47 protein-coding genes (2 of these 47 cut by a window edge) are annotated in these 57,671 nt (G+C 64.5%); 28 read left to right on the forward strand and 19 right to left on the reverse strand.

Annotated features, from left to right (window positions below):
• Together J4G32_RS18550 and J4G32_RS18555 are read right to left on the reverse strand one after the other, a co-directional pair.
• Nucleotides 1-4, reverse strand: partial view of a VOC family protein gene (locus tag J4G32_RS18550; protein WP_210497039.1) — the start only. Its footprint begins 527 nt before the window's first position; only the first 4 of its 531 coding nucleotides appear in the window; it begins with the start codon at nt 2-4; its stop codon lies off the left edge, out of view.
• Nucleotides 5-15: 11 nt separating this feature from the next.
• Nucleotides 16-450: a DoxX family protein gene (locus J4G32_RS18555; protein WP_210497040.1), complete on the reverse strand. Its 435-nt coding sequence runs from the start codon at nt 448-450 to the stop codon at nt 16-18.
• Nucleotides 451-548: 98 nt separating this feature from the next.
• On the opposite strand from J4G32_RS18555, the gene J4G32_RS18560 reads away from it, so the two are divergent.
• Both J4G32_RS18560 and J4G32_RS18565 read left to right on the forward strand, forming a co-directional pair.
• Nucleotides 549-1,463, forward strand: a complete 915-nt coding sequence (locus J4G32_RS18560; protein WP_210497041.1) for a LysR family transcriptional regulator — start codon at nt 549-551, stop codon at nt 1,461-1,463.
• An 81-nt stretch (nt 1,464-1,544) separates the two neighbouring features.
• Nucleotides 1,545-5,054 carry a PAS domain-containing hybrid sensor histidine kinase/response regulator gene (locus J4G32_RS18565; RefSeq protein ID WP_210497042.1) on the forward strand — a complete coding sequence of 1,170 codons (3,510 nt, stop codon included), beginning with the start codon at nt 1,545-1,547 and terminating at the stop codon, nt 5,052-5,054.
• 9 nt (nt 5,055-5,063) lie between these two features.
• Here J4G32_RS18565 and J4G32_RS18570 read toward each other — a convergent pair whose 3' ends face one another.
• The 7 genes from J4G32_RS18570 to J4G32_RS18600 form a co-directional block, all read right to left on the reverse strand.
• Nucleotides 5,064-5,708, reverse strand: a complete 645-nt coding sequence (locus J4G32_RS18570) for a 2-hydroxychromene-2-carboxylate isomerase (protein ID WP_210497043.1) — start codon at nt 5,706-5,708, stop codon at nt 5,064-5,066.
• Nucleotides 5,709-5,797: 89 nt separating this feature from the next.
• Nucleotides 5,798-6,286: a DinB family protein gene (locus J4G32_RS18575; RefSeq protein ID WP_246505286.1), complete on the reverse strand. Its 489-nt coding sequence runs from the start codon at nt 6,284-6,286 to the stop codon at nt 5,798-5,800.
• A 73-nt stretch (nt 6,287-6,359) separates the two neighbouring features.
• Entirely contained in the window at nt 6,360-8,570 is a 2,211-nt protein-coding gene (locus J4G32_RS18580) for an FAD-dependent oxidoreductase (protein WP_210497045.1), read from the reverse strand.
• Between the two features lie 19 nt (nt 8,571-8,589).
• A complete protein-coding gene (locus tag J4G32_RS18585; protein ID WP_210497046.1) occupies nt 8,590-9,798 on the reverse strand; it encodes an acetyl-CoA C-acetyltransferase in 1,209 nt (402 codons plus the stop codon).
• A gap of 81 nt (nt 9,799-9,879) precedes the next feature.
• The gene (locus J4G32_RS18590) at nt 9,880-11,670 is read right to left on the reverse strand and encodes an acyl-CoA dehydrogenase C-terminal domain-containing protein (protein WP_210497047.1); all 1,791 of its coding nucleotides are present in this window, start codon (nt 11,668-11,670) and stop codon (nt 9,880-9,882) included.
• Between the two features lie 911 nt (nt 11,671-12,581).
• Nucleotides 12,582-12,767 (reverse strand): hypothetical protein, encoded by a 186-nt coding sequence (locus tag J4G32_RS18595; protein WP_210497048.1) that lies wholly within the window; start codon nt 12,765-12,767, stop codon nt 12,582-12,584.
• Nucleotides 12,768-13,722: 955 nt separating this feature from the next.
• Entirely contained in the window at nt 13,723-14,148 is a 426-nt protein-coding gene (locus J4G32_RS18600; RefSeq protein WP_210497049.1) for a MerR family transcriptional regulator, read from the reverse strand.
• Nucleotides 14,149-14,484: 336 nt separating this feature from the next.
• Between J4G32_RS18600 and J4G32_RS18605 the strand changes: the two genes are divergently transcribed.
• The 3 genes from J4G32_RS18605 (at nt 14,485) to J4G32_RS18615 (ending at nt 19,295) form a co-directional block, all read left to right on the forward strand.
• The gene (locus J4G32_RS18605) at nt 14,485-17,502 is read left to right on the forward strand and encodes an SEL1-like repeat protein (protein ID WP_210497050.1); all 3,018 of its coding nucleotides are present in this window, start codon (nt 14,485-14,487) and stop codon (nt 17,500-17,502) included.
• A gap of 105 nt (nt 17,503-17,607) precedes the next feature.
• Complete coding sequence (locus J4G32_RS18610; RefSeq protein ID WP_210497051.1) at nt 17,608-18,537, forward strand: sulfite exporter TauE/SafE family protein; 930 nt, start codon at nt 17,608-17,610, stop codon at nt 18,535-18,537.
• Nucleotides 18,534-19,295: a TIGR02186 family protein gene (locus tag J4G32_RS18615; protein ID WP_210497052.1), complete on the forward strand. Its 762-nt coding sequence runs from the start codon at nt 18,534-18,536 to the stop codon at nt 19,293-19,295. Before J4G32_RS18610 ends, J4G32_RS18615 begins: the two co-directional genes overlap by 4 nt.
• A gap of 3 nt (nt 19,296-19,298) precedes the next feature.
• Here the strand turns inward: J4G32_RS18615 and J4G32_RS18620 are convergent, their stop codons facing one another.
• Genes J4G32_RS18620 through J4G32_RS18630 form a run of 3 tightly spaced genes read right to left on the reverse strand, consistent with a single transcriptional unit; the run spans nt 19,299 to nt 22,938 of the window.
• Nucleotides 19,299-19,703 (reverse strand): lysozyme inhibitor LprI family protein, encoded by a 405-nt coding sequence (locus tag J4G32_RS18620; RefSeq protein ID WP_210497053.1) that lies wholly within the window; start codon nt 19,701-19,703, stop codon nt 19,299-19,301.
• 26 nt (nt 19,704-19,729) lie between these two features.
• A complete protein-coding gene (gene pdeM / locus J4G32_RS18625) occupies nt 19,730-20,431 on the reverse strand; it encodes a ligase-associated DNA damage response endonuclease PdeM (protein WP_210497054.1) in 702 nt (233 codons plus the stop codon).
• On the reverse strand, nt 20,428-22,938 hold the full coding sequence (locus J4G32_RS18630) for a ligase-associated DNA damage response DEXH box helicase (protein WP_210497055.1): 2,511 nt from the start codon (nt 22,936-22,938) through the stop codon (nt 20,428-20,430). The genes pdeM and J4G32_RS18630 overlap by 4 nt, the downstream gene beginning before the upstream one ends.
• Nucleotides 22,939-23,092: 154 nt before the next feature.
• Here J4G32_RS18630 and J4G32_RS18635 point away from each other — a divergent pair, with 154 nt between their 5' ends.
• Nucleotides 23,093-23,914, forward strand: a complete 822-nt coding sequence (locus J4G32_RS18635) for an SDR family oxidoreductase (protein WP_210497056.1) — start codon at nt 23,093-23,095, stop codon at nt 23,912-23,914.
• 3 nt (nt 23,915-23,917) lie between these two features.
• Here the strand turns inward: J4G32_RS18635 and J4G32_RS18640 are convergent, their stop codons facing one another.
• A complete protein-coding gene (locus J4G32_RS18640) occupies nt 23,918-24,847 on the reverse strand; it encodes a class I SAM-dependent DNA methyltransferase (RefSeq protein ID WP_210497057.1) in 930 nt (309 codons plus the stop codon).
• Between the two features lie 65 nt (nt 24,848-24,912).
• On the opposite strand from J4G32_RS18640, the gene J4G32_RS18645 reads away from it, so the two are divergent.
• The 4 genes from J4G32_RS18645 (at nt 24,913) to J4G32_RS18660 (ending at nt 28,943) form a co-directional block, all read left to right on the forward strand.
• The gene (locus J4G32_RS18645; protein WP_210497058.1) at nt 24,913-25,977 is read left to right on the forward strand and encodes a ligase-associated DNA damage response exonuclease; all 1,065 of its coding nucleotides are present in this window, start codon (nt 24,913-24,915) and stop codon (nt 25,975-25,977) included.
• The gene (locus J4G32_RS18650) at nt 25,974-27,707 is read left to right on the forward strand and encodes a cisplatin damage response ATP-dependent DNA ligase (protein WP_210497059.1); all 1,734 of its coding nucleotides are present in this window, start codon (nt 25,974-25,976) and stop codon (nt 27,705-27,707) included. The genes J4G32_RS18645 and J4G32_RS18650 overlap by 4 nt, the downstream gene beginning before the upstream one ends.
• Nucleotides 27,704-28,162 (forward strand): secondary thiamine-phosphate synthase enzyme YjbQ, encoded by a 459-nt coding sequence (locus J4G32_RS18655; protein WP_210497060.1) that lies wholly within the window; start codon nt 27,704-27,706, stop codon nt 28,160-28,162. The genes J4G32_RS18650 and J4G32_RS18655 overlap by 4 nt, the downstream gene beginning before the upstream one ends.
• A gap of 94 nt (nt 28,163-28,256) precedes the next feature.
• Nucleotides 28,257-28,943 (forward strand): response regulator, encoded by a 687-nt coding sequence (locus J4G32_RS18660; RefSeq protein ID WP_343232682.1) that lies wholly within the window; start codon nt 28,257-28,259, stop codon nt 28,941-28,943.
• On the opposite strand, the gene J4G32_RS18665 is transcribed toward J4G32_RS18660, so the two are convergent.
• Nucleotides 28,940-29,881 (reverse strand): alpha/beta hydrolase, encoded by a 942-nt coding sequence (locus tag J4G32_RS18665; protein ID WP_210497061.1) that lies wholly within the window; start codon nt 29,879-29,881, stop codon nt 28,940-28,942. The two genes, J4G32_RS18660 and J4G32_RS18665, sit on opposite strands and share 4 nt — an antisense overlap.
• 94 nt (nt 29,882-29,975) lie before the next feature.
• Between J4G32_RS18665 and J4G32_RS18670 the strand changes: the two genes are divergently transcribed.
• Complete coding sequence (locus J4G32_RS18670; protein ID WP_210497062.1) at nt 29,976-30,236, forward strand: DUF6460 domain-containing protein; 261 nt, start codon at nt 29,976-29,978, stop codon at nt 30,234-30,236.
• Between the two features lie 57 nt (nt 30,237-30,293).
• A complete protein-coding gene (locus J4G32_RS18675; protein WP_210497135.1) occupies nt 30,294-31,583 on the forward strand; it encodes an MATE family efflux transporter in 1,290 nt (429 codons plus the stop codon).
• Here J4G32_RS18675 and J4G32_RS18680 read toward each other — a convergent pair.
• Both J4G32_RS18680 and J4G32_RS18685 read right to left on the reverse strand, forming a co-directional pair.
• Nucleotides 31,580-32,665, reverse strand: a complete 1,086-nt coding sequence (locus tag J4G32_RS18680; protein WP_210497063.1) for a quinone-dependent dihydroorotate dehydrogenase — start codon at nt 32,663-32,665, stop codon at nt 31,580-31,582. The genes J4G32_RS18675 and J4G32_RS18680 overlap by 4 nt on opposite strands.
• On the reverse strand, nt 32,662-33,006 hold the full coding sequence (locus J4G32_RS18685) for a DUF952 domain-containing protein (RefSeq protein ID WP_210497064.1): 345 nt from the start codon (nt 33,004-33,006) through the stop codon (nt 32,662-32,664). The genes J4G32_RS18680 and J4G32_RS18685 overlap by 4 nt, the downstream gene beginning before the upstream one ends.
• 158 nt (nt 33,007-33,164) lie before the next feature.
• On the opposite strand from J4G32_RS18685, the gene J4G32_RS18690 reads away from it, so the two are divergent.
• A complete protein-coding gene (locus J4G32_RS18690; RefSeq protein WP_210497065.1) occupies nt 33,165-33,797 on the forward strand; it encodes a S24 family peptidase in 633 nt (210 codons plus the stop codon).
• 54 nt (nt 33,798-33,851) lie between these two features.
• Here the strand turns inward: J4G32_RS18690 and J4G32_RS18695 are convergent, their stop codons facing one another.
• On the reverse strand, nt 33,852-35,585 hold the full coding sequence (locus J4G32_RS18695; RefSeq protein ID WP_210497066.1) for a lysine--tRNA ligase: 1,734 nt from the start codon (nt 35,583-35,585) through the stop codon (nt 33,852-33,854).
• Between the two features lie 60 nt (nt 35,586-35,645).
• Nucleotides 35,646-36,455 (reverse strand): transporter substrate-binding domain-containing protein, encoded by an 810-nt coding sequence (locus J4G32_RS18700; protein ID WP_246505288.1) that lies wholly within the window; start codon nt 36,453-36,455, stop codon nt 35,646-35,648.
• Between the two features lie 142 nt (nt 36,456-36,597).
• Between J4G32_RS18700 and J4G32_RS18705 the strand changes: the two genes are divergently transcribed.
• The 6 genes from J4G32_RS18705 (at nt 36,598) to J4G32_RS18730 (ending at nt 47,031) form a co-directional block, all read left to right on the forward strand.
• Nucleotides 36,598-38,628 (forward strand): glycosyltransferase, encoded by a 2,031-nt coding sequence (locus J4G32_RS18705; RefSeq protein ID WP_210497068.1) that lies wholly within the window; start codon nt 36,598-36,600, stop codon nt 38,626-38,628.
• 208 nt (nt 38,629-38,836) lie between these two features.
• A complete protein-coding gene (ssb, locus tag J4G32_RS18710; protein ID WP_210497136.1) occupies nt 38,837-39,343 on the forward strand; it encodes a single-stranded DNA-binding protein in 507 nt (168 codons plus the stop codon).
• Nucleotides 39,344-39,500: 157 nt separating this feature from the next.
• On the forward strand, nt 39,501-41,795 hold the full coding sequence (locus J4G32_RS18715) for an acyl-CoA dehydrogenase (RefSeq protein WP_210497069.1): 2,295 nt from the start codon (nt 39,501-39,503) through the stop codon (nt 41,793-41,795).
• On the forward strand, nt 41,750-43,078 hold the full coding sequence (locus J4G32_RS18720) for an acetyl-CoA C-acetyltransferase (protein ID WP_210497137.1): 1,329 nt from the start codon (nt 41,750-41,752) through the stop codon (nt 43,076-43,078). The genes J4G32_RS18715 and J4G32_RS18720 overlap by 46 nt, the downstream gene beginning before the upstream one ends.
• A gap of 9 nt (nt 43,079-43,087) precedes the next feature.
• Nucleotides 43,088-45,178, forward strand: a complete 2,091-nt coding sequence (locus J4G32_RS18725) for a 3-hydroxyacyl-CoA dehydrogenase NAD-binding domain-containing protein (RefSeq protein ID WP_425515534.1) — start codon at nt 43,088-43,090, stop codon at nt 45,176-45,178.
• A complete protein-coding gene (locus J4G32_RS18730; RefSeq protein ID WP_246505292.1) occupies nt 45,175-47,031 on the forward strand; it encodes an acetyl-CoA hydrolase/transferase C-terminal domain-containing protein in 1,857 nt (618 codons plus the stop codon). Before J4G32_RS18725 ends, J4G32_RS18730 begins: the two co-directional genes overlap by 4 nt.
• 1 nt (nt 47,032) lies before the next feature.
• Here J4G32_RS18730 and J4G32_RS18735 read toward each other — a convergent pair whose 3' ends face one another.
• The gene (locus J4G32_RS18735) at nt 47,033-47,974 is read right to left on the reverse strand and encodes a 2-dehydro-3-deoxygalactonokinase (protein WP_210497071.1); all 942 of its coding nucleotides are present in this window, start codon (nt 47,972-47,974) and stop codon (nt 47,033-47,035) included.
• A 107-nt stretch (nt 47,975-48,081) separates the two neighbouring features.
• Between J4G32_RS18735 and J4G32_RS18740 the strand changes: the two genes are divergently transcribed.
• The 9 genes from J4G32_RS18740 to J4G32_RS18780 form a co-directional block, all read left to right on the forward strand.
• Nucleotides 48,082-49,011, forward strand: a complete 930-nt coding sequence (locus J4G32_RS18740; protein ID WP_210497072.1) for a dihydrodipicolinate synthase family protein — start codon at nt 48,082-48,084, stop codon at nt 49,009-49,011.
• Complete coding sequence (locus tag J4G32_RS18745; protein ID WP_210497073.1) at nt 49,008-50,180, forward strand: mandelate racemase/muconate lactonizing enzyme family protein; 1,173 nt, start codon at nt 49,008-49,010, stop codon at nt 50,178-50,180. Before J4G32_RS18740 ends, J4G32_RS18745 begins: the two co-directional genes overlap by 4 nt.
• Nucleotides 50,181-50,212: 32 nt before the next feature.
• Nucleotides 50,213-51,478: an ABC transporter substrate-binding protein gene (locus J4G32_RS18750; protein WP_210497074.1), complete on the forward strand. Its 1,266-nt coding sequence runs from the start codon at nt 50,213-50,215 to the stop codon at nt 51,476-51,478.
• A 70-nt stretch (nt 51,479-51,548) separates the two neighbouring features.
• Nucleotides 51,549-52,454 carry a carbohydrate ABC transporter permease gene (locus J4G32_RS18755; RefSeq protein ID WP_210497075.1) on the forward strand — a complete coding sequence of 302 codons (906 nt, stop codon included), beginning with the start codon at nt 51,549-51,551 and terminating at the stop codon, nt 52,452-52,454.
• Nucleotides 52,455-52,467: 13 nt separating this feature from the next.
• Complete coding sequence (locus J4G32_RS18760; RefSeq protein ID WP_210497076.1) at nt 52,468-53,298, forward strand: carbohydrate ABC transporter permease; 831 nt, start codon at nt 52,468-52,470, stop codon at nt 53,296-53,298.
• A gap of 12 nt (nt 53,299-53,310) precedes the next feature.
• Complete coding sequence (locus J4G32_RS18765) at nt 53,311-54,435, forward strand: ABC transporter ATP-binding protein (RefSeq protein ID WP_210497077.1); 1,125 nt, start codon at nt 53,311-53,313, stop codon at nt 54,433-54,435.
• Nucleotides 54,436-54,445: 10 nt separating this feature from the next.
• Nucleotides 54,446-55,432, forward strand: coding sequence for an NAD-dependent epimerase/dehydratase family protein (locus tag J4G32_RS18770; protein WP_210497078.1), 987 nt, complete (start codon nt 54,446-54,448; stop codon nt 55,430-55,432).
• 2 nt (nt 55,433-55,434) lie between these two features.
• The gene (locus tag J4G32_RS18775; RefSeq protein WP_246505331.1) at nt 55,435-57,144 is read left to right on the forward strand and encodes an SMP-30/gluconolactonase/LRE family protein; all 1,710 of its coding nucleotides are present in this window, start codon (nt 55,435-55,437) and stop codon (nt 57,142-57,144) included.
• A protein-coding gene (locus J4G32_RS18780; protein WP_210497080.1) for an SDR family NAD(P)-dependent oxidoreductase crosses the window boundary here: on the forward strand, nt 57,144-57,671 show its 5' portion. It continues 231 nt past the right edge of the window; the window shows 528 of its 759 coding nt (coding positions 1-528); the start codon lies at nt 57,144-57,146; its stop codon lies beyond the right edge, outside the window. The genes J4G32_RS18775 and J4G32_RS18780 overlap by 1 nt, the downstream gene beginning before the upstream one ends.

The raw sequence follows: 57,671 nt of genomic DNA on the forward strand, positions 1-57,671 counted from the left end.
CCATGAGATGTCCCTTCAGGCGGAACGGGTGTTGAGCGTGGGCGCAGTCTTGGACGATCCGGACGCGACCGCGTACGCGCCATCGCCGAGGAGTGCCTGGGCCGCGAGGGCGACAATCCACAGAGCCAGATACTCCCACCCGCCTTTGGGGTTTGTAAAGAAGAAGCCGGCTGGACCGTGAACGGTGACAATGGCGCCCAGGAGCACCGGGATTAGCGCCAGCGACACCCAGCGGGTCTGGAAGCCGACGATCAGCGCCACGCCGCCGACCACTTCCACCAGCATGGTCAGGTAGGCCAGCACGGGCGGCAAGCCGAGCGAGCCGAAAAACTGGGCGGCGCCGGCAGGGGTGAAGACGAAGATCTTCAGCCCGGCATGGGCCAGGAAGAGGACGCCGAGGGTGACGCGCAAGATAAGAGCGGCATAGGGGGCCGTGCGGGAATCGATCATGAAAGTCTCCTGGAATGAAGATTTCATATGATCTCAAACCAGCAATACGATAAGCACGATCATAGAATATCAGCTCACACCAGGGGAGTGAGATCATCATGCTCGATCGCGTCACCAGCATGCAGGTGTTCGTGCGCGTGGCGGCATCGGGCAGCTTCTCGGCGGCTGGTCGCGCCCTGAACCTTTCGCAGACCATGGTGACGAAGCATGTGGCGGCGCTTGAGGCGCGGCTCGGGATCAAGCTTCTGCATCGCTCCACGCGGCGGCTTGTGCTGACGGAAGGCGGGAGAGCATTTCTTGCAGCAGCCGAGCGAATCCTTGCCGATATCGAGGAGGCGGAAGCCTCTGCCAGCCTCGACCGCGTCGAACCCCGCGGCGTCCTGCGGATGAACGTGCCCCTGACCTTTGGCTTTCGCGAGATCGCGCCCGCCCTTGCCGAGTTCAATCGGCAGTATCCTCTGGTGTCGGTGGATCTCGGTCTCGCCGACCGCTTTGTCGACCTGATCGAGGAAGGCTGGGATCTGGCGATCCGGATCGGACGCCTTCAGGATTCGAGCCTGATCGCGCGCAAAATCGCGCCGTGCCGCATCGTCATCTGCGCGGCGCCGGCCTATCTCGCACGGCACGGCGCGCCCCGGACGCCCCAGGAACTGGGCGACCACAATTGCCTTGGCTACACCTTACCGACCATCCTGAGCGCGACGCGCTGGCTGTTCGGATCCGCCGGCGAGGCCGCCGTCACCGTGTCGGGCAACCTGCGTGCCAATAACGGGGACGCCCTCCTGGCCGCAGCCATTGCCGGTCAGGGCCTGGTCTATCAGCCGACCTTCCTCGTCGGCGACAGCTTGCGCAGTGGAAGCCTCGTGCGTGTGCTTTCCGACGAGGTCATTCCGGAGCTCGGCGTCTACGCGGTGATGCCCTCAGGCCGCCAGGCCCCCGCCAAGGTCCGGGTGATCATCGATTTCCTGGCTGCCCGCTTCGGGGCAAGCCCGGGCTGGGATCGTGAGCTGTGACGCAGCCCGGTCCTGTGCAACGGTGGCGCTCGCGTGCTGGACCCGGTAGTCTGGCGGCTTCTTTTCGCTAAGGGACAAGGCATGGTCGCCGGCTGGGCGGTTTTCTTATCGGCGCTGGTCTATCTCTGCCTGCTTTTCGCGGTCGCCCATTGGGGCGACAATGCGGGGCGGCGATTCATTCAGGGGCCTGCCCGGTCGACCATCGCGGCGCTTTCGCTGGCGGTCTATTGCACGTCATGGACGTTCTTCGGCTCGGTAGGCCTTGCCAGCCGCTCGGGCTTCGACTTTCTCACGATCTATATCGGACCGATCCTCGTCATCGGCCTGGGTCACGTGCTGATCACCCGCGTGGTGCGCGTTGCCAAGACCCAGAACATCTCGTCGATCGCCGATTTCGTCGCGGCACGGTATGGCAAGAGCGAACGGGTCGCGGCCATCGTCAGCCTGATCGCGCTGATTGGATCGATTCCCTATATCGCCCTTCAACTGAAAGCGGTGTCCTCCTCGCTCGATGTGTTCCTGACGGCCGCGACCGGCGTGGCGACGCCGCGCTTCCCGGTCATCGGCGATCTGGCTCTCATCGTGGCGCTCGTTCTGGCTGGGTTCGCCGTTGCGTTCGGCACGCGCCACACCGACGCGACCGAGCACCAGGATGGCCTGATGATGGCGATCTCGCTCGAATCGGTCGTCAAGCTCGTCGCGTTCCTCATCGTCGGCGGATACATCACCTTCGTGATGTTCGACGGCTACGGCGACATCGTCGCGCAGCTCAATGCCCGCGGCGAGAGCGCGAGCCTGTTTGACCGCACCTCCGGCTTCGGCAGCTTCATCACGCTGATCCTGCTGTCGAGCTGCGCCGCCCTGCTGCTGCCGCGCCAATTCCACATGACCGTCGTCGAGAACCGGTCCATTGACGACGTGAAGCGGGCGGCCTGGCTGTTTCCGCTGTATCTGGTCGCCATCAACATCTTCGTCATTCCGATCGCCCTGGGCGGCCTTCTGATCTTTCCGGATGGCACCGTCGACCGGGATATGACCGTGCTCGCCCTGCCGCTTTTCGACGATGCGGGCGTCATCGCCGTGATCGCATTTCTCGGCGGCTTCTCGGCCGCGACCGCCATGGTCATTGTCGATTCAGTCGCTGTCGCGGTGATGATTTCGAACCATCTGGTGATGCCGATCGTTCTGCGGCGGCGGGCCTTTGCGGGCGTCGATCTCGGCGGGTTCGTCATCGGCGTACGGCGCGTGTCGATCGTCGTCGTGATCCTGCTCGCCTATGCGTATTACCGGGGTTCGGGCGAAGCGGCGCTGGCCTCCATCGGGCTCCTCTCTTTTGCGGCTATCGCCCAGATCGCCCCGGCTTTTCTGGGCGGGTTGATCTGGACCCGCGGGACCGCGCTGGGCGCCAGCGTCGGCCTGGTGGTGGGGTTCGTGACCTGGGCCTACACCCTCCTGCTTCCGAGCCTGGTTTGGGACGGCGTGTTCTGGTCGGATGTGGTCGTGACCGGCCCGCTCGGAATTGCCGCCCTCAAGCCCACCGCCCTTTTCGGCGTCGACCTCCCGCAGCTTACCCATGGCGTTGTCTGGAGCCTGACCCTCAACATCCTGAGCTATATCGGCTTCTCCCTGTGGCGGCCGGTGACCGCGATGGAACGCATCCAGGCGAATGTCTTCGTGGGCGAGAACGACGTGTCGGTGGCTCCGACCTTCCGCCTGTTTCGCCCGAGCGTGACCGTCGACGAGTTGCGCAGCACCATCGCGCGCTATCTCGGCGAGGAGCGCACCAACCGATCGTTCGAGGGCTTTGCCCATAGCCGCGGGCAGACACTCGATACCCGCGCCGAGGCGGACGTGCACCTTCTGCGATATGCGGAGCACCTTCTCGCCTCCGCCATCGGCACTGCCTCGTCGCGGCTGGCCCTGTCGCTGCTTCTGCGTCGACGCACCGTCTCGACCAAGGCCGCCCTCAGGCTGCTCGACGACGCGTCGGCGGCGATCCAGCATAGCCGCGACCTGCTCCAGCACGCCATCAACTACGCCCGCCAGGGCATCACGGTGCTCGACCGGGACCTGCGCCTGCTCGCCTGGAACCAGGCCTTCGTCGACCTGTATGAATTGCCGCCCAACCTTGTCCGCGTCGGTGTCGGCATGGACAGCATCATCCATTTCAACGCCAGCCGCGGCTCGTATGGGCCGGGTTCGGTGAGGGATCTGGTCGCCGCGCGCATTCATTCCTTTCTGCACGATCTCGAACCTGTGCGCCTGCGGCTGCACCCCTCCGGAAAGGTCATCGAGATCCGCTCCAACCAATTGCCCGATGGCGGGCTCGTCACCACCTACACGGATGTGACCGACACGGTTGCGGCCGAAGAGGAAAGCCGCCGCGCGAACGAGACGCTCGAGCAGAGGGTGCGCGAGCGCACCGAGCAGTTGACCCGCCTCAATGAAGCGCTGACAAGCGCCAAGGCCGAGGCTGACGACGCCAACATCTCGAAGACGCGGTTTCTCGCCGCAGCCAGCCACGACATTCTGCAACCGCTCAATGCGGCCCGTCTCTATGCCAGCTCGCTCGTGGAGCGCGACAAGGATGCGGGCGACGCGACATTGGCCGAAAACATCGATGCGTCCCTCGACGCCGTCGAGGAAATTCTCACGGCATTGCTGGATATCTCGCGCCTCGATACCGGCGCCATGAAGCCGCAATGGTCGAGTTTTCGCATCGACGAGCTGTTTCGCCAGTTGCAGCGCGAATTCGATCCCATTGCCCATGCGCGCGGCCTCGACATTCGGTTCGTCCCCTCCTCGCTCACGGTCCGATCGGACCGTCGCCTGCTGCGGCGACTGCTGCAGAACCTCGTGTCGAATGCCATTAAATACACCCCGGCCGGCCGCGTCATCGTCGGCACGCGGCGGCGCGGCACGCATCTCATTCTCGAGGTCTGGGATACGGGGCTTGGCATCCCGCCCTCGAAGCAGCGCATCGTGTTCCGGGAGTTCCAACGGCTCGATCAGGGCGCCAAGGTTGCGCGTGGCGTGGGCCTCGGCCTCTCGATCGTGGAGCGCATCTGCCGCGTCCTCGGCCACCCGGTGACCTTGCGGTCGGAATCAGGGCGCGGATCGGTGTTCCGGGTCGATGTGCCTGTGGTTGCTGCGCTGCCCGCCTCGGCGCTTCCGCCGGAGCCGCCCAAGAGCGCCGTCACCATGCTGTTCGGCCTGCGGGTCCTCGTCGTCGACAACGAACCTGCCATTCTTGAAGGCATGCGCCTGCTTCTGACCGGCTGGGGCTGCGACGTATGGACCGCGCCGGATCTCGGGACCGCCCAGGACACGATCAGGTCTCACCGGCGCGCGCCGGATGTCATCATCGCGGATTATCATCTCGACGAGGGCGACGGCCTCGATCTCATCAAGAACCTGCGCTGGAAAACAGAGGGCGCGACGCCGGCGATCCTCGTCACCGCTGACCGCACGCCGATGGTGCGGGATGCGGCGGCGGCAATGCACGTCCATGTGCTCAACAAGCCCGTCAAACCCGCGGCCCTGCGGGCCCTGCTCACCCAGTGGCGCGCAACCCAAGCCGCAGCGGAGTAAGCCTGTGGTCTATCGGCCGCTCTGACGCGGATGGACGTCCGGGCGGTAGGGCGGACGCTGCGACGCGAGCGCGTCATCGAGCAGGTCGAGCCGGTCCTGTCCCCAGAACACCTCGCCCTCGAGCACGTAGGCGGGCGATCCGAAAACGTCGCCTCCTACCGCATTCTCGAGATTGATGGCGTAGAAGGCCTCCGCCGTGCTGCCTTGGGCAATCTCGCGGATCGACGCCCCATCGAGCCCTGCCTCGTCAGCGAGCGCCTGCAGGACAGCGGGATCGCCCAGATCGCGCTCCTGCTCCCATAGGGCAGCGTATGCAAGGCGCAGAAACGCGTCCGGGTCTTTGCCCGCCACCGCAATGGCGATGATCATCCGGTCCGCCAGATTGACTTCGAAAGGCCAGTGCTTCGGCAACAGGTTGAAGGTCAGCCCGCGCTTTTCGCGCCAGCGCTGGAGTTCGACCATGCGGTAGCGCTGCCGCACCGGGTGGCGCTGGGCCAGCGGCAGGCCGCCCGTTTCCGCAAAGACCCGGCCGAGGAAAACCGGCTTGAAATTGACGTCGACGTCATGCCGCTTGGCGATGTCCATGAACGGCGCGTGGCCTATATACGCCCACGGACTCATGAGGGAGAAGTAATAGTCGATTGTGCGGGACATGAACGTATATCGCCTCTCTGGGACGCCGGGTCGGGGGCACTTTGGCCCATCGGAGGCGGTTCTTCAACTTTGCCGGGCGGTCGCTGCCTTCAGGACGGTGACTGCTCCCGTTCGCGCACGAACTGAATGAGATCGAGCGACGGTGCCCCATGTCCCAGATGGGTGAGCAGGCCATGGACCTGTCCGCGGTGATGCGTCTGGTGATTGAAGAGATGGAAAAGCGTTGGCGCCAGCGGTTCCTCGATCTCGTCCGGTTCCGATACCCGGCGGTAGCGAAAGCGCCGGCCAAGATCCTCCTCGGTGAGGCCATTGGCATAGGACAGGATCCGACTGTCCTCGGCCTCGCGCGCAGGAGCGAGGGTCGCGAAGGTCTCGAACAGGATCGCGTCGAGCCGGCTCGGCGCTTCCCCTTCCCCGGTGAACCGCCGCAACCAGATCCGGTCGGTGGCGATGAGGTGGTTGAGCGTGCCATGCACCGATTTGAAGAACGCTCCGCAATCGGCCCGGTATTCCGCATCGCTGAGGCGCGCGACCGCCTCATAGACCCGACGGTTGCACCAGGCGTTGTAGCCAGCCATTCTCACGACATGCGCCTTCATAGACCCCGGCCTCTCATTCTGTGACGAGGGAGCGACAGGCTCCCTCGCTCGGTCACGCCGCGGTTTTGGCGTCCGCTGCGCGGGCGTAGAATGTCCCGCCTGTCGCCGCCATGTCCAGCAGGATCGCAGGCGGAGCGAACCGGTCGCCGAAGCGGGTTTGGAGATCGCGACAGAGATCCACGAAGGTTCTGGCGCCCATGAAGTCGATGTATGAGAGCGCCCCGCCCGTATAGGGCGCGAAGCCGAAGCCGAGGATCGAACCGACATCCGCCTCGCGCGGATCCGTGATGACGCCCTCCTCGACCGTGCGTGCCGCCTCCAGGGCCTGGGTGACGAGAAGTCGCCGCTTGAGGTCCTGCATGTCCACGCGCTCCGCTTCCTGGTGCGTAGGCTGCAAGGCGGCAAGGCCGGGCCAGAGCCGCTTCGGCCCGCCCTCGGGATAATCGTAGAAGCCCTTGCGGTTCTTGCGGCCGAGCCGTCCTTCCCCATCGACGAGGCGGGTCAGCAACGCCTCCTGCTCAGGCTGGATGGCCGCATCGCCCAGTTGCGCCTTGGTGGCCCGCAGGATCTTGAGACCCAGATCGACGCCGACTTCATCGTTGAGCGAAAGAGGCCCGACCGGCATGCCGGCCTGCTTGCCGGCATTCTCGATCATGGCCGGCGGAATGCCTTCGGCCAGCATGAGATGGCCCTCCAGGATATAGGCCAGCACGCACCGGTTGGCGAAGAAGCCGCGGGAATCGTTGACGACGATAGGAGTCTTCCGGATTGCGCGCACGAAATCGAGCGCGACAGCGAGCGCCCGCTCGCCGGTCTGCTTGCCCCTGATGATCTCCACCAGCATCATTTTCTCGACCGGCGAGAAGAAGTGAATGCCGATGAACTGATCGGGCCGCTGGGCGTGCTGGGCGAGGCCCGAGATCGGCAAGGTCGACGTGTTGGACGCAAAGATGCAATCCGGCGAGATGGCCGCCTCGACCTTCGCGATGACCTCGGCCTTGACCTTGGGGTCTTCGAACACCGCCTCGATGACGAGATCGCAATCCTTCAGGTCGGCGTAATCGGCCGACGCTGTGATCCGCGACAGGAGTGCGTCGCGATCCGCCGTCTTGGCGCGGCCTTTCAGGATCTGATCCGACATGAGCTTGTGCGAATGCGCCTTGCCCTTCTCGGCCGATTCCATGTCGCGGTCGATCAGCACCACGGACATTCCGGCCTGCGCCGTCACATAGGCGACGCTCGCGCCCATGAAACCCGCACCCACGATCCCGATCTTGCGCAGGGTTGTGGGAGGGATGTCCTTGGGCCTGCGCGCGCCCTTGTTCAACTCCTGCATCGACACGAAGAACGTGCGGATCATCGCGGCCGCTTCCTTCGATCGCAGGATCTTCGCGAACCATCGGGACTCCACCGTCAGCGCCTGGTCCATCGGCAGCTGCAGGCCCTGATAGACGGCCTCCAGAACGGCGTAGGCTGCCGGATAGTTGTCCTGCGTTTCGCGGCGGTAGATGGCGTTCGCTGCGGGCCAGATCTGCATGCCGGCCGGCGAATAAACCTTGCCGGACGGCAGTCTGAACCCCTTCTCGTCCCAGGGGGCCACCGGCGACCCGCCCTTGCCGATCCACTCCTTGGCTGTCTTCACCAGCTCCGCCTGCGGCACGACGGCGTGGACCAGACCCATGTTGCGCGCCATGAGCGGTCGGTGCTGCTCGCCCTTGAAGAGCATCTGCAAGGCATCGCCCGTCGGCATCAGCCGCGACACGCGCTGCGTTCCGCCCGCGCCGGGGAATAACCCCACCTTGATTTCCGGCAGGCCGACTCTTGTCGCGTCGCTGTCCGACACCACGCGGAAATGACAGGCGAGCGCCAGTTCGAACGCGCCCCCGAGACACACGCCGTTGATGGCCGCGGCGAACGGCTTGCCGCAGGTCTCCAGGCGCCGGTAGAGAAGCGACAGCTTGCGCGATTCCGCAAAGAAATAGCTCATGGCGGCCTCGGCACCCTCGTCCTTCGACAACCGTGCGTATGCGACGCCAAGCCCCTGCAGCATGGTGAGGTCGGCGCCGCCGGAAAAGGTTTCCTTGCCGGAGGTGATGACGCAGCCTTTGATGGCTGCATCGCTCGCGACCGTCTCGACGATCCGCGCCAGCTCGTCCATCACCTCGGGAGTAATGACGTTCATGGAGCGCCCGGGCATGTCCCAGGTCGCGAGCGCGATGCCATCGGCGTCCACATCGAAGCGGAAATTGGTGAAGGTGGTCATGGGTTCTCTCCGCTCTCGCTCAAACGCGCTCGATGATGGTGGCCGTGCCCATGCCGGCCGCCACGCACAGGGTGATCAGAGCCGTGGTCTTTCCCGTGCGCTCGAGTTCATCGAGAACGGTGCCCAGGATCATGCCGCCGGTCGCGCCCAGCGGATGGCCCATGGCGATCGCGCCGCCATTGACGTTTACTGTGGCGAGATCGAGATGGAGCGCCTGCATGTAGCGCAGCACGACAGCCGAGAACGCCTCGTTGATCTCGAACAGGTCGATGTCCTTCGTCGACATTCCGGCCTTTCTGAGAACCAGTTCCGACACCTCGATGGGCCCGGTGAGCATCAGCGCAAGATCGGACCCGAGGGACGCGAACGCCTTGATGCGCGCGCGTGGTTTCAACCCTGCTTTGTCGCCGCCCTCGCGGCTGCCGACGAGCACCGCCGATGCGCCGTCCACGATGCCGGATGAGTTGCCCGCATGATGGACGTGGTTGACGAATTCCACATCCGGATGGGCCGCGATCGCGACCGCGTCGAAGCCGCCCATCTCGCCCATCTGGACAAAGGCCGCTTTGAGTTGTCCGAGCGACTGCATGTCGGTGGCCGGACGCATGTGCTCGTCCTTGGCCAGGATGGTGAGGCCGTTGATATCTTTTACCGGGATCACGGATTTCGAGAACCGCCCCTCGTCCCATGCGGCAGCGGCGCGCTTCTGCGACTCGACCGCGTAGGCATCCACATCGTCGCGGGAGAAGCCGTATTTCGTGGCGATGAGATCCGCCGAAATGCCCTGCGGTAGAAAGTAATTGGCGATGGCAACGCCAGGATCGACCGGCCATGCGCCGCCCGATGCACCCATCCCGATCCGGCTCATGGATTCGACGCCGCCGCCGATGGCGATGTCCTTCATGCCGGCCATGACCTGGGCTGCTGCCAGATTGACCGCATCGAGGCCGGACGCGCAGAAGCGATTGATCTGGACCCCGGGAACCTCCTTGCCGAAGCCCGCCTTGAGCACCGCGGCACGCGCGATATCGCCGCCCGCCTCGCCGACGGGATCGACGCAACCCAGCACCACGTCTTCCACGAGCGACGGGTCGAGATCGTTGCGGGCTCGCAGGGCATCGAGGGTGGTGACCGCCAGATCGACGGCCGTCACCTCGTGCAGGGAGCCATCGCTCTTGCCGCGCCCTCGCGGCGTGCGGACGGCGTCAAAGATAAAGGCGTCGGACATAGGAGCCTCCCGGGCTTTGGAGTGGCGCGGGGCGCTTCAACCGTCGCCCACAACGCAGGTCTGAACGAAGAGGCAATCGCCTCAGAATGCGTCGGCCGGCATCGCCATGGTGACATCCGCGCCGCTGGTGATGCAAGCAAGGCGCGACGTCGTCTCCGGCATGAGCCGTTCCATGAAAAACCGTCCGGTGAGAATCTTGGCGTCCCAGGCAGCTGCGTCCCCCGTGCGGGCAGCCTTTTTGGCGAGCGCCACCTTGGCCATCCGCGCCCACATATACCCCATCGCCACCAGGCCGAAGAGGTGCATATAGTCGGTCGCACCGGCGCCCGCATGATCCGGTTTGGCAAGGGCGTTCTGCATGAACCACATGGTGGCCTTCTGGAGATCGCCCAGCCCCAGCTGGAGCGGGTCGAGGAAAGGCTTCATGGATTCGTCCGCGGCCTCGGTCTGGCAGAACCCCGCAACCTCGTTGAAAAAGGCCATCACGGCCCGTCCGCCATCCTTGCCGAGTTTGCGCCCGACCAGATCCATGGCCTGGATGCCGTTTGCACCTTCATAGATCATGGCGATGCGCGCATCGCGTACGAATTGCGACATCCCCCATTCCTCGATGTAGCCGTGGCCGCCGAACATCTGCTGGGCCTTCACGGTGTTGTCGAATCCGAGATCCGTCAGCACGCCTTTGGCCACCGGCGTCATCAGACCCATATGGTCGTCGGCCGCCTGACGCTCGGCGGCATCGGTGGAGCGATGGGAAACGTCGCTCTTGAGCGCGGTCCAGATCAGCAGTGCCCGCGCGGCCTCGTTGAACGCCCTGATGGAGAGCAATGTCCGTCGCACATCCGGATGCACGATGATCGGATCCGCAGGTTTGTCGGGGAATTTCGCGCCCGTCAGCGCCCTGCCCTGAAGCCTGTCGCGCGCATAGGCGACCGCATTCTGGTAGGCGACTTCCGATTGCGACAGCCCCTGCACGCCGACGGCGAGCCGCGCCTCGTTCATCATGACGAACATGGCGTTCAGCCCACGGTTCTCCTCCCCGATGAGAAAGCCTGTGGCGCCGTCGTAGTTCATCACGCAGGTGGCGTTGCCGTGAATGCCCATCTTGTGCTCGAGGGACCCGCACGACACGCCGTTGCGTGCGCCGGCTGAGCCGTTCTCCACGAGGAATTTCGGCACCACGAACAGGGAGATTCCCTTGGTGCCCTGCGGCGCGCCTTCGATGCGGGCAAGCACCAGATGGATGATGTTCTGCGCGAAATCATGCTCACCCGACGAGATGAAAATCTTGGTGCCGGTGATCGCGTACGAGCCGTCCGGGTTCGGCACGGCCTTCGTCTTCAGGAGTCCGAGGTCGGTGCCGCAATGCGGTTCGGTGAGGTTCATCGTCCCGGTCCAGGTCCCGGCGACCATCGGCGGCACATAGGTGCGCTTGATCTCCTCGGAGCCGTGCTGCAGCAAGGCCGCGATCGCCCCCTGGGTAAGCCCGGGATACATGGCGAGCGCGAGATTGGCCGAGGACTGGAATTCCTGCATCACCACGTTGAGCGTCGTCGGCAGCCCCTGTCCGCCAAAGGCCTCGGGCATCGACAGCCCCATCCACCCTCCCGCCACATAGGCATCGTAGGCGGCCTTGTACCCTGCTGGCGTGCGCACCGAGCCGTCGGACTCCCGCACGCAACCCTCGAGGTCGCCGGTGCGATTGAGCGGCAGGAAGATCTCCTCGCAAAGCTTGGCGCCCTCGGTGAGGATGGCCTCCACGGTGTCGGCCGTCGCATCGGCAAAGCCCGGCAGATTGTGATGCTGCTCGATGGGAAAGACGTCTCTCAGCAAGAACATGACGTCGTCGACCGGGGCTTTGTAGTGGGGCATGGGCGAATCTCCCGAACAAAGGGGAAGCCAGTCTGCGCACAATCCGCGCCCGGCTCCAAGATCGTTCACATATAAACTATATCCTCTCTTTTGGGAAGAGGCCTGCCCGACGGAGCGATTTCTGGCCTGTCAGAGAGTGCCGCCACGGCATCGACGGTGCCAGTTCAACAGACCCACTGGCCCCCTCCCCGCATCGGACCCCGGCACATCGGAGAGCGGCCTCGCCCGTCCTCCATGGGACCAGTCCTCGATGGGACGCCTGAGGCAACCAGGCCGAGCGGATGGAGACCGGGCCTGCGGCGCATGGCCCGCTGAGCCCTCGCCGGTTCCGCCTCTGGGTGATCCGCGCGCTCGCATACGACAACGCGCGCCAGCCTCATGCGGGCCGGGCACCGGGAGGATGTCGCGGCAGTCAAAAAGGAGTTCGAGGCAATGCCTCGCCGAACTCCCATGGATGGACGTGGGACCTGAAAAGGCCGTCATGATCGGCACGCTGCCGATCCAGCTGTCGGATGCGGAGCTCCTCGGGGAAACTCACCTGCCCCCGGTGATTCACCGAAGGCCCACGGCGCCAGGATGCCGCCAGGAGGCATGGAGGGAGAATTGCCCCGGCGATGTCAGCGCGGCCTTGCCAGAGAGACGGCGTTCCCGGCCCAGCAATCGCGCGCGAACGCGTGCCGGACCTTTTGCGGTGGCGGGACGGCTCGGCCGGGCGGACCGTACGATTTCTAGTCAGCTTTTTGCCGCTAAGCCGCAGGCGACACCAGTGACAAGCTGGAATTCGCGCGATCGGTGTGCCGGGAGCTTCGTCTCTGAGGCGAGGCCGAGTTCGCGCCCCAGCGACCAAACCACGTTGCTGGCGCGATGACATTGGGCAAGGGGCCAGGCCGCCAGACAGCGTCTGTCTTTCATCATCCACGGATGACCGCGGCCAGGGCCGGCATATTGCCCTTCACGCCGGGTCCATAGACGCCGACCGGCCGAAAGGTCTCCCAATCCATCGCCAGCGTGTCGAGGCCCCGTTCGGCCGCGTGTCTCGAACGCCCATTGGCCTCGGTCGGATGGGGGCGTCCGCCTCGGGTCTCGCAGCACGACACGGCCCCACACTGATCTCGCGTCCTGCCTTGCGCGGAGCGATCCAGATCGCATGGAAGGCTCCCGCCCGTCATGGTTTGCGCTTGTCGATCCAGATCACATGGATGGCTCCCGCGCCTCATGCCTTGCGCGGGGCGATCCAGATCACATGGAAGGCTCCCGCTCGTAACGTCTTGCGCGTAGGGATCCAGATCGCATCGAAGGCTCCCGCCCGTCATGGTTTGCGCTTGTCGAGCCAGATCACATGGAGGGGCTCCCGCCCGTCATGTCTTGCGCGTAGGGATCCAGATCACATGGAAGGCTCCCGTCCGTCATGCCTTGCGCGTGCCGATCCAGATCACATGGCGGGCTCCCCGTCCGTCACGCCTTGCGCGTGGCGATCCAGATCGCATGGCAGGCTCCCGCCCGTCACGTCTTGCGCGGGGCGATCCAAATCGCATGGAAGGCTCCCGTCCGTCATGCCTTGCGCGTAGCGATCCAAATCGCATGGCGGGCTCCCGCCAGTCACGTCTTGCGCGGGGCGATCCAAATCGCATGGAAGGCTCCCGCCCGTCATGCCTTGCGCGTAGCGATCCAAATCACATGGATGGCTCCCGCCCGTCATGTCTTGCGCGGGGCGATCCAGATCGCAGGGCGGGCGACGCTGCGTTTGCCGTTGGCGCGGACCCCCTCTTGCACTCAGCCCCTCGGGCCCGTGGTCATGATGAGCCCTTGCTCATGACAGTGGGCTCCGCGGCCCCTGCATGCCCTGCCGATTGCAAAGCTCCGCCTGCCAAGACTGCAGGGCACAGCTGCCCGTTCGAAGCCCGGCGCTGATATCGAGAGGGAGATCGACGGGAAAACCAAATCGGCTAAGACGCGGCATACTGACGCTGCCCGGACGGCCACGATACCGGCGCGGGACGGACACCGCGCTGCGCATGCGCGAGCTGGCGGACGGGACGATAGGCGCGGTGATCAGGCGGCGACAGCGATGGCGGCGCGGCGGCTTCGCAGCTCGGCCAGGGCCTCGTCGATCTCGACCCGCTGCTGTTCCAGGTGGCGGATCTGATCCTCGATCTTGTCGAGCGAGAGGTTCAGGTTCGCCGCGGCCCCATTGGCGACGCGGCCTTCAGCGAGCATGGCGCGGATCTCGGTCAAGGTGAAGCCGAGTTGCTTGCCTTTGAGGATCACAGAGAGGCGGTCGCGGTCGCGCAGGTCGTAGATCCGGGAGGTGCCTTCACGACGGGGGGACAGCAGGCCCCGATCCTCGTAGAACCTGAGGGTTCGCAGGGTCACGCCGAATTCTCGGGCCAGATCGCCGATCGTGAAGGAGCGCTCGCTGTCGCCGATCAGTCCGGCGTCTTTGCCAGGTCCAAAACTTTCATGCGTTGTGCTACTCATCAAAGTCCCCATCATCGTTGTCTCTTCGGTTTGAACAGCGTCCTTGCGAGCCACGCGCCATTTCCATATTGCAATTGTATAACATAGGTGCGCATTTCGCAAGGCCCGGTTGCAAACGGGCAAAATGAGCCCAGACAAAGGTTCTGCGGCTGTCCCTATCAGCCCCTAACCGCAGGTCCCTTAACGGCTTTTTTACCATGCGAGGCGAAAGCTGCCTCGTCGGCGCACTGATTCCCTCCCGTTCGAAATCCGGAAGGATCTGCCTGCTGACCCGCGGACGCCTGGTATGGGGCCTTGCTGCCGCCGGAACCTTTATTTCGTCCCGCAGGCGCGGCCATGAGACGACCCGTTCTCGCACACCTCGACGATCTCGACCCGCAGACCCGGACAGCCGCTGAGGCGGCGGCGTCGAAGGCCGGGCTGCGTCTCGAGGACTGGGTGGGCGAAATCATGGCGGACCGCCTGGTGGGACACGAGAAAAGGCGGGACGACGGCGTGCGCGCCGGGGCCTCGGTCGATTCCATCCTCGGCCGGATGACCAAATCCGCGCCCAAGGCGTCCATCGCTCCCACAGCGGGAAGCGATTTCGAGTCCGTCGCAGCCTGGGTCGAGAAAGCCGAGCGTGCGCTGGCGGAAACCAACCGGCGCTCGGCCGATCATCAAGATCGGATGGCGTCCGCCATGACGGACGCTCTCTCGGCCCTGAAGGACCGTCTCGACGCGATCGAGCAGCGGGTCAACGCCGACGCCGCCCCCGTCCGAGTGACCTTTCCCGTGGAGGAGGCCGTTCGGGCCCTGTCCCCTTTGTCCGACACCATGCTCGGCCTGCGCGGCGAGATGGAGCGGCTGGCAGATCGGCTCGAGAGGCCTGCCTCGCCCCAGCCCTTCCCGGCCGTCGAGGGAATTCGGGCCGAGATCGAGGATCTGCGGGCGGCCGTCGGCGCCCTGGCGACCCGGGATGAAGTCCGCGCGCTGGATGACAGCTTGCGCAGCATGTCGCGGGACGTCGACAGCCAGCCCTCTGGACACGCGGTCATGACCATGGCCGGGGCGATCACGACGCTGCATGGTCAGATCGCCGACCTGTCGGCCGCCATGGGGAGCGGCCTCCACCCGAGGATTGCCGGCGACCTCGAATCGCTCGATCGCAAGATCGACCGGCTGAGCGAGACCGGCATCGACCGATCCGTCGTCGATTTTCTCAGCAGCCAGATCGTTGACATGCGTCACGACCTCAGCACCCGGGCCGAACCACGCCAGATCGCAGACCTTGCCGCCGACCTGACGGCCCTGCGCAGCCAGGTGGCCGAGTTGCGCGCCCATCAGGTCGTCCGAAGCGACTTTACCTCGTTGAAGGCGTCCCTGGAAAAGGTCTGCGGGGCATTGTCGGAAGGCCTTGCGCGACACGCCGAAAGCGACGTCTCAGAGCAGATCCGGAATCTCGGCGACAGGCTTGAGGCCCTCGCCGACCGGCCGGATCCCCAACCGGCGAACCTTGAGCCGATCGCCGCCCAATTAAAGCTCCTGACAGAGAGCCTGACCGCCGCCGCCGATCAGCGGATGCAAGAGAGCGAGGCCGTCCAAGCGCGATTCGACCTCCTGTCGGGCGAAATCGAAGGTGCGTTCGACGCGGCAGCCCGGTCCGAGGGTCCCCTGGCGCAACGCTTTGATCGGATCGAACGTCAGCTCCGTGCCCTCGAAGAGCGCGCCGAGCCGGCCGCCTTCAACGACATGCTGCGCGCCATGCATGAGAAACTCCAGGCCCCCGGCGCGCTGGATCGCATCGAACATCTGCTCGCCTCCTTTGAAGACCGGCTCGCCGCCCGCCCGGATGCGGTCGCCCCCGAACCCGTCAGCGAGGCGATCCACGCACTCCGGAAAGAAGCGAGCGCGATCGCTGAGCTTGCGGCGCGCGACGCCGTCAACGCGATTCAGGCCGCCCCCGTGGCCATGCCGTTTGAGGCAACGGGCCTGGCGGAGGGGTTTGCCGCCCTGAAGGCCTTGCAGGTGGAAGGCGACGCCAGGACCCAGCAGATTCTAACGTCCGTTCAGGATGCGCTTGCAACGCTGACGGCAAGATTTGCCGACCGGGTTCCCTTGCCCGACGAGTCCCCCGAGCCCCCGCGCGAACCGGCCGACCGCCTCGAAGCGGCGGTGCGCCGCCTCCATGCCGCCACTCTCTCCCAGATCGAGGATCTCAATGCCGCAGCGGCAGGACCGGACCTGATCTTCGAGACCCGCAACCCAGATACCGATCCGGCGCGCGCAGTCGGGAGCGGTTCCGGGCACGGAGAAGATCTCGGCAAGGTCCGCTCAAGCTTCATTGCGGCAGCCCGACGGGCCTCCCAGTCCAACACCGATCCGTCCCGCCCGCGCGATTTCTCGGTGGGCGAGCGTGAACGATCTTCGTCAGAGGCCATCGAGGGTGTTCCAGCCGACGAGGCATCGCCCCCGCCGGCAGCCTCATTGGTCGACAAGCTCCGCCAGCGTCTGCGCCGTGGACGCAAACCGCTTCTGTTCGGCGTCACGCTCCTCATTCTGGCCTCCGGGACGCTGGAGGCATTGTCACGGCTGACCGAGACGACGCGCCCCGCGGCGGCTGTCGGAACCACGGGATCGATGCACCGTCCGATCGCGACGGCGGCTCTTCCTACGTCGCAGATCGCCCCGGCTGTCGCCATCTCCCCAGCCGCCGATATCGCGGATCTGCCCGACGTCCTGCGCCGCGCGGCCTCGGCGGGCGACCCCGCTGCTCTTTATGAGATGGCCACACGGCTCCTGCAGGTCGGCACCGGTCCCGAGGACCGGGTCGAGGCAGCACGGCTCTTTGAGCGGGCCGCCTTGGCAGGACTGCCTGTCGCCCAGGAGCGGATCGGCTCTCTCTACGAGCAAGGGGCGGGGGTCGAACGCGATCGGCAGGCAGCCGCGTCCTGGTTCGAACGGGCCGCGCAGGCCGGCAACCTCCAGGCCATGCACAACCTCGCGACGTTGCTGGCGGGAGGCCTTCGCGGGACACCGGACTATGCGGGCGCCTTCCACTGGTACAGCGAGGCGGCGGAAGGCGGCTTCAAAGACAGCCAGTTCAATCTCGGGGTGCTCCTGACCCGCGGGATCGGAACCGCCCAGAACCTGCCGCGGGCTTATCAATGGTTCGACATCGTCGCCCGCCAGGGCGATGCGGATGCGGCGGGAAAACGGGACGAGATCGCAAGACGCCTCGCGCCCCCCGCGCTGGCGGCCGCCAAGCTCCTGGCCGCGCGGTGGCGGGCCAGACCCATCGACGAAGAAGCCAATAACGTCCGCTGGCGGGGGGATGGCCGCACGGCAGCGTCTAATTTCGGCACGCGGAGTTGACAATTCGCGCTCACGGTCAGGTTTTGTTCAGGACCCTAAGCTTAAGGGTCAACAAGCGCTGCTCTCAACCAATGTCATGGCTGCACCGGCCATAGGGGAACCGGGGTGCAAATTTACCTGCCTATCGCTGAAATGCCCGTCAGTGTTCTCCTGATCCTCGGAATGGGCGCAGCGGTGGGGTTCATCTCCGGCCTGTTCGGGATCGGCGGCGGGTTTCTCATGACGCCGCTGCTGATCTTCCTCGGCATACCGCCCGCGGTAGCGGTGGCCACCCAATCCGCCCAGATCGTGGCCTCGTCCACCACCAGCGTTCTCAATGCCCTGCGGCGCAACGCGCTCGATTTCAAGCTCGGCGGAGTTCTCGTGGCGGGCGGCTTCGTCGGATCCGCTTTGGGCGTCTGGTTCTTTGCCGCGGCCCGACGGGCAGGCCAGCTCGACCTCGTCATCGTCGTCTCCTACGTGACCCTGTTTACCGTCGTCGGCAGCCTGATGCTCAAGGAGAGCGTCCGGGAATTCTGGACGAAGCGGCGCGGCGGGGTCATCCGCGTCAAACGGCAGGCAGGCGAGCACGCGCCCTATCTGTTCTGGCCGCTGCGCACCCGGTTTCACCGCTCGAAACTCTACGCCAGCATCATTCCGATCGTGGGCTTTGCCCTCTTCGTCGGCTTTGTGGGCGCGCTGCTGGGCATCGGCGGCGGCTTCATCATGGTGCCGGCTTTGCTCTACATCTTCCGGGTGCCGACCAGCGTGGTGGTGGGAACCTCGCAGTTCCAGATCGTCTGCACGACCCTCGTCTCGCTGATCCTGCACGCGGTGGCAAACCAGGCCGTCGACATCGTGCTGGCGATGCTGCTCATCGTCGGCGGGGTGTTCGGCGCGCAGTTCGGCGCCCGCGCCGGGCGTAACCTGCGCGCCGAGGTGTTCCGGTTCCTGCTGGCCATCCTCCTGCTGGCGGTCGGCCTTCGCTTCGCCCTGGAACTGATCGTCACTCCCAATGAACTCTTCTCCATCGCGACGCAGGAAACGCGAACGTGAGACTGGCCGTCACGTGTCTCGCCCTCCTCGCCTGTATCGCAACGGCCAGCGCCGAAACCCTCGTGACGTCCCTTTCGAACCACCGGGTGCTGATCAACTCCAACTACACCGGCACCTCGATCGCCCTCTTCGGGGCAATCGAGCGCGACGCACAGACGATCTCCCGGGGAACCGGGTACGAGGCCGTCGTGACGGTGCGCGGGCCGAAGCAATATCTGGTCGTGCGGGAAAAGGAGCGCCTCGGCCCGGTCTGGCTCAATCTCGAGCAGCAGAAATTCCCCAACGCGCCGGCCTATCTCAGTGTGCTGACCTCGCGACCGATCAGTGAAATCACGAGCGACCAGTTGCGCCAGCGTCAGAAGATCGGCCTCAAGGCCATCATCAACGCGCCGGACTTCACCAACGACCGCCAGGGTGCGGATGAGCCCTTCCGGCAGGCGTTGCTGCGTCTGAGACGTCAGGACGGCCTGTATATCGAGGACGACCGGGCGGTGACTTTCCTCACGCCGGCGATCTTCCGGGCGAGCATTCCGTTGCCCGCGACCGCGCCGCCGGGGAATTACGATGTCGAGGTCACGCTGTTGGCCGACACGGTGATCCTGACGCGCAGCTTCACCCATTTCGAACTCGTCAAGACCGGGTTCGAGCAACGTGTCGGCGAGGCGGCGCGGGATTCCGCCTGGATCTACGGTCTTGCGACCGCCGCCCTGGCGCTCCTGTTTGGTTGGATCGCCAACGTGATCTTCCGGCGCGACTGACCCTCAAAGGGGACAGGACAGGTCGCCCCCCGGACATTTCACCTGCGCCTTGAGATCCTCGATCCGCGCCCGCGTCAGCGCGGTCCGGCATTCCGTATAAAGCATCGGCCAGATGCTGCCCTGCTGGGCCGGGCCGCCGCCGGTGCGCAAGGTGCATTCCTTGTCGCGGAACGAAATCCAGGCGCGCTGCGCCTCGCGCAGATAGCCCTTGTTGTCGGACGCGAGCTTGCCCGCAAGCTCCGCGTAGACGGCATTCAATTGCTTGTCGGCGGTCGAGAATTTTTCGGACGCGCATTGATTGGCCGCAGCTTGTGTGGCTGCGTCTCCACAGGTGGCCGGAACCTGTGCGACAGCGGGCAGGGTCACGGTGGCAAACACGAATAGGCAGGCGGTGAGACGCAGGCGCATGGGACCCTCTGGCAAAAGCACGATCGTCAGTCGCGGCAGAGCATGGCGCGGGCGATCGCGAAAATGCGCTCCGTTCCGATGATATGGGCAGTGAACCCCGCTGGAAACAGCGGCGAGAACGCGAGATCGCAGGCATTGAGCCCGCCCGCATAAGCGCCCAAAGCCGGCATGATGCAACGGTTGCTATCGAGCAGGAAACACCGGCGACGCGTCGAGCGGCCGCGCATCACGACCTTGCCGACCGGATGGAGATGGCCCGCCACCTCGCCGATCGCGCCGGCAGCCGGCTCATGACGCAGCGTCAGCGACAAGATGCGGATCTCGTTGACCACCTCGCCGCCGATGCTCGCCGGCAGCGCGCGGTCGTGGTTGCCCGTGACCCAGATCCAGTCGCGATTATGCTGGACCGCCTTGAGGGTGTCCCGCTCGGGGTCGCCGAGCCGGTCCGGGCCGCCGATGTCGTGAAAGCTGTCGCCCAGCGCCACGACGACGCGGGGGTCGAACCGCTCGACGGCGGCGCACAAGGCTTTCAGGGTTTCGCGCGTATCGTAGGGCGGCAGCATCATGCCGCGCCGGGCGAAGGACGATCCCTTCTCGAAATGGAGGTCGGCCACCAGCAGCGTGTCATGATCGGGCAGATAGACGGCGCCCGAGACGTCCAGAACCATGGCGCAGCCTTGCAGGTCCAGATCGCTCGTCGCCTGTCTGATCTTGAGCAGTGCCGTCACGCCAGAGCCTCGTCGAGAAGGGTCGCTTCCGCCTCGGCCAGAATATCGTCCGCATCGTCGCTGTAGACGCGCTCGCGGCCGATCTCCAGCATGACGGACACGCCCAGGGGAGAAACCCGGTCGAGCGGCTTGTGGATGATTCGCCCCCGGATGCGTCGAAGCAGCACGCCGAGCCGCCTCACGTCGAGGAGTCCCGTTGCCGCATCCGCCCGCGCAGCCCGCAGCAGCACGTGATCCGGCTCGTGCCGCCGGAGCACATCGTAGACGAGATCCGTCGAGATCGTCACCTGCCGCCCGGTCTTGTGCTGGCCGGGAAACTTGCGCTCGATGAGACCGGCAATCACCGCCCCCTGCCGGAACGTGCGCTTCATCAGCGCCGCCTCGGCCAGCCAATCCTCGAGATCGTCACCCAGCATGTCCTCGGCAAACAGGTCGTCGAGAAATTCGGGTTCGCGGGCGATGCGGGCCGACACATCGCCGTTGCCCCAGACCGCGAGGCCATAATCGTTGGCCACATAGCCGAAGGGCTTGAGGCCTGCGCGCTCCATCCGCCGGGTCAGCAGCATGCCGAGCGTCTGGTGCGCGGGCCGCCCCTCGAACGGAAAGCATGTCATGTAAAAGCGCCCGCCACGGGGAAACGTCTCGACCAGGAGATCGCGCTCCCCCGGCACGCCGGAGCGCTTGCGTTGCTGGACCAACCATTCGGTCATCTGCTCCGGCAGGCGGTCCCATTCGAAGGAATCGGCGAGGATCGCCCGCACCCGTGCTGCCAGAAAGGTCGAGAGGGGAAACTTGCCGCCGTCATAGGAGGGAATTTTGGGATCGGTGCCGGCCGCAGCCCGCGTCACCAGCACCTCGTCCTCGACGATGCCCTCGAAGCGCAGCACCTCGCCGGCGAACAGGAACGTGTCGCTGGGGGTCAGGGTCTCGGCGAAATATTCCTCGATTTCGCCCAGGATCCGGCCGCGCGGAAGGACAGTGCCCGGTCTTGCCCGCGAGGACTTCCCCATGCGCACCTTGATCATCGTCGCCTCGACGATGGTGCCCACATTGAGCCGGTATTGCTGCGCGACCCTGGCATCGCGGACACGCCACAGGCCGTCTGCACCCTTCACGATCTTGGCGAAGCGCTCATAGGCGCGAAGCGCGTAGCCGCCGGTGGCCACGAACGCCACGCAGGCCTCGTAATCCTCCCAGGTCAGACCCGCATAGGGCGCGGCCGAGCGAATCTCGTCGTAGAACTCCTCCAGCCGGAAGGGCTCGGCGCAGGCGACCCCAAGGATGTGCTGACAGAGCACGTCGAGGGCGCCGATGCGCGCATCGGGCGTGTCCTGGGCGGCCTCATGCACGGCATCGAGCGCCGCCCGGCATTCCAAAATCTCGAAGCGGTTGGCCGGAACCAGGATCGCCTTGGAGGGCTCATCCATCCGGTGGTTGGACCGGCCGATGCGCTGCATGATCCGCGAGGCGCCCTTGGGCGCGCCCACATTCACGACGAGGTCCACGTCGCCCCAGTCGATGCCAAGATCCAGCGTCGCGGTGCAGACCACCGCCTTGAGTTTCCCGGCAATCATCGCCTCCTCGACCCGCCGCCGCTGGGCCACGTCCAGCGAGCCGTGATGGAGCGCGATGGAAAGGCTGTCTTCGTTGAGCTTCCACAATTCCTGAAAGGTGTATTCGGCCTGCAGGCGCGTATTGACGAAGACCAGGGTGGTGCGATGCGCGCGGATGAGATCGTAAATGGCCGGCATCGAGAGCGAGGCGGTGTGGCCCGCCAGCGGCAGCTTGTGGTCGATCTCCAGCATCTGGATGTCGGGCCTTGCTCCGCCTTCCACCGTGACGAGGTCGGCGAAGGCGCCGGGATCCCGCTGCGACACCAGATAGCGCCTCAGGTCATCCGGCTCCCGCACGGTGGCCGACAGGCCGACTGTGGTCATCTCCGGCGCGATGGCAAAGAGACGTGCGAGATCCAGCGACAACAGATCACCGCGCTTCGAGGTGACGAGCGAATGCAACTCGTCCAGCACGACCCGGCGCAGCCCTGAAAAGAGCGCGCGGCCCTCGCGATGGGCGAGCAGAAGGGCCAGCTGCTCGGGGGTGGTCAGCAGGATGTCGGGCGGCCGCTCGATCTGGCGCGCCCGCTTGTGCGAGGGGGTATCGCCGGTGCGGGTTTCGATGCGGATCGGCAGGCCCATCTCCCGCACGGGCGTCTCGAGATTGCGGGCAATGTCGGTGGCGAGAGCCTTCAAAGGCGAGATGTAGAGCGTGTGAAGGCCGGCCTTCGGCCCCTTTGCGCCCGTCTTCGCGCCCCTCTCGGAGAGTTCGACGAGGCTCGGCAGGAATCCCGCGAGGGTCTTGCCTGCCCCTGTCGGCGCAACGAGCAGAACCGAGCGCCCGTCGCGGGCTTTCTCCAGAAGGGCAAGCTGATGCTCTCGGGGCTTCCATCCCCGGGATTTGAACCAGTCGCGGAACAGGCGGGGGAGTGAGGAGGAAACGCTTTTCGCCATTGCACCCAAGATAGGCGCAATTCCCGGCTTCACCATGCCTGGCGTCCGATCATCGTTGCCTGATTGTTAGGTTGTGGACACAGATAGGTCGTCCCTTGCGCCTGCCCGTCGACCGGATCACCTTCACGTCACGCCAACACGAGATAACAAAACCATGAGCCCTCCCCTGACATCCCTGCAAAACGCCATCGCGCTCGTGACGGGCGGAACGCAGGGACTGGGCGAGACCATCGCCCGCACGCTGGCCGAGCGCGGCGCTGCTGGCCTCGTCATCTGCGGACGCAACGTCGAGCGCGGCCGGGCGGTCGCAGAGGACATCACGGCGCAGGGGTGCAAAACCGAATTTGTGACCGCCGACCTCGCGGACGTTGAACAGGCGCGATCCGTGGCCAAGCGCGCCGACGCGGTGTTCGGACGGCTGGATATCCTCGTCAATGCGGCCGGCATGACGGATCGCGGCACGATCTTCGACACGAGTCCGGAGCTGTTCGACCGGATGTTCGCCGTGAACGTGCGCGCCCCGTTCTTCCTGATGCAGGAGGCCGCTACCATCATGCGCCGCGAGCGTATCGAGGGCGCGATGGTCAATATCCTGTCGATGTCGGCCCATGGCGGCCAGCCATTCATTTCGGCCTATTGCGGCTCGAAAGGGGCGCTTGCCACCCTCACGAAGAACGCGGCCTTCAGCCTCATGCCCTACCGCATCCGCGTGAACGGCCTGAATATCGGCTGGATGAACACGCCCGGCGAAGACCGGATCATGCGCACCTATCATGGGGCGCAGGATGGATGGCTCGATGAGGCGGTCAAGAACCAGCCCTTCGGCCGTCTCCTCGACCCGGCCGAGGTCGCGCGCACGGTGGCGTTCCTGACGAGCCGGGAATCGGGGCTGATGACGGGCTCGATCATCGATTTCGACCAGTCGGTCGTCGGATGCTACGAGGACGCCCCGCATCCCTCGCGGCCTGCCGCGTAGCTCTCAATCGGGGCGCCGGAGCACCGCCAGATAGCCCGGCACGGCCTGATCCCGGTCCTGCCGGACCGAGACCGCATCGAAGATCAGGGTCTGAAAGCCGTGCTCGGCCGCCAGTGCGGCGAGCGCAGTCCTGGAATGGGCATAGCGCCCGTCCGAGCCCAGGATAACGCCCTCGCCGGGATGCGCCTGCACGGTGTAGGCGAACAGCCCGCCCGGCTTCAGGACGCGGCAGGCCCCTGCGAACACCGCATCAAGGGACGACAGGTAGATCAGCACGTCCGCCGCGACGACGAGGTCGACCGACGCGGCAGCCCATTCGGTGAGGAACGGCGTCAGGTGGCCCTCGTGAAGGCTGTCGTAGAGGCCGGTCCGCCGGGCGCGGTCCAGCATCAGGGGCGACAGATCGACCCCCGCGATCGCCGTGAACCCGCCCAAAAGGGCCCTGGCCATCAGGCCGGTGCCGCAACCCAGATCGAGGACCGTCCCGAAATGCAACGGACCCTGCCCATTCGCCCGCACGAGCGCCGCCATGACCGCCTCGGGGCCCGTATAGCCAAGGGTTTCGGTGAGGTGGCGGTCGAACCGGGGCGCGTAATTGTCGAACAGCGCCCGCACATAGGCATCGGTGATCGCGCTCTCGGCGGGAAGCGCCCCGAGCCGGGCAAGATCCAGCCGAACGCCAAGCTCGTCCTCAGGCGCGAGGGCAAGGGCCCGTCGAAGAGCGTCAACCGCCCCGTCCCGCTCATCCAGAGCCGCCATGGCGCGCCCGAGCAAGGCATGCGCTGCCGGAAAGTCCGGCGCCCGGTCCAGCACCTGCCGGGCGAGATCGGCCGCGGCCGCGAAGTCCTTTTCGTCGAATGCCGCGCGGGCATATTCGTAGCGGCCGTCGGCGCGCTGGTCGCCGGACGTTCGCAGGCTGAGGGGATGGAACATCGTATCCGCATGCGCCAGGGGCCAGGCGGTGTCAACGGGCGACAAGGCTCCTATATGCACAGCCCATGGCCATGCGCTCCACCGACATCCTGACCCAGACGCCGCAGGGACTCTACTGCCCGCCCGGCGACTTCCACATCGACCCGGTCCGTCCGGTTCCCCGCGCGTTGATTACGCATGGTCACTCCGACCACGCCCGCGCCGGACACGGCTCCGTGCTGGCGACCCGCGAAACGCTCCTCATCATGGCGGTCCGGTACGGCGAGGATTTCACACGGCAGCAGCAAATCGCACCGCTACGCGAGGAGATCCGCATCGGCGACGTCACCGTGCGGTTCTCGCCGGCCGGGCATGTGCTCGGATCGGCGCAGATCGCCATCGAGGCCGGCGGGACGCGGATCGTGGTCTCGGGCGACTACAAGCGCGCGGCCGATCCGACCTGCCTTCCCTACGAGGTCGTGCCCTGCGACGTGTTCATCACCGAGGCCACCTTTGGCCTGCCGGTCTTCAGCCATCCCGATACCCGCGACGAGGTTCGCAAGCTCCTCAACTCCGTGGCGTTGTTTCCCGAGCGCGCCCACATTGTCGGCGCCTACTCGCTCGGCAAGGCCCAGCGCGTGATGGCTCTCCTGCGCGAGGAGGGCTACGACCGTCCGATCCACCTGCACGGGGCGATGGAGCGGCTGACCGAATTCTACAAGAGCGAGGGCGTTCCTCTCGGAGAGACGCCCAAGGTGGTGGCGACGGAGCGCGGCCGGTTGGCGGGCGAAATCATCGTCTGCCCGCCCTCCTCCCTGCAGGACCTGTGGTCCCGCCGCTTCCCCGACCCGGTGGCGTGCTTCGCTTCCGGCTGGATGAGGGTGCGCGCCCGCGCCCGCCAGAAAGGCGTCGAGCTGCCGCTGGTGATCTCGGATCATTCCGACTGGGACGATCTCTGCCGTACGATCCTGGACACCGGCGCCGAGGAAGTGTGGGTCACGCACGGGCAGGAGGACGCCCTGGTGCATTGGTGCGAAACCCGCGGCCTGCGCGCCCGGCCTCTTCACATGCTGGGCTACGGTGACGAAGGCGAGGCCGAGGCCGAGGACCCGGCGTCCCCCCCTGCAACCGCGGAGACCGGCGCGCCATGAACCGTTTCGCGGCCCTTCTCGACCGCCTCGCCTATGAGCCACGCCGCAATGCCAAGCTGCGGCTTCTGGTCGATTATTTCGCCCACACGCCCGATCCTGACCGTGGCTATGCGCTTGCGGCCCTGACCGGCTCGCTGATGTTCAAGAAAGCCAAGTCGGGGTTGATCCGGGGGCTTGTCGAGGAGCGCACGGATCCGATCCTGTTCCGCATGTCCTACAATTATGTCGGTGACCTCGCCGAGACGGTGGCGTTGATCTGGCCCGCACCGGACCGGCAGCAGGCACTGCCCGGCGGCGATGGGCCCGCCATCGGCCACAACAACCCGCCGCCGCATGTGCCGACCATCACCGAGGTCGTGGAGGCGTTGGCGACCATGAGCCGGAGCGACCTGCCGGCGCGGGTCGCGGGTTGGCTCGACGCCCTCGACGAGACCGGCCGGTGGGCGCTTCTGAAGCTGATCACCCGCGAATTGCGGGTGGGCGTCTCCGCCCGCCTTGCCAAGACGGCCGTTGCGCAGATGGGCGGTTTCGCGCCTGACGAGGTCGAGCTCATTTGGCATGGACTGGACGTGCCCTACACGGAACTCTTCGCCTGGGCGGAGTCCCGCGGTCCAAAGCCCGAATCCACGAACCCGGCGCCGTTCCGGCCGCCCATGCTGTCGCATCCTCTGGAGGAGGAGGATTTCGCCAAGCTCGATGCGGCCGATTTCGTCGGCGAATGGAAATGGGACGGCATCCGGCTGCAAGCCGTGGCCGGGCGCGGCGAGGACGGGCGGCTGGTGCGGCGGATCTATTCGCGGACAGGCGAGGATGTGTCCAAAGCCTTCCCCGACCTCGTCGAGGCGCTGTCCTTCGAGGGCGCCATCGACGGCGAGTTGCTGATCGTGCGCGACGGCCGCGTGCAGAGCTTCAACGTGTTGCAGCAGCGCTTGAACCGCAAGGCCGTCACGCCCAAGCTGATCGCGGATTTTCCCGTCCATCTGCGCGTCTACGACATCCTGACCGAGGGCGACGAGGACCTGCGCGACCTGCCATTCCGGGAGCGCCGGACCCGCCTTGAAGCGCTGGTGGCAAAGCTCGACGATCCGCGGATCGAATTGTCGGCACTTGTCCCCTTCGAGTCGTGGGAAAACCTCGAATCCGCCCGCTCGGACCCGGGCTCAGTCGGAGCCGGGCCCGACGCGGACGCGATCGAGGGCTGTATGATCAAGCGGCTCGACAGCCCCTATCTGCCCGGCCGCCCGAAGGGTTACTGGTACAAATGGAAGCGCGATCCGTTCCTCGTCGACGCGGTGATGATGTACGGTCAGCGCGGCCACGGAAAGCGGTCGTCGTTCTATTCCGATTACACCTTCGGCGTCTGGCGGGACGGGCCGGATGGCGAGGAGCTCGTCCCGGTCGGCAAGGCCTATCACGGCTTCACCGACGAGGAGCTGGGCAAGCTCGACCGCTATGTCCGAAACAACACGGTCAATCGGTTCGGCCCGGTGCGCGAGGTGGAATACGGCAAGGATCGCGGGCTGGTGCTGGAAGTGGCGTTTGAGGGGCTGCAGCGCTCCACCCGACACAAATCCGGCGTCGCCATGCGCTTTCCCCGCATCAGCCGCATCCGCTGGGACAAACCGGCGGCCGAGGCGGACCGGATCGAGACGTTGGAGAAAATTCTCAAGCGGGGCGAGGCCGAGATCCATCCGCTTCAGGATCCGGCCACGAAAGGGTCATCCCCATGAAGGTTCCAGCCATCGAAACCCTCGCCGAAGGCAGCGTGACGCAGCAGGCAACGGGCCGGCTCCTGGTGGAGACCACCGGGCCCGGATTTACCGACATCACCGAGACCGTCGCTCGCTGGGTGCTGGCAAGCGGTATCCTGCAGGGGCTGTTGACGGTCCATTGCCGCCACACCTCGGCGTCCCTGCTGATCCAGGAAAACGCCGATCCGGACGTGCGCCTGGATCTTGCGACGGCGCTCGCCCGCCTGGCGCCCCGGGAGGCCGATTATGTCCACGCCACGGAAGGGCTGGACGACATGCCGGCCCATATTCGCACCATGCTGACGGCCACCACCCTCTCCGTGCCGCTTCTGGACGGCCAGATGACCCTTGGACGATGGCAGGGACTTTATCTTCTGGAGCACCGGGACGCCCCCCACACCCGCGATATCGTCTTTCACCTGATCGGCGCGTGACGTGGTGGCCAGAGAGGGTCTATCCTGACAAATCCGTGGATTGTCGGCTGCCTTGCTATTTCATGACGGTTGCGAGTAAGCCTCGGGAGGTTGCGTGGGGGAAGAAACGTTGCAGGGCGAGAACATCACGATCGTGATCGCGGACGATCATCCGCTCTTTCGCGGGGCCTTGCGGCAGGCCATCGGATCGATGATGCCCAAGGCGCGCGTTCTCGAGGCCAACGGGATGGACGATCTGCGCGTGACGCTAGGGCACGAGCGTGACGTGGACCTGATCCTCCTCGATCTGACGATGCCGGGCGTCCAGGGATTTTCCGGCCTTCTGACCCTGAGGGCTCAGTATCCCGAACTCCCCGTCATGATCGTGTCGGCCACCGAGGAGGCCACCGTCATCCGTCGTGCCATGGAATTCGGCGCCGCAGGCTTCATTCCGAAATCCATCGACATCGACAGCATCGGCGGCGCGATCGAGGCCGTGCTCGCAGGCGACACCTGGACTCCACCCGATGTCGACCTGAACGCCGCAGAGGACAAGGAAACGGCCGATCTGGTGCGCAGGCTGGGTACCCTCACGCCGCAACAGGTCCGCGTCCTGACCATGCTGTCGGAGGGGCTGCTCAACAAGCAGATCGCCTATGAGTTGTCGGTATCCGAAGCGACCGTGAAGGCGCACGTCTCAGCCATTCTCGACAAGCTCGGCGTCGACAGCCGGACCCAGGCCGTGATCGCCGCCGCCAAGATCGGCGTCACCCAGCGCCCCTCGCCTGCCAGCGCCGACTAAAGCCCTTCCACGAACCGGTCGATCCGCGCGAGCGCTTGCTCCGACAAAGCGCTGTCGAACCGGATGAAGACGTGGCATCCGCCCGGCCAGATGGCCAGATCCGTCTTGTTGCCGAGCGAGGCCCAGCGGGCGGCCATAAACAGCGAATCGTCCAGAAGCAGGTCCCGTGTGCCAACCGAGAAGAGCGCTGGCGGCAGCCCCGCGAGATCCGCATAGAGAGGCGAGATGCCGGGATCGCGCCGGTCCCGGTCGGGACCGCAGAAATTGTCGGCGAAATAGCGCACGTCCCGGGTATTGAGGATCAGCTTCTCGCTGCCCCAGTTCGCAACGCTCGGCGTGAGGGCCAGATCATAACAACCGGCAAACAGGTTCGCGCCGCGGAACGGAGTGAGGCCGTGCTTGTCGCGCAGCCGGAGGAGCGTGAGGGCGGCGAGATGCGCGCCAGCCGATTCGCCCCCGATGAACAAGCGTTCCGTTCCGAACCGCGACAGGGCCTCGCGCATGACCCAGAGCGCCGCCGCCTCGCAATCGTCGGGGGCTGCCGGAAAGGGATGCTCGGGCGCCAGCCGATACTCGACCGACACCACCGCAAGCCCGCAGCGATCCGCCAGCCGGTCGAGCCAGGGGTCCTGCTCGTAGGCCGTTCCCCATATCCAGCCGCCGCCATGAATGTGGAGATAGACACCCTTGGGCTGCTCAGGCGCGATGATCCTCAAAGGGATCGGCCCGCCGGGGCCATCGATCGCGACGACCCGGGCCCGCCCGCTGAGAGGCATGGCGGGAAAGGGACCGAGGCCCTGGCGCCGGCGCTCGCGGATCACGGCGGGTGGCACCGACCAGATTTCAGGGAGGCCCGACAGGCGGGCGACAATATCGGCGTTCTGCGCGCGGATCTCGTCACTGACGGCGGAGGGGTCGAACAGGGAGGGGTCGATCATGCCAAACTCGAAGTGTTGCGTTCATCGCCGACCCTTGCGATGAAGCACACGCCACAGCCGAGGTCCAGCATGGCCGGCGCTACGAGGATGACCGATGTCGAATATGAACCGCTTTCTCGGGGGCTCGCCCGGCTCCGTTCTGGCGAAACTGATCTTCCTGTCCCTGCTCGTCGGCGCGTTCATGGCCTTTCTCGGCATCACGCCCGTGGGCCTTGTCCAGGGCCTCTACCACTGGATCGCGTCCGTGCTTGATCTCAGCCTCGACACGATTCTGGAAGTGGGTCGCTGGATGCTCTACGGCGCGATCATCGTGATCCCGCTCTGGTTGCTGGCCCGCCTTTTCGGCCGACGCTGAACCCCGGTCGTGGATACCGCTCTCGCCCCGAGGACGATCGAGGTCGGACACCGGCGCATGCTGTTGCTCGCGCTGCCGATGACCCTCTCGAACGTCACGACCCCCCTTCTCGGGATGGTCGACGCAACCGTCATCGGCCGCCTCGGCGAAGCGCATCTCCTGGGCGCTGTCGCCCTCGGCGCGGTGATCTTCGATTTCGTGTTCTGGAGCTTCGGTTCGCTCAGGCTGGCGACCGCGGGCCTTACCGCGCAGGCCACGGGTGCGCAGGATCCGCACGACGTCGAGCGCATTCTGGCTCGGGCGCTCGTCGTGGCGGCCGTCACCGGGGCTCTGCTTGTCATGCTGCAATGGCCGATCGCGGCCCTTGCGTTTCCGCTGGTCGGCGCGAGTCCGGCGGTGACCGAGGCCTTGTCGGTCTATTTCTTCATCCGCATCTGGTCGGCACCCTTCGCGCTCGCAAACTACGCCATTCTCGGATCGACGCTCGGTCGCGGCCGGACCGATCTCGGGCTGCTGCTGCAGGTCGCCATCAACGTCGTCAACATCATCCTGACGGCCACCCTCGTCCTCGGGTTCGGCTATGGCGTCGCGGGCGCTGCCGTCGGTACAGCTTTGTCCGAAGTCGTTGGGGTAGCGTTGGGAATCGTGGTCATGCGGCGGCTGGGCTGCAATCCCTTTGCGGTCACGTGGGCGGACATCCGCAACCGCGCGGCGGTCATCCAGACCCTGGCCATGAACCGCGACATCATGATCCGCAATGTCGCGTTGATCGGGGCGTTTGCGGTCTTCAGCGCGCTCGGCGCCCGCACCGGCGACGTGACGCTGGCGGCCAATGCGGTGCTGTACAACATGTTTCTGATCGGCGGCTATTTTCTCGACGGCTTTGCCACGGCAGCCGAGACCCTGTGCGGACAATGCATTGGCGCGGCCGACAAGAGCGGGTTTTACCGCGCGGTGCGCCTGAGTCTTGTCTGGAGCCTCGGCTTCGGCGCTGGGGTGTTTCTTGTATTCCTGCTCAGTGGCGGCGCGTTTATCGACTTCGTTTCGACCAATCCCGACGTGCGATCGCAGGCTCGTGACTACCTCGTCTATGCGGCCCTCACGCCCCTCGTCGGCGCGACGGCCTTTGCGTTCGACGGCATCTTTACGGGAGCGACATGGACGCAAGCCATGCGCAACCTCATGGTGGTGGCGCTTGCCTTCTACGCCATTGCTCTGTTCGCGTTGCGCGACACCGGCAACACCGGTCTGTGGATTGCGCTTCTGGTCTTTCTCGCAACACGCGGACTGGGTCAGGCATTTCTCTGGAAACGCCTGGCCAAAGCGACTTTTCGGCAGATGGCCTAGAAGCGGCCTTGGGCGATAGCGGCCGCATCGCGACCGACGGCATCTGCCAGGCGAATGTCGTCGCGTGCGAGCGTGCGCACCAGACCCTGCTTGATCTCGCTGACGATGCCCGGCCCCTTGAAAATCATGGCCGAGTAGAGCTGCACGAGGCTGGCGCCCGCCCTGATCTTGGCCCAGGCCGCATCCGCGCCATCGACGCCGCCGACGCCGATCAACGGAATCCGGCGCTCGACCCTGAGATAGGTTTCGGCGAGAAGCTGCGTCGACGGGCGAAACAACGGCTTTCCCGACAAGCCGCCGGTCTCTTTGGCCAGGGCCTTGTCCTTGAGGCTGATGGGGCGATCGATGGTGGTGTTCGACACCGTCAGTCCGTCGACACCGCGCGCGAGCGCCGTCGCCACGATGGCGTCGAGCGCGTCCAGCGCAATATCCGGCGCAATCTTCAGCAGGATGGTGGTCTTGCGGCGTCCGCGATCGGCCTCGTCGCGAGCGGAAATGCAGCGTGCGAGAAGGTCGTCGAGAAACGCTTCGCCCTGAAGGTCCCGCAAACCGGGCGTGTTGGGCGACGAGACGTTGATCGTGATGAAATCCACCAGACCGGCTAGGGTCGTGATGCAGGCCACGTAATCGGCGATCCGGTCGTTGGAGTCCTTGTTGGCCCCGATGTTGATGCCGACAATTCCCGGGCGTCCCGCGCGAGCCGCCATCCGGCCTCTCGCGACCTCCAGACCCTCGCTGTTCAACCCGAACCGGTTGATCACCGCCTCGTCCTGGGGCAGCCGGAAAACGCGCGGGCGCGGATTGCCCGGCTGCGGCTTGGGCACGACGCCCCCAAGTTCGACAAACCCGAAGCCGAGACCGAGCAATTGATCCGGCACCTCGCATTGCTTGTCGAAGCCTGCCGCCAGGCCAACCGGATTGGGGAAGTGGCGACCGAAAACGTCCGTCGCCAGCCGCCCGTCGTCGGCCGGCGGCGTCAGTGCCGGCGCCAGTCGCAAGCCTTGGATCGTCAGGTGATGTGCGGTCTCCGGATCGAGCGCGTGCAGGACCCGTCTGGCGAGCGGAAACAGAGCGCCGATCATGATTGCAATTCCGGAAAGACGTGACGGCCATCGGGGCCGATGGGAAGCGGTTTGGTCCACAGCACGGCCGAGAGCGGCAGCGGGCCAAAAAGATGCGGAAACAGATCCCCACCGCGCGAAGGTTCGAAGATGAGCCCGTCGCCAAGTCGGTCTGCGTCGATTGCTATCAACAGGAGATCTTGTTGACCGGCAAAGTGTCGGAGAGCTGTTTCGTGCACTTGCGACGCTGTGGAAAAGTGGAGGTACCCATCCTGGATATCAACCGGGGCACCGTTGAACTGTCCGGACGATTCCGCCTTTTCCCACAGGCTCTCAATACAGATTTTATAAATGATCTTCATACTATTCCGAGTAGCGATCCGAAGCATAGGGAGCAACCGCAAGATTAGGCACGTGTGGATATCCTTTTTTCATATTGCGCAAGCCACAGAACAACCTTAATTCCTACAGATAGGTTCGGGTTCAGGAAATTCGAACAACTGAGCTAAGGTTTACCATCATGTTGTCTCATGACCGCGTTTGGGCCGCCGTCGATGCCCTCGCCGCCCGCCACGGGATGACCGCGTCGGGATTGGCACGCAAGGCCGGTCTCGATGCGACCAGCTTCAACAAATCCAAGCGCACCAGTCCCGAAGGGCGCGACCGGTGGCCGTCGACCGAGTCCATCGCGAAGATCCTGCGCGCGACCGGTGCGACCCTAGAGGATTTCCTGCGTCTCGTGGAACCGACCGGATCGCTGCGCCGCTCGATGATTCCCCTGATCGGCATGACCCAGGCCGGAGCGGGGAAATTCTTCACCGACGAAGGCCTGCCGACCAATGTTCCCGGCTGGGACGAAATCGACTTTCCCGATTTCGGCCAGGAGAAAGTCTTCGCGCTCGAAGTCACCGGCGATTCCATGCAGCCTCTGTACCGCGACGGCGATGTGCTCATCATCTCGCCCACCGCAAGTATCCGCAAAGGCGACAGGGTCGTCGTGCGGACCTCCAGCGGTGAGGTTCTGGCCAAGGAGTTGCGCCGGCGTTCGGCGAAAAGCCTGGAACTCGTGTCACTCAACAAGGAGCACGAGGACCGTACGATTCCGAGCGAAGAGGTTGCCTGGGTGGCCCGCATCATGTGGGCACGCCAATAATCGCGCGGCGCCATCCCGTCGTCCGGGCGCTCAGGAACAACAATTTCCGTAACGTCAGGCCGCACGCCCCGTCTCTCGCTCCTTGAGAAACACCGCGTGGTCGCTCACCAATTCGCCGGCGAGCGCCTTGCGGATCAGCGCGCGTGTCTCCGCCACTCCATAGAGCGCCACAAACGATCCGAAGCGCGGGCCGCGTGGCTCGCCGAGCAAGACCTGATAGATCGCGTTGAACCACTCGATGGACACGCCGGGACGTTCGGGCGTTGCCGACTTCGCCTTGAAATCCTGATAGCGCGGGATGGCGCGACCGATATTGTAGATCTCTTCCTGGATGGCTTCGGCGGTCGGCGTCTTGTCGCCGGACTCGAAGGGTGCGAGCGCATCCGACAAGGCCTGCAAGGCCCCGCTCTCCACCTCATCCGGCAGACGATAGGACTTCTGAGGTTTCACGAAATCCTCGAAGTAACGCACTGCCCCGCGCACCAGCAAATCGAGGCGGGGGTGGTTTTCCGGCGATACGCCAGGCGCGTAACGGCGGAGAAAACCCCAGAGAACAGCCGGGTCGTCGGAATTGGCGACAGCCACGAGGTTCAGCAGCATCGAGAACGAGACCGTCGTGCCAGTCTGCGTTCCGCCACTGGCCGCGATCAGCTCCGGAGTTGGCGGCTCGCCTGCATGAAGATGCCAGACCGGATTCATCAGGCGCGCCTTGGCATCCTGCGCCTGATACTTTTCAAGGAACGTCAAGTAATCGTCGACCTGTCGCGGGATGACATCGAAGAAGAGACGCTTGGCCTCGCGGGGCTTGTTGTACATGAAGAGGCTGAGGCTGTCGGGCGTGCCATAGGACAGCCACTCGTCGATCGTCAGGCCGTTGCCCTTGGACTTGGAGATCTTCTGCCCCTTCTCGTCGAGGAACAGTTCGTAATTGAACCCTTCGGGCGGAAGACCGCCCAGCGCCCTGGCGATCTCGCCCGACAGCTTCACGCTGTCGATGAGATCCTTGCCGGCCATTTCGTAATCAACGCCCAGCGCAACCCAGCGCATGGCCCAGTCGGGCTTCCACTGGAGCTTCGCGTGGCCGCCCGTCACCGGGGTTTCGAACCGTTCGCCGGTCTCCGGGTCGCGCCAGACGATCGTGCCGGCATCCACATTGCGCTCGTCAATGGGCACCTGCATGACGATGCCGGTTTTCGGATGCACCGGCAGGAATGGCGAATAGGATTGCTGGCGCTCCGCGCGCAGCGACGGCAGCATGATCGCCATCACGGCGTCGTAGCGTTCCAGCACCGTCATCAGCGTCGTATCGAACCGACCCGATTTGTAGCAGTCGGTGGCCGACAGAAACTCATAATCGAAGCCGAACGCATCGAGGAATTCCCGCAGGCGGGCGTTGTTGTGATGGGCAAAGCTCTCGAACTTGCCGAACGGGTCGGGGACCTGGGTCAGCGGCAGCCCGAGCGAGGCGGCAAGCAGCTCCCGGTTGGGCAGATTGTCCGGGACCTTGCGCAGACCGTCCATGTCGTCCGAAAACGCGATGAGACGCGTGGGGATCGAATCCCCGGTCAGAACCCGGAAGGCGTGGCGGACCATGCTGGTGCGCGACACCTCGCCGAACGTCCCGATATGCGGCAGGCCCGAGGGACCGTAGCCCGTCTCGAACAACGCCTCTGTCTTGCCGGTCCGTTTCAGCCGCTCGACGAGCTTGCGCGCCTCCTCGAAGGGCCAGGCTGTGGCCGTCTGGGCGGCATCGATAAGGGCTTGATCAAAGGGAGTTGAGTGCGACATCGGACCGGTGCTGTTGGAAACGCGGCACACTAGGGAGCGCGCCAGTCCCGGTCAATGCGGCTAGAAGGGGCTCACCGGGAAGAACCGCAGATAGAGTTCCGCGTATTTGCCTTCCTTCCAGAGCTGCTGCAGCGCGTAATCGAAGGCCCGGCGCAGGGTGTCGTCATCCTTGCGGACGATGAAACCGATGCCTTCGCCGAAAAATCGGCTCTCCAGATACGCCCCGCCAGAAAAGGCGCAGCAACCTGCCGAAGCCTCCCCGCCGAGCCAGAGGGACAATCCGAGGCCGTCCGCGAAGACGAAGTCCACTTCGCCGCCTTTGAGGGCGCTTTGGGCGCTGCCGAGATCCGGCAAGGCCTTCAGTGTCGCTCCGCTGGCGAACGCCTTCGCATAGGCTTCCTGTGCCGTTCCGGCCACCACCGCGATGGTCCTGCCGCGAAAATCCTCGGCCGGCGATGCCGTGTGCTGATGATCGACGCGGGTGGCAAAGCGGGCCGGAATCTTGAAATACGGGCCCGTTACGGCAAACCGGTCGCGCAAGGCAACCGTAATCGGAATAGCCGCCGCCACGACGTCCCCTTGCCGGTCGGCCAGCGCATCGAGCAGCATGTCGAAGCGCCGGACCTGGATCGTACACGTAATCGCCAGCCGCTCGCAGGCCGCACGGGCAAGCTCGACCGAGAAACCCGTCGGGCTGCCGTCCGGGCCGGAAAAATGAAGCGGCGGAAAATCGTCATCGACCAGGAAACGGATGGTGCGAAGGCCGGTGAGGTCCGGCTTTTCAAGCTGGACCCGCGGATCCCAGAAATTCGGGATCGCCACCTGGGCGAAGGCTGGCGCGGCGGAAGCCAGAACCGCTGGCAGCAGCATCGCAAGCAAGACCGCGCGGGCTGCCTTGCATGTCCTTCTCATTTGCAATAAGATAACATTCGCTCTTCTGGACAACCCACACCCTCTTGTCACCCGCCAGAGATCCGTGCCTCAGAGATCCGTACGTCGGCCGTCACCAGCCATGAGTGATGGTCTAGACGACAGCGTCCCTCAGTCAACTGCCGGCTCCTTTCAGGTTCCGGTCCCACTGCGCTTTCTCCTCGACCACGGATTTGGGGTCGAGGAACTGGCCGCTACCGCGCGCCTTGCAGACCGCATCGGCGTGAGCGCTGAAATCTGTCTCATCGCTTCCGGCGGGATCGAGGCACCCGCCTATTATCGGGCCCTCGCGCTGCATCTCGGCCTGCCCTTCACGCGCTGGGCGATCGCGACGGACGAGGCTCGGTTTCCGGAAAGCATCGAGGCGGGCATCATGCCCTGCGCGATGCCGCTCCCGGGCCTCGTCCTCGCGCCGCGGGGACAGGCCATCACGAAACTCGCGGCGCATCGGCAGCGTCTGGGGACCGGCGTTGCCATCACCACGCCGGCGAGCCTTCAAAGTGCGGTTCTGCGCGCACGGGCCGCCGCCATCAGCCGCCGGGCCTCTTACGCCCTTCTGGAATGGAGATCGTCGCTCTGCAGCGAGCCGGCCTGGACGGGGGCCCAATTGGGCGCGTTCTGTCTCGGGCTGCTGGTCCTTATGCTGAGCCTCAGCCGGGGGCTTGCGACGCCGCTCGTTGCGCTCGGGCTTGCGGCCAGCCCGCTTTTCCTCGCCATGGTCGTCACGCGGTTGGCCGCGTGTCTTCTTCCTAACCCCATCGAGCCCGGCTTGCCCTCGACCCCGATTTCCGACCGCGATCTGCCGATCTACACGGTGATCGTCGCGCTCTTCCAGGAAAGAAGGGTCCTGGCAAAGCTGCTGGCATCGCTTTCTCGGCTGGATTACCCGCCCGCGAAGCTCGATGTGAAACTGGTCATCGAGGCGGACGACCGACAGATGCAAGAGGCGCTGGCGGAAGTTGCGCTGCCGGGTTTCATGGAAATCGTCGTCGCGCCGCCGGGCTTTCCCCGTACCAAACCGCGTGCGCTCAATGTGGCGCTGCCCTTGGCGCGCGGCGACCTCACGGTGATCTACGATGCCGAAGACGATCCGGACCCCGGTCAGTTGCGGCTGGCCGCATCCCGGTTTGCGCATGCATCTGCGGCGATCGGATGTCTGCAGGCGCGCCTGACCATCGACAACACCCATGATACGTGGCTGACGCGGATGTTCACCATCGAATACGCGGCGTTGTTCGACGTCTTCAACCCCGGCCTCGCCGACATGGGAAGCCCTTTGCTGCTGGGAGGCACCTCCAATCATTTCCGGACCGGGACCCTGCGAGCGATCGGTGCATGGGATGCCTGGAACGTGACGGAGGACGCCGATCTGGGAATTCGGCTGGCCCGCTTCGGCTATCGGGTCGCGGACCTGCCCTCGTCGACGCTTGAGGAGGCACCTGGCGATCTCGCCGCCTGGATGAAGCAACGAACGCGGTGGATGAAAGGCTTCATCCAGACGGTGATCGTCCATTCGCGCGACCCGGGCCGTACGTTCCGGGAACTCGGCCTATGGCGCTTCTACGGAGCGATGACCGTGACCGCCGGCACGGTGGTGAGCGCCCTCGGATTTCCCATATTCACGGTGTTTCTCGCGTGGCGCTGGGCGAGCGGTGCTGACACCGCTTCCTCGCTCTGGCAGGCCTTCGAACGCACGATCAGCGCGACGCTGTTCGTTGCCGGCGGCGCTGCCATCTATTTGCCCGCCGCCGTGGCTCTGGCGCGGCGGCGGTTGTGGCGGCTTCTGCCGTGGGTGCTCTTGCTGCCGGCCTATTATTGCCTGGTCAGTATCGCCGCCTGGCGTGGATTGTGGGAGCTTATCCGCACCCCGTTTCACTGGAACAAGACCGATCACGGGCTTGCCCGAACCTCAAGGCGTTCGATCGGCTCAGAAACACCACGCGAGCCCGGACATCACCATGTCCTGGAAAACCGCAGCGCCCTGGTGCCACCACAAAATTCCGCCCATCCCGATGAGGCACGCCACCGCACCGGCGAACAGGCCGCGGCCCAGCCAGGGATCGTGCAGCCTGCGTTGTTCGGTTTCGAGCGGTCTCGACATGAGCCTTCCTAGCGCTGCCGACAGTCTAGCAGAGGCCAGGATCGATCCCAACCCCCGAGGAGCGAGGAAGACCGCGTCGTGTCCTGTCCTCCGCCGCAGGCTTCTCAAACACTGCCTGGGGCCGCTCACCTGCGATCCAGGCGATTCAAACCTTGCCAGATGATGAGAACAAAAGTAGAACATTGATGAGAGATAGCAGCGCATGACGAGGAGTTTCGCGATGGCCGGAAGCGTGAACAAGGTGATCCTGGTGGGAAATCTCGGGCGGGACCCGGAGGTGCGGCGGCTTGGCTCAGGCGAGCCGGTCGTGAGCCTGCGCGTCGCCACATCCGAGACCTGGAAGGACAAGGCGACGGGCGAGCGCAAGGAAAAGACCGAGTGGCATGCGGTCGTCATTTTCAACGAGAACCTCGCCAAGGTGGCGGAGAGCTACCTGAAGAAGGGCTCGAAGGTCTATCTCGAGGGGCAGTTGCAGACCCGCAAGTGGCAGGATCAGTCGGGCCAGGAAAAGTACACGACCGAAATCGTGCTCCAGCGCTTTCGGGGCGAGCTGACGATCCTCGACAGTCGGGGCGCGCAGGGTGCCGGCGACCCGGACGAGGGCGGGGGCACCAGCCGGGATGGCGAGTTTGGGTCTGCGTCACCGCTGCAACGGCGCCCTGCTTTGGTGGCGTCAGGCGGCGGTTCGTCCCGCTACAGCCATATCGACGACGACATTCCATTCTAGCCTCTCGGTCACCGGCGAGCCATCTGAAGACCGGCCTTGGCGGAACGGTTTGCTGCGGCCCACGTTAAGGAGCAAGCTGGGCCATACGTGCGCCGGCGGTTCCTTTTATGGGGGAGGCCTCCGTGGGCGTTTCAGGGGCGACACGAGTCGACAGACGATGACAGATCTCGACAGCTTCCGCTTCAACCGCCTCACACGCCCCGCCTTCCGCTTCGCAAAGCGGGCGATGCCCGGCTTGTCGGCGACGGAGAGCGAGGCGATCGGCGCTGGCGATGTGTGGTGGGACGCTGACCTCTTCACGGGCAATCCCGACTGGTCGAAGCTTCTGGCAACGCCGCCCGCCCGCCTGTCGCCCGACGAGGAGGCGTTTATCGCCGGTCCCGTCGAGGCGTTCTGCGCCATGTTGGACGATTGGCGGATCACCTGGACCGATCGCGATCTTCCCCCGGAGGCGTGGGCGTTTCTGAAAGCCCATCGCTTCTTCGGCATGATCATTCCAAAAGCCTATGGGGGTCTTGGTTTCTCGGCCTTCGCGCATTCCGAAGTCATTCGCAAAATCTCCACTCGTTCGGTTGCGGCAGCGGTCGTCACAATGGTGCCGAACTCCCTCGGTCCCGGCGAGCTTCTCATGCAGTTCGGCACCGAGGCCCAACGCGAATTCTGGTTGCCCCGTCTTGCCGATGGACGGGAGATCCCCTGCTTCGGCCTGACCAGTCCGGAGGCTGGCTCGGACGCTGCCTCGATGACCGATACGGGCGTCGTGTGTCGCGGCCTGCACAACGGTCAAGAGGTGCTGGGCATCCGCCTGAACTGGCACAAGCGCTATATCACGTTGGGGCCGATCGCGACGGTTCTCGGCCTTGCCTTCAAGCTGCACGATCCGGATCATCTCTTGAGCGATCAGGAGGATATCGGCATCACCGTGGCGCTGGTGCGAACCGACACGCCCGGCGTTACGATCGGCCGCCGCCACATCCCCTGCTTCCAGATGTTCCAGAACGGCCCCAACAGCGGCAAGGACGTTTTCATTCCGATGGACGATGTCATCGGCGGCGCCGATCGCGTCGGACAGGGCTGGCGCATGTTGATGAGCGCGCTGGCTGCCGGACGCGGCATCTCGCTCCCCTCCCTGTCGGCTGCGGGCGCGTCTTTCGCCGCCCACGCAACGGGAGCGTATGCGCGCATTCGCGAGCAGTTTCACGTGCCGATCGGGAAGTTCGAGGGCGTGCAGGAAAAGCTCGCGCGCATCGCAGGCATCGCCTACCTGCTCGACGGGGCCCGGCGCCTGACTTGCGCCAGCCTCGACCAGGGCCACCATCCGGCTGTCATTTCGGGCATCATGAAACTGCATGCAACCGAGCGCATGCGCATCGCCTTGAACGATGCCATGGATGTTCATGCGGGCAAGGCGGTGATCGACGGCCCGCATAATTACATCGGCAACTTTTATCGGGCGATCCCGGTCGGCATCACGGTCGAAGGCGCCAATATCCTGACCCGCTGTCTGATCATCTTCGGACAGGGATCCATCCGCAGCCATCCCTATCTGCTGCAGGAATTGCAGGCGCTTGGCGATCCCGACGAGGAGGCCGGCCTCGTCGCCTTCGACCAGCATTTCTGGGCGCATGTGGGGCATGCGGTGAAAACCCTGTTTCGTGCGTGGGGCCGCAGCTGGACCGGTGGATTGCTGGCGCCTGCGCCGCGCGCCGGTGCCGCGACCGGATTTTACCGCCAGCTCGGGCGCTATGCGGCGGCGTTTGCGCTTGCGGCCGATTTCGCGTTCCTGACCATGGGCGGGGCGCTCAAGCGCAAGGAGCTCATGTCCGCCCGCTTTGGCGACATTCTGTCGGAGCTTTACCTGCTTTCGGCCGCCCTGAAGCGGTGGGAAGACGAGGGCCGCCAGCCCGAGGACCTGCCGCTGCTGCGCTATTGCATGGCGACAGGGTTCCAGACCATCGAGAAGAGCTTCGCGGACATCTTCATCAACCTACCGAACCGGCCCATCGCGTGGCTGCTGAAATTTCTGATCCAGCCCCTGGGCGTGCGGGCGATGGGGCCATCCGATCGCCTCATGGGCGAATGCGCCAACATCCTCATTTCGCCAAGTGCCGCGCGCGATCGCCTGACGGCTGGTCTTTACCACGGCGGGGGCGACGATGGCTTGGCGCAACTCGAGCGCGCCTTTGCGCTCGTCACCCAGACCGAACCGATCCGCGACAGGTTGAAGGCCGCCGGTCACCGCGACTGGCGCGCGGCGCGCGATGCCGGGTTCCTGTCGGCCGATGACGCCCGTCGCCTCGAAGAACGCGACGCGGCGGTTGCGGCCGTGATCGCTGTCGATGATTTTGCTCCGGAGGAGCTTGCTCCCGCAACCTCCACCCTGACCTCAGCCGAAGGAGGCCTCCCATCGCCGACTCAGCCCAGACCTCATCTGAACCTGGCAGGGGAGTAGACGGCAGGCCCGTCTATATCGTCGACGGATCGCGTACGCCCTTTCTCAAGGCGCGCGGCGGTCCCGGGCCATTCACTCCCGTCGACCTCGCCGTCCAGTGTGGGCGACCCCTCCTGCTGCGCCAGCCATTTGCTCCGGATGCCTTCGACGAGGTGATCCTCGGCTGCGTCAACGTCATCGCCGACGAGCAGAATCCGGCACGTGTCGCCGCGTTGCGCCTCGGCATGGGAGCCGCCATGACGGCGTTCACGGTGCAGATCAATTGTGGGTCGGGAATGCAGTCGATCGACACCGCCTTCCGCACCATCCGCGAAGGGTCCGCCGACCTGATCCTCGCAGGCGGCACCGAGGCTCTGAGCCATTCGCCGCTTATTCTGCGGGAAGCCGCGGTGGAATGGTTCGCTGCTCTGAGCAGCGCAAAGGGCGCTGTCGCCAAGGCAAAGGTGCTGGCGAATTTCCGGCCCGATTTCGCCGTCCCGGTCATCGGCCTCGAGCGCGGTCTTACCGATCCGGTGGTCGATCTCAACATGGGACAGACCGCCGAGATCGTCGCGCACCTCTTCGACATCTCCCGCCTTCAGGCTGACGAATACGCTGTCGAGAGCCATCGTCGGCTGGCCCGCGCACAGGCCGAGGGATATCTGGCCAACGAGGTCGTGCCGGCCTTCGCTCGCGACGGCACCGTGTACGAGCAGGATAACGGCGTGCGGCCGGACTCCTCTGTGGAAAAGCTGGCGCAGCTGAAGCCGGCTTTCGAGAAGCCGTGGGGCAAAGTCACGCCGGGAAACAGCTCGCAGATTACCGACGGCGCCTCATGGGTCATCCTGGCATCCGAAAAGGCCGTCAAAGAGCACGGCCTGCAACCGATCGCGGTGATCCGCGACAGCGAGTGGTCGGCACTTGATCCATCTATCATGGGCCTGGGCCCGGTTCTCTGCTCGAGCACGTTGATGAAGCGGCATCGACTGTCCCTCGACGACATCGCCTTGTGGGAACTGAACGAGGCTTTCGCCGCGCAGGTCCTCGCGTGTCTGGCAGCCTTCGAAGATGAGGATTTCTGCCGGCGCGTCCTGGGATGGGAGGGAGCGGTCGGACGTATCGACCGCGACAGGCTGAACGTCGACGGCGGCGCCATCAGTCTCGGCCATCCCGTCGGCACGAGCGGCAACCGCATCGTGCTGCACCTCGTCAACGCCATGCGACGCCTCAACCTCAAGCGGGGCATCGCAACAGAATGCATCGGCGGCGGCCAGGGCGGCGCCATGCTCATCGAGATCGTCTAGGAGGGCATGGTGCAGGACAAGGTTTGGTCAGCGCTCAAAGAGCGCGACATGGAACGCGGCCCCCGTCCCGATGCGTCCGGGAGTGTTTGGGAAAACTGGCGCATGGCGCTGGATTCGAACGGGGTCGCGTGGCTCACGCTCGACAAGAAGGATGCGAGCGCCAACACGTTGTCCGAAGACGTGATGCGTGAACTCGACGGGATTCTGGCGGGGCTTGAGCGCAATCCTCCGAAAGGGCTGGTGATCCGATCAGCCAAGGAATCAGGCTTTATTGCGGGCGCCGACATCAATCAGTTCAAGGGCGTCACGGATGCGGAGGCCGTGAAGGCGGCACTTCGCTTCGGCCATGCGGTCGTCGATCGGCTCGAGGCCCTGCCTGTCCCCACGATCGCCGTCATCCACGGCTATTGTCTGGGCGGCGGGCTCGAGATCGCCCTCGCGTGCAAATACCGCATCGCGCGGAACGATGCTTCGCTCGGATTCCCGGAGATTTTGCTGGGGCTTCACCCCGGTCTCGGCGGAACCGCGCGGGCAACGACGCTGATCGATCCGGTCGAAGCCATGACGATGATGCTGACGGGAAAATCCGTCCATGCCAAGAAGGCAAAGGCGCTCGGTCTGGTCGATGCCGTCACCGAGGAGCGCCACATCGCGACAGCGGTTGCGGCGGTCGTCAAGGGTGAGATCCCGTCGGCTCATCAGGGTCTGCGCGCCCGCGTCTTCGACCTTGGCCCGACACGCGCGCTGCTCGCCAAGCGCATGCGCGCCGAGGCCGACAAGAAAGCGCCGCCGGCGCATTATCCCGCCCCTGGGGCACTCATCGACCTGTGGGAGAATTTCGGCGGCGACCGTCGCCGCATGAAACAGGAAGAGATCGAGTCCTTCGCCCGGCTTCTGCTGACAGACACGGCCCAAAACCTGATCCGCGTGTTCTTCCTGCGCGAGCATCTGAAATCGCTTGCCGTCAAAGGCACGCCGCCTGCCCATGTCCATGTCATCGGCGCGGGCGTGATGGGCGGCGATATCGCGGCCTGGTGCGCTTGGCGCGGCATGAACGTGACCCTCGCCGATATGAAAGCCGAGCCCCTCGGCAAGGCGGTCAAGCGCGCCGCTGAACTTTATGGGAAGATCGGTCATTCGAGCATTGCCATTCGCGACGCGCTCGACCGCCTGGTCCCAGACCTCCACGGGGACGGGGTGAAGGGCGCCGACATCGTCATTGAGGCGGTACCCGAGAACGCCGACCTGAAGCACCGGATTTACGCGGATGTCCAGGCGCGGATGAAACCTGGCGCGATCCTTGCCACCAATACCTCAAGCATTCCCCTGGAGACGCTGCGGGCTGGCCTTTTGCACCCGGATCGGTTCGTCGGGCTGCACTTTTTCAATCCCGTGTCCAGGATGCAACTGATCGAAGTCGTGGCGCATGATGGCGTTGGCGAAGACGCGCTGAAAGCAGCGCGCAGTTTTGCGGGTCACCTCGACAGACTTCCCGCCTCCGTCAAAAGCGCGCCCGGATTTCTCGTCAACCGCGCGCTGACACCATACTTGCTCGGAGCGATGCTGATGCTCGGCGAGGGAACGCCGAAAGAAACCATCGACGCGGCAGCCACGCAATTCGGCATGCCGGTCGGCCCCATCGAGCTGGCCGACCAGGTGGGCCTCGATATCTGCCTCGAGGTCGGCGAAATGCTGAAGCGGGAACTCGACCAGCCGATGCCGGAAGCGCCAGCCTTCCTGCGCGAGAAGGTCAAGGCAGGCGACCTCGGGCGAAAGACCGGCCAGGGCCTCTACCCCTGGAAGGATGGCCAAGCCGTGAAGGCAAGCGATACGCCTCCTCCGAGCCCGGAAATGGCCGACAGGCTGATCCTCCCTCTTCTCAACACCTGCGTGGCGATTCTGCGTGAGGGTGTGGCTCCGGATGAGGAGACCATCGACGGCGGAATGATCTTCGGCACAGGGTTCGCACCGTTCCGTGGCGGCCCGTTGGCCTATGCCCGGGCGCGCGGCTTCGAATCCGTCAAACAGGCACTGGAAGCTCTGCAGGCAAAATACGGCGAGCGGTTTCGACCCGATCCCGGGTGGGATACCCTCTCATGATGTCAAGCGGATCTGTGCGTTCGGCGGATCCCGACGCGATCGCCGACCGCATCATCCAGAGCGTGGGTCCCAGGATCGTGCTGGCCCTGCCGCTGGGAATCGGCAAGGCCAATCGTGTGGCGAACGCCCTCTACCATCGTGCGGCGCGGGATCCCTCGATCTCGCTTGAAGTCTTCACCGCCTTGAGCTTGAACAAACCCAGAGCGTCCAGCACCATCGAGCAGCGTTTTTTGGGTCCGATGGTCGAGCGGGTGTTTGGCGCCTATCCCGATCTCGCCTATGTCTCGGCCATCGCCAAGCGTGACTTGCCGCCCAACATCGTTGTCAACGAGTTCTTCTTTCAGGCCGGGCAATGGTTGCATTCGCCCGTGGCGCAGCAGGCCTACATTTCGGCCAATTACACGCATGTCGTTCCGCTGATCCTGCAGCGGGGCGTGAATGTGATCGCACAGCTCGTTGCCCCCTCCGCCGACGGAGCAAGCTTCTCCCTGTCCTCCAACACGGACCTGACGCTTGATCTGCTGCAGGCTAGGCGCGACGGAAAGGCCGACTTCCTGTTCGTCGTCGAGACCAACGCCGAATTGCCCTATATGACGGGCGAGGCTGAGATCGCAGGCGACGCAGTGTCGTATATCCTCGACAGCGACGGCGTCGACTTTCCCCTGTTCGCGCCTCCCAACCGCCCGATCTCGGATGCGGAACACGCTCTTGGGCTGCGCGTCGCATCGCTCATTCCCGATGGCGGCACCTTGCAGATTGGAATCGGCTCCGTGGGCGATGCGGTGGCCCAAGGCTTGATCCTCCGCGAGGCGCACAACCAGGCTTTCACTGCTGCGCTCGACAGCCTCGAGAATTGTCACGCAAAGCGTCACACCGCGCCGTTCGAGCGTGGACTCTATGGGGCGAGCGAAATGTTCGCGCCGGGATTTCTCGCTCTCGCCGAAGCCGGCATCCTTCGCAGGACGGTTGACGGCATCGTGCTTGAGGCCGGATTTTTTGTCGGGCCGAGGGATTTTTATCGCCGCTTGCGCGAGATGCCGGTGAGCCAGCGCGAGCAGTTCCGCATGACGGCGATCTCCGCCATCAATGAGCTCTATGGCGACGAGGCGGCCAAGAGGAAGGCGCGAGTCCAGGCGCGGTTCGTCAACAATGCCATGATGGTGACGGCTCTCGGCGCGGTGGTGTCCGACAGCCTCGACGACGGCCGGGTGGTGAGCGGCGTCGGGGGTCAATACAACTTCGTCGCGCAGGCCTTCGCCCTCGATGGCGCCCGCTCGGTCATCACCCTGCCGGCAACGCGTCGAAGTGCGGGGGCCGTGCATTCGAATGTTCTGTGGAACTATGCGTCGATCACAATTCCCCGCCATCTGCGGGATATGGTGGTGACAGAATACGGCGTCGCGGACCTGCGCGGAAGGACCGACCGCGATGTCATCGTGGCGATGTTGTCCGTCACGGATGCGCGCTTTCAGGATGGACTCCTGAAAGCCGCCAAAGCCGCCCGCAAGATCGAGGGCGGATACAAAATTCCGCCCGCATTTCGACGCAACACGCCGGAGCGTATCGGTCGTGTGATCGATCGGCTGCGCCAGGAGGGCATCCTCGAGGATTATCCCTTCGGCACCGATTTCACGCCGGTGGAACAACGCCTGCTCCCGGCACTCGAATGCCTCAAAACCTCGTCCCCCCTCCAACTGGCGGGCCTGTTGATGCGCGGTCTTCGGGGTGGCGGTTCCGCCGCCGAGATCCTCTGCCTCGAGCGCATGGGCTTTGCAGAGCCGCATACAATCCGCGATCGCGTCTTCGCATCGCTCGTGCGCGGTGCTCTTCGAAGCCGCGGCTCACCCCGCTGAATCAGCCAGCTTGGTCTCGCGCTTCGGCGATCGCCGCAATGGCGAGGCACCCCCTCACGGCCGCATCGTCCGGCCCCATCACGACGGTAAGGCCATAGGCCATCGCCACGCGGCCATAGACATCAACGAGATCGTCGTCGCCGACAACGGCGATCGTGTCCCCGTCCTTGAACCAGCCCAATGCGCGCGCCTCGCGAAACTCCGAGCCGACGACGATCCCCGATAGATAATCTGTCATCTCGGTGGGCTTCAACGCGCCGGAGAGCCAGCCCGTGCGAACGGCAAACAAATGCGACAGGAGCCCCGCCTCCCGCGTATCGTCGCGGATGAACGCAGCCCCACGCAGAAACGCCGACCAATCGGGCGTGTCAGGCTTCGTGGCGGCTTTGGCGAGAAATGAATGCTTGGACAGCGTGCCAAAAATCTCTCCCGTGACGAAAGTCTGGAAGCGCGCGATCGCGCCCTTCTCGATGCGCGCCCATTTCGAATGCGTGCCGGGCAGCACGACGGTTGTGTCGGTGCCCAGACCGAGGCCGACGAGTTGCGTCTCCTCGCCGCGCATCACATCAGGATAGGGCATCGCGGCACGATCCGTCAGGCCGGGAAGGAACGTAATGGTGCCGCCCCCGGACAGAGGCATGATCCTGACCGCAGCCGCGAGCGACTCTGCCGTCGCCGGGGCCGGAACATAGGGCATCTCGACCCAGCCGTTGCGACTGCCGATCATGCCCGCCGCATAAACCGGCAGACGTCCGTGCGCCTTGCGCCAGGGCGCAATCGCCCTTTCGAGCACGGGGGCGAACGCACCGTCGGCCACAGATTGAATCCCCTCGGCAGTCTCAACGCGGTCAACGACGTGGCCGCTCCCGTCGACCAGAAGGGCGCGAAACGACGTCGTGCCCCAGTCAAGAATGATGCGAAGGGTCATGGATATCGTCGTCATGGGAATCCGTCCGAGTGAGGGGCCTGTCTTGACCTTACGGCGTCAGCCGCTTAAGGTCCAATATGAAAAACATGTGGTCCAACATATGGACCTATTGAGGAAATGCGATGCTGAAGGGTATTTTGCCCGTCCTGCCGACGCCTTTTTCCGCGACCGGTGACATTGACGAGGCCGCCATGACGCGGATCGTCGATTTTGCACTGGGGTCGGGCGCAGATGGGCTCGTCTTCCCCGGCTTTGCGAGCGAGGTCGACGAACTGGATGCGCGGGAACGGGCGAGCCTTCTTCGTCTGATCGTCAAGCGCGTCGCTGGCCGCGTCCCCGTCGTGGCCGGGGCCAGCGCTCCCACGGCCGAAGAGGCCATCGCGCATGCCACGGAAGCCGTCGCCATCGGCACTTCGATCGTGATGATCCAGGCTCCGAAGAGCGTCGGTATCGGCGCGGAGGCGGTGGCTGCCTTCTACAAGACGATCGCGGACGCTGTTCCCGGTCTCGAGATCGTCCTGCAGAATGCTCCGGCTCCGCGAGGGTCGGATCTTAAACCCGACGTGATCCTTGAGATCGTCAGAGACAACCCTGCCGTCCGATATGTGAAAGAGGAGACGCTGCCTGCCGGCACCGCCATTACGGCGATCCTCAAGGAAAAGCCCGCTCATCTGATCGGGGTGATTGGCGGCGGCGGCGCGCGCTACATCGTCGATGAATACGCGCGTGGCGCTTGCGGAGCGATGCCGGCGGTCGAGTTCGTCGACGTCCATGTGGCCCTTGACCGTGCGTTTCGGGCGGGCGACGTGGCGAAGGCGCGCGATCTCTACATGCGGACACTTCCGCTGCTCGTGATCCAGGCGAATTTCCGCATGGCCTTCACGAAATACGTGCTGCAGCGCCGCGGCATCATGGACAATCGCCTCGCCCGCGCGACGCTCCCACCGATGGATGCGGGAGATCTGCGAGAGATCGACGCCTGGCTCGATCTGGCGCCCGATCTTCTCACCCGCGCGCCCCTGATCCAGCCCATGCTGGGAGCTGCCGAATGAGCGATCGCGTCGCCAAGGCCGAGGTCTTCTCGATCACCATCCCGCGCGAAACGATCTATCTCGGTGAAGCCCGACCAGGGGAAACCATCAACGAGAAGGGCTACATCGTCCGGAAGGGCAACAGAACGGTTTATCCCACGAGCGATCGCACCGTCGTCATTCGAATCGAGACCGCGAGCGGTGCGGTGGGCTGGGGCGAGACTTACGGGATTGTCGCGCCAGGCGCCGTCATGGCCATCGTCGATGACCTCCTGGGGCCGTATGTGGTCGGGCGCGACCCGCGCGACGTGGTGGTGATCCATGAGGATCTCTACGATCTCATGCGGGTGCGCGGCTATACGGGCGGGTTCTACCTGGACGCGCTGGCGGCCATCGATGTCGCTCTCTGGGATCTTTGCGGCAAACTTGCGAACCTGCCGCTCGTCAAGCTCCTCGGAGGCCAACGCCACGAGACCCTCCCGGCCTACATATCCGGATTGCCGAAGCGCACACGGGCAGAGCGCGCCGCGTTTGCGATGGAGTGGCAGGCAAAGGGATTTTCCCGTTTCAAGTTTGCGGCGCCGGTCGCCGATGACGGCCTTGCGGCCGAAATGGAGACCCTGCGCGAAGAGCTGGGTCCAGCCGCCCGGATTGCATGCGACATGCATTGGGCACACACGGCCGAGCAAGCCATCGGCGAGATCCGGGCGATGGAGCCGCACGGCTTGTGGTTCGCCGAAGCGCCCGTGAAGCCTGAGGACGTCGCGGGCCTTGCGCACGTGGCTGCCCACGTCTCGACGACAGTCGCGGCAGGCGAAGAATGGCGTACGGTGTTCGATCTCGTCCCGCGGGTTGCGCAGCGCGCCTGCGGCATCATTCAGCCGGAAATGGGCCACACGGGCATCACCGAATTTCTGCGCATCGCGCAATACGCGCAGGCCCACCACCTTGAGGTTATTCCGCACGCCACGATCGGCATCGGGCTCTTCATGGCAGCAAGCCTTCACGCGAGCTCCGCGCTCTCGGCGGTCACGTGCCACGAATATCAACATTCGATCTTCGAACCGAACCGGCGGCTCGTGACAGGGGATATGGATTGCCATGACGGCGTCTATACTCTGCCGACAGGGCCGGGTTTGGGCGTTGAGCCGTCCGAGGAGGCGCTGAGCCTTCTCCAACAATACAAATAACAAATCAGAACCCGCAACCGGAGGAATCGCCCATGTTGAGAAAGAAACTGATCCTACTCGCCGCGTCCGCCGCCATCGCACTCAGCACCAACGCTGCACTGGCGCAGAGCAAGGTGTTGAAGTTCGTATCCTGGCAGAAGGACGAACGCGGCGTCGGCGACTGGTGGGCTTCCGTCATCAAGGCCTTCGAGGAGGCCCATCCCGGCGTCAAGATCGAATGGACGAAGGTTGAGCGCGGCGCCTATTCGGATACGATGACGACCCTGTTCGCCGGCGGCACGCCGCCCGATATCGTTCACCTCGCGTCGTTCGAATTCCAGAAATTCGCCGAGAACGGCTGGCTTGAGCCGCTTGACCCGAAAATCAAGGAGTCGAAGCTCGATCTGACCGGCTGGGCCGGACAGGACACTTGTGTCTGGAACAAGCAGACCGTCTGCACCATGATGCTCTATTTCGGCTACTTCATGGCCTACAACGAGGACTTGCTGAAGAAAGAGGGTTTGTCGGTTCCAAAGACCTATGACGAATTTCTCGCTGCGGCACAAAAGACCACGAAGGATCTGAACGGGGACGGTATCGTCGACCAATACGGAACCGGCCACGAGACCCGCGGTGGCGGCGGTCAGTACATGAGCGAGATGATGAACTACACGCTTGATGCTGGCGGCCGCTGGACGGATGAGAGCGGCAAGGTCACCATCAACACCCCTCAGATGATCGAGGGCCTGTCGCGCTGGAAGACGATCGTCAAGACCAGCCTGACACCTCGTGACATGTCGGCAGGTGAAGTGCGCCAGCTGTTCGCGGACGGAAAAATCGCCATGAAGACGGATGGCCCGTGGCTGTGGCCGATCATTCAGAAAGGCAAGGCAAAGGACCAGATCAAGACCGCCATGGTGCCGTTCACTCCACCCGTCGGCGGCTCGTCCAACGTGCTGGCGATTGCGGCGGATATCTCGCCGGAGAACAAGAAGCTGGTGTGGGATTTCATCACCATCGCGACCTCGGACAAGTTCCAGTCGACCTACGCCACGCTGGGCGCATCGCCACCCCCGAGCCCCCGTGCGGACATCAGCGCTGCCAAGGCGGAGAACCCGAACTTCGACCTTCTCGTGCAAGCAACCCAGGCCGCCTCAAAGGCCAAGGTTGACCGCATTCCGAAGGGCCTGGAAATCCAGTTCAACGAATTCTCCAAGATGATCATGGAAGAATCGCAGCGCATGATCATCCAGGATCTGGACCCCAAGATCGTGGCAGCCACCATGCAGCAGAAGGCCGAAGCGCTTCAGAAGCAGTAGCAGCCGCACTCATCCGCCAACGGTCGCGCCGCCGGCGCGACCGTCATCGACCTGGGATAACGGGGGGCTCATGAAGCTCGGATTCAATCTCGATTTGGCACGACCAAGTCGCCGCCATTGGCTGGGCTATCTTCTCCTGGCGCCAGCCGTCATCCTGATCGCGCTCATCATCGTCTACCCGTTGCTCGTCTCCATCGACCTGTCGTTCCAGAACGTCAATATCGCTCGCCTGGATCAGCCGAGGAAGCCCTTCACGACGGCCAATTACGAGCGGCTGTTCAGCTCGCCGGATTTCTGGAACGCGACCTGGGTAACCTTGAAGCTGGTCGTCATCGTCAGCTTCTTCTGCTTCCTGCTCGGGCTCGGCACAGCGCTTCTCGTCAACAACAAGTTCAAGGGCCAGGCGCTGGCCCGCCTGCTCGTTGCCCTCCCATGGGCCGTGCCGGAAGTCGTGGCCGTGGTCATCTTCGCGTGGATGTTCGATTCCTCATTCGGGCTCATCAACTGGATCTTCATCAAGCTCGGCCTCATCGACACCACCGTGAGCTGGTTCTCGTCTCCCACGGCGGCCTTCATCGTCGTCTGCATCACGATGATCTGGAAGGGCTATCCGTTTGTGTCGATCATGATGCTGGCAGGCCTCCAATCGATCCCCGAGGATTTCTACAACGCGGCGCGCGTGGACGGTGCGAATGCGTGGCAGCGCCTGGTGAACATCACGATTCCGTCCCTCATGCCGGTGCTCGGAGTAACGCTCGTCCTCGTCATGCTGTGGGTCTTCCGCGACTTCTCCATCATCTACATCCTGACCGGCGGTGGTCCCCTCAAAGCGACGCAGACCCTGTCGATCATGACCTACGAACAAGCGTTCAGCTTCTTCAAGATGGGCTATGCGTCCGCCATCGGCGTCGTGACGCTGGTTGTGTGTGTGATCGCCAGCCGCCTGATGATCGGCCGCGCGCCGGACACTATTTGAAGGGCTCATGGTCATGAAAACCCGCTCGCTCAACCGCATTATTCTCTACGCTTCCGTCGTGGCCGTGTGTGCGTTTCTGGTCTTCCCGATCTATTGGCTGTTTATCACCGCGATCTCGCCACCCGATCAATTGCGCGCGTTGCCGCCAAAATTCTGGCCGGACGTCCCGCGCTGGGATGTCTTTGCCGCGATCATCCGCGAACGGCCGCTGCTCCTGTGGCTCAGCAACTCGGCGCTTGCTGCCCTGGGCAGCGTCATCATCTCGATGGCCGTGTCGGTCCTTGCAGGCTACAGCCTGTCGCGGTTCAGGGTCCGTGGTGGCCAATCCCTCGGACTTTTCATTCTGACGGCCAAGATGCTGCCGGCCACCCTGCTGGTCATTCCCTTGTTCGGCATCTTCCGGTCCGTCGATCTCATCGGTAGCCTGTGGTCGATCATTCTGGCTCACGCGACGCTGATCATCCCGTTCACGACGTGGATGTTGAAGGGCTATTTCGACACCATCCCGCGCGAGCTTGAACAGGCCGCCATGGTGGATGGCTGTTCACCCTTCGGCGCCATGGTCCGCGTGATCCTGCCGGTCTCGGCGCCTGGCCTGGCCGCGACGGCTCTCTATGGCTTCGTGCTGTCGTGGTCGGATTATGCTTATGCTCGCACCTTCCTGACGAACGCCCAAACAAACTGGACGGCCAATCTCGGCATCACCACCATGAAGGGCGAGTACATCTCGAACTGGGCCGATATCTCGGCTGCGTCGATCCTCGTCGCCCTTCCGGTCGTCGTCATTTATCTCTTTCTCGAGCGCTATCTCGTTGGCGGTTTGACCGCTGGCGCGGAAAAGTAGTGGAGTCGCCTGATGGCCGGTATTCGCATTGAGCACGTGACCAAAACCTATGGCTCGCTGAGCGTGCTCAAAGACTTCTCTCTCGATATCGCGGACGGCGAGTTCGTGGTGTTTGTCGGTCCTTCCGGCTGCGGCAAGTCCACCATGCTCAAGATTCTTGCGGGCCTTGAGGAGGCGTCCTCAGGGACCGTGCACATCGGGGGACGCGACGTCACCGACATGGCACCCGGTGATCGCGACATCGCCATGGTGTTCCAGAACTATGCGCTCTATCCGCATCTGACGGTCCGCAAGAATATGGGCTTCGGCCTGAAGATGCGGGGAACGCCGGCGGATGTGATCGATCAGCGGGTGGCCAATGCGGCCAAAATTCTCGGCATCGATCATCTTCTCGATCGGCGGCCAAAAGCGCTTTCCGGGGGCCAGCGCCAGCGTGTAGCCCTGGGACGCGCCATCGTGCGCGAGCCGCAGGCCTTTCTGATGGACGAGCCTTTGTCCAATCTGGACGCCAAGCTGCGCGTTCACACGCGCGCCGAGATCAGCGCGCTTCACCATCGGCTGGGCGTCACCACGATCTATGTGACGCACGACCAGATCGAGGCCATGACTATGGCCGATCGGATCGTGATCATGAAAGATGGGCTGATCCAACAGATCGCGGATCCGGACACGATGTTCCGACGGCCGGCCAATCTCTTCGTTGCCGGATTCATCGGCTCTCCCGGCATGAACTTTCTGCGGTCGCCAGTCTTTGACCGTGCCGGCGTTCCGACGGTACGCCTCTTCGGCCGGGAGGTCGCCCTGCAGGCTTCCGCTTCCCTCGTCGGCCGCGACATTGTCGTCGGTCTGCGCCCCGAGCATATCGCCGCCGGGGCCGGGCCCGTCACGTTCGAGGTGCAACCGCGGCTGGTGGAAAGCCTCGGCAGCGAGAAATACGTCTATCTGGACGTGCCGGAAGAGAATCGAACGCAGGTCGCACGCATCGAGAACAGTGATGACGAGGAGCGTCCTACTGACACGATCATTGCCAGGCTGATCAATCCGGATGAGCGGGCAATCGGCAAGCACATCACTCTCTCGTTCGACCCCGCGCACCTGCATCTCTTCGATGCGAAGACCGAAATCGCCATACAGTGAGAAGACGACCATGACCATTGTTGTGACCGGAAGCGCAGGCCGGGTCGGCTCGAAAGTCGCGCAGCGCCTTCTCGCTATGGGCGAGCGGGTGACCGGGTTTGATCTCAAGCCTTCGGGCATTGCCCACGCGGGCTACCGTGAGGTGACCGGAGCGTTTGATGACCGGGAAGCCGCAGCCGATGCGGTGACAGGCGCGCGGGCCATCCTCCATCTCGGCGCCTTCATGTCATGGCTCCCGGCCGATTCCGAGAAACTGCACCGCGCCAATGTCGACGGGACGCGGATCCTTCTTGAGGAGGCAGCCAAGGTCAAGCCCGAGCGCGTCATCTTTGCAAGTTCAGGGGAGGTCTATCCCGAGAACGTGCCGGATTACCTTCCAGTTGACGAGAACCACCCACTCAAGCCGCGTTCACCCTATGGGCTCACAAAGCTTCTGGGCGAAGAGCTTGTCCGCTTCACCGAACGGGTGGCAGGAATTCCTGCAACGATTCTGCGCTTCTCGCACACGCAGGATGCCGTGGAACTGCTGGACCCCGCGAGTTTTCTCTCCGGCCCGCGCTTCTTTCTGCACGCGAAGATTCGTCAGCAGGAGAGCTTCGGCAATACCGCGGCTGTTGCCCTGCTCAAGGCGATTGATGACGGCACCGAGACACTCGTCATCTCACGCAACGAGAATGGGCGACCGTTCAAGATGCACATCACCGACACACGGGACATGATCGACGGGATCCTGCTGTCGCTTTCCAACGAGAAAGCGGCTGGGCGAACCTACAATCTCGGCGCGACGGCCCCAGTCGACTTTTCCGCGGCCATGCCGTTGATGGCAGAATTGACGAAGTTGCCCATAAAGACCATCGATCTGCCAGGAAGCGGCGTATTCTATGAGACATCGAACGCGCGGATCCGCAACGAGCTGGGATTTGAGCCACAATGGACAATCGACCGCATGATCGCCGAGGCGGCCGCAGCCTGGAACAGCAGGATGCAAGCCGCCTGACGATGGAGAGCGCGCATGTTCCGACACCCGAGGAGCGTGACGTTCCGACCGGCGCGGCCGCCCTCGCCAAAGGGCTCTATCTGCTCGAGGTGATCGGCGAGCAGGCAAGCCCGCCTCGCTTCAAGGATCTTCAGGCGGCAACGAACCTGTCCAAGGGGACGCTGGCGCGCATGCTGAACACCCTGGTGCTGTTTCGCCTGGTGAGACACGAGGAAAGCGACAACACCTATCGCCTCGGCAACCGGCTCTTCGAACTCGCCCATCGCGTCTGGGAGTCGTTTGACCTACGCGGAGCAGCCACGCCCGTCCTGGATCGACTGGCGGACGAAACGCGCGAGACGGTTGCCCTCTGCTCCGTCGACAACAACGAGGTGTTGTACATTGATCAGAAGAGCCGCGGCGGCGCATTCGGCTTTCGCATCGAAATCGGTCGGCGCGCTCCCCTGCACTGCACGGCTGGGGGCAAGACACTGCTCGCGTTTGCGTCCCCGCACGAGCGGCGCGCCATGCTCGACCATCTCCCTCTGGAGCGGTTCACCGATCGGACGATCACCGACGACGAGGCGCTCGTCGCCGACCTCGCTCTCGTGCGCGCCCGCGGCTACGCAATCTCGCTCGAGGAGCACGTGTCGGGAGTCGTTTCCGTGGCGGCTCCGATTTTCGACCATACGGGACGGGCTGTCGCCGCCATCGGCGTCTTCGGGCCGAGCTCGCGCCTGTCGCATGATCGACTTCACACGACCGGGCGAGATCTCATGGCAGCCGCGCGCCAGATTTCGGGAAATGTGGGTGCGATGCCGATGAACATCACACCCCAGACGCGAACGCGGCCTGTCGCCGACAGCGAGGCGGAATGCGTGCTTCCATGGGGAGCGCATCTGGCTGAGGGGCCGGTCTGGATTCCCCACGAAAAGCGTCTTTACTGGGTGGATATTCTGGCTCCATCGGTCCATCGCTTCGACCCTGCAACGCGAGCCAACGAAGAAATTCTGCTTCCCCGTCTCGTCAGCGCAGTGGTTCCCCGTCGCGGAGGCGGACTTGCGGCGTTGACGCAAGACGGTCTGGAAGCCCTTCAGTTCGAAACGGGCAAACTCGAGCCCCTCGTCGATCCCGAGGCCGAGATTGCCGATAACCGTTTCAACGACGGCAAGTGCGACCGGCTGGGTCGGCTTTGGGCCGGCACCATGCGGCTGGATGCGAGCCGTGCCACTGGCGGTTTGTACCGGATCGCCGGCGACAAAACCTGGAACCGGATGGCGAACGGCTTTACCGTCGCCAACGGCCTCGATTGGAGTCCTGACGGCCGCACATTCTACTTTGCGGATTCCGTTCCGGGGCGCATCTACGCCTACGACTTCGATCTCTCGTCAGGCACCATCGAGAACCGGCGCGTCTTTGCCGAGGTCGATCCCAACGAGGGTCGGCCGGATGGGCTCGCCGTCGATAGCCAGGGATTTGTCTGGTGCGCGATCTGGGATGGCTGGTGCGTGCGCCGCTACGCGCCAGACGGGAAACGGGAACGGGAACTGCGTCTGCCGGTGCCTCGCCCGACCAGCGTGGCGTTCGGCGGCGATGACTTCAAGACGATGTTCATCACCACGGCAAGGATCCGCCTGCCCTCGCGCGTTCTGGCAGAGGCGCCGTTTTCCGGTGGATTGTTTGCGGCTCCTGCGCCAGCAGCAGGCCTGCCTGTTTCAGAGTTCGCCGGCTGATGACTGCGATCTATCCTGACCTCGCCGGCCGGACTGCGCTCGTCACCGGAGGTGCTGACGGAATCGGGCGAGCGGTTGTAGAAGCGTTCGCGGCCCAGGGGATGACGGTTGCGTTCTTGGATATCAACCGCCACGCGGGTGAAGCTCTTGCCACAGAACTTTGCGGGAAGGGTCATCAGGCATTCTTCGGTTGCGTCGACTTGCGTGACGTCCCTGCAACGATTGCGGCGATTGCGCATCTGCGAGAGACCGCTGGCGCATTTTCCATCTGTGTGAACAATGCCGGCCACGACGAGCGCCACCGTTTCGCGGACCTCTCTGTGGCGGAATGGGACGAACGATTTGCGGTCAATCTTCGCCCGATGATGTTCGTCAGTCAGTCAGTAACCGACGACATGCGGCAGCGCGGCTGCGGCTCGATCATCAACCTCGGTTCCACATCCTGGATGCAGGGAGCCCCCGGTCTCATCGCCTACACCACGGCCAAATCAGCCGTGATCGGATTCACGAGATCACTGGCGCGAGAG

It is taken from the genome of Microvirga antarctica, assembly GCF_017921815.1.
Lineage (GTDB): Bacteria > Pseudomonadota > Alphaproteobacteria > Rhizobiales > Beijerinckiaceae > Microvirga > Microvirga antarctica.

What these genes read in the sequence shown, in the direction of transcription:
- J4G32_RS18555 (WP_210497040.1), bottom strand. Translation starts at nt 450, where the DNA reads ATGATCGATTCCCGCACGGCCCCCTATGCCGCTCTTATCTTGCGCGTC.
- J4G32_RS18560 (WP_210497041.1), top strand. Translation starts at nt 549, where the DNA reads ATGCTCGATCGCGTCACCAGCATGCAGGTGTTCGTGCGCGTGGCGGCA.
- J4G32_RS18565 (WP_210497042.1), top strand. Translation starts at nt 1,545, where the DNA reads ATGGTCGCCGGCTGGGCGGTTTTCTTATCGGCGCTGGTCTATCTCTGC.
- J4G32_RS18570 (WP_210497043.1), bottom strand. Translation starts at nt 5,708, where the DNA reads ATGTCCCGCACAATCGACTATTACTTCTCCCTCATGAGTCCGTGGGCG.
- J4G32_RS18575 (WP_246505286.1), bottom strand. Translation starts at nt 6,286, where the DNA reads ATGGCTGGCTACAACGCCTGGTGCAACCGTCGGGTCTATGAGGCGGTC.
- J4G32_RS18580 (WP_210497045.1), bottom strand. Translation starts at nt 8,570, where the DNA reads ATGACCACCTTCACCAATTTCCGCTTCGATGTGGACGCCGATGGCATC.
- J4G32_RS18585 (WP_210497046.1), bottom strand. Translation starts at nt 9,798, where the DNA reads ATGTCCGACGCCTTTATCTTTGACGCCGTCCGCACGCCGCGAGGGCGC.
- J4G32_RS18590 (WP_210497047.1), bottom strand. Translation starts at nt 11,670, where the DNA reads ATGCCCCACTACAAAGCCCCGGTCGACGACGTCATGTTCTTGCTGAGA.
- J4G32_RS18600 (WP_210497049.1), bottom strand. Translation starts at nt 14,148, where the DNA reads ATGAGTAGCACAACGCATGAAAGTTTTGGACCTGGCAAAGACGCCGGA.
- J4G32_RS18605 (WP_210497050.1), top strand. Translation starts at nt 14,485, where the DNA reads ATGAGACGACCCGTTCTCGCACACCTCGACGATCTCGACCCGCAGACC.
- J4G32_RS18620 (WP_210497053.1), bottom strand. Translation starts at nt 19,703, where the DNA reads ATGCGCCTGCGTCTCACCGCCTGCCTATTCGTGTTTGCCACCGTGACC.
- J4G32_RS18630 (WP_210497055.1), bottom strand. Translation starts at nt 22,938, where the DNA reads ATGGCGAAAAGCGTTTCCTCCTCACTCCCCCGCCTGTTCCGCGACTGG.
- J4G32_RS18635 (WP_210497056.1), top strand. Translation starts at nt 23,093, where the DNA reads ATGAGCCCTCCCCTGACATCCCTGCAAAACGCCATCGCGCTCGTGACG.
- J4G32_RS18640 (WP_210497057.1), bottom strand. Translation starts at nt 24,847, where the DNA reads ATGTTCCATCCCCTCAGCCTGCGAACGTCCGGCGACCAGCGCGCCGAC.
- J4G32_RS18645 (WP_210497058.1), top strand. Translation starts at nt 24,913, where the DNA reads ATGGCCATGCGCTCCACCGACATCCTGACCCAGACGCCGCAGGGACTC.
- J4G32_RS18650 (WP_210497059.1), top strand. Translation starts at nt 25,974, where the DNA reads ATGAACCGTTTCGCGGCCCTTCTCGACCGCCTCGCCTATGAGCCACGC.
- J4G32_RS18655 (WP_210497060.1), top strand. Translation starts at nt 27,704, where the DNA reads ATGAAGGTTCCAGCCATCGAAACCCTCGCCGAAGGCAGCGTGACGCAG.
- J4G32_RS18665 (WP_210497061.1), bottom strand. Translation starts at nt 29,881, where the DNA reads ATGATCGACCCCTCCCTGTTCGACCCCTCCGCCGTCAGTGACGAGATC.
- J4G32_RS18670 (WP_210497062.1), top strand. Translation starts at nt 29,976, where the DNA reads ATGTCGAATATGAACCGCTTTCTCGGGGGCTCGCCCGGCTCCGTTCTG.
- J4G32_RS18675 (WP_210497135.1), top strand. Translation starts at nt 30,294, where the DNA reads ATGCTGTTGCTCGCGCTGCCGATGACCCTCTCGAACGTCACGACCCCC.
- J4G32_RS18680 (WP_210497063.1), bottom strand. Translation starts at nt 32,665, where the DNA reads ATGATCGGCGCTCTGTTTCCGCTCGCCAGACGGGTCCTGCACGCGCTC.
- J4G32_RS18685 (WP_210497064.1), bottom strand. Translation starts at nt 33,006, where the DNA reads ATGAAGATCATTTATAAAATCTGTATTGAGAGCCTGTGGGAAAAGGCG.
- J4G32_RS18690 (WP_210497065.1), top strand. Translation starts at nt 33,165, where the DNA reads ATGTTGTCTCATGACCGCGTTTGGGCCGCCGTCGATGCCCTCGCCGCC.
- J4G32_RS18695 (WP_210497066.1), bottom strand. Translation starts at nt 35,585, where the DNA reads ATGTCGCACTCAACTCCCTTTGATCAAGCCCTTATCGATGCCGCCCAG.
- J4G32_RS18700 (WP_246505288.1), bottom strand. Translation starts at nt 36,455, where the DNA reads ATGCTGCTGCCAGCGGTTCTGGCTTCCGCCGCGCCAGCCTTCGCCCAG.
- J4G32_RS18705 (WP_210497068.1), top strand. Translation starts at nt 36,598, where the DNA reads ATGAGTGATGGTCTAGACGACAGCGTCCCTCAGTCAACTGCCGGCTCC.
- ssb (WP_210497136.1), top strand. Translation starts at nt 38,837, where the DNA reads ATGGCCGGAAGCGTGAACAAGGTGATCCTGGTGGGAAATCTCGGGCGG.
- J4G32_RS18715 (WP_210497069.1), top strand. Translation starts at nt 39,501, where the DNA reads ATGACAGATCTCGACAGCTTCCGCTTCAACCGCCTCACACGCCCCGCC.
- J4G32_RS18730 (WP_246505292.1), top strand. Translation starts at nt 45,175, where the DNA reads ATGATGTCAAGCGGATCTGTGCGTTCGGCGGATCCCGACGCGATCGCC.
- J4G32_RS18735 (WP_210497071.1), bottom strand. Translation starts at nt 47,974, where the DNA reads ATGACGACGATATCCATGACCCTTCGCATCATTCTTGACTGGGGCACG.
- J4G32_RS18740 (WP_210497072.1), top strand. Translation starts at nt 48,082, where the DNA reads ATGCTGAAGGGTATTTTGCCCGTCCTGCCGACGCCTTTTTCCGCGACC.
- J4G32_RS18745 (WP_210497073.1), top strand. Translation starts at nt 49,008, where the DNA reads ATGAGCGATCGCGTCGCCAAGGCCGAGGTCTTCTCGATCACCATCCCG.
- J4G32_RS18750 (WP_210497074.1), top strand. Translation starts at nt 50,213, where the DNA reads ATGTTGAGAAAGAAACTGATCCTACTCGCCGCGTCCGCCGCCATCGCA.
- J4G32_RS18755 (WP_210497075.1), top strand. Translation starts at nt 51,549, where the DNA reads ATGAAGCTCGGATTCAATCTCGATTTGGCACGACCAAGTCGCCGCCAT.
- J4G32_RS18760 (WP_210497076.1), top strand. Translation starts at nt 52,468, where the DNA reads ATGAAAACCCGCTCGCTCAACCGCATTATTCTCTACGCTTCCGTCGTG.
- J4G32_RS18765 (WP_210497077.1), top strand. Translation starts at nt 53,311, where the DNA reads ATGGCCGGTATTCGCATTGAGCACGTGACCAAAACCTATGGCTCGCTG.
- J4G32_RS18770 (WP_210497078.1), top strand. Translation starts at nt 54,446, where the DNA reads ATGACCATTGTTGTGACCGGAAGCGCAGGCCGGGTCGGCTCGAAAGTC.
- J4G32_RS18775 (WP_246505331.1), top strand. Translation starts at nt 55,435, where the DNA reads ATGGAGAGCGCGCATGTTCCGACACCCGAGGAGCGTGACGTTCCGACC.